The following is a 57671-nucleotide window of genomic DNA, read 5'->3' as shown; positions in this document are numbered from 1 at the left end:
GGATGAGAGCCCGGGGTTCGAGCCCCGGGATGGGTTCTTCATGTGGTTGGTATGCCGCTCAGCCGGGCTGGGCGGCGAGTGCTGACCTGCTCGATCGGGTCGGATCAGAACGGCGGCTCGTCGTAGCTGGGAGCCTGCCCCCAGCCACCCTGACCGCCACCTGCGGGCTGACCGCCACCCGCGGGCTGTCCGCCGGCCGCGGGCTGACCGCCACCGGCGGGCTGTCCCCAGCCGCCCTGGTTGCCACCTTGGTTGCCACCTTGGTTGCCACCCTGGCCGCCGGTCGCCCACGGGTCGTCCTGCCCGCCGCCGCTCCAGCCGCCCTGGTTGCCACCCTGGCCGCCACCGAAGCCGCCGCCACCGCCCCGCTGGGTCTTGTTGACCTTCGCGGTCGCGCTGCGCAGCGACGGGCCGATCTCGTCCACGTCCATCTCGACGACGGTGCGCTTCTCGCCTTCCTTCGTCTCGTAGGACCGGGACTTCAGGCGACCGGACACGATGACCCGCATGCCTCGCTGGAGCGACTCGGCGACATTCTCCGCCGCATCACGCCACACCGAGCAGCGCATGAACAGCGTCTCGCTGTCCTTCCACTCGTTGGTCTGGCGGTCGAACTGCCGAGGCGTCGAAGCCACGGTGAAGTTCGCGACAGCTGCCCCCGACGGCGTGAAGCGCAGCTCGGGGTCGGCGGTCAGGTTGCCGATGATCGTGATGACGGTGTCGCCTGCCATGAGTGGCTCCGTTCAGTCCTGCGTTGGGTGATCGTGCCGAGGTGACCGCGCCGACGGGCTCGGGCCTGCCGGAGTGATCGAGGTGATCGAGGTGATCGTGTCGATCCGGGACGCGGTCAGGCGCCCGGACGGAGCAGCTTGGTGCGCATGATCGACTCGCTGAGGTTCAGCTGACGGTCGAGCTCCTGCGCGGTGGCCGGCTCAGCGGTGAAGTTGACGACGGCGTAGATGCCCTCGGACTTCTTCTTGATGTCGTAGGCCAGACGACGACGGCCCCAGACGTCGACGTTGTCGACCGTGCCACCGTCGTTCTTCACCACGGCGAGGAACTTGTCCATCGTGGTGCCGACGGTGCGCTCCTCGGTCTCCGGGTCCAGGATGACCATGAGTTCGTACTGACGCATGCTTCTAACCCACCTCCTCTGGTCTCAGCGGTCGCGGGTCTTTCCCGTGACAGGAGGGTTGCAAAACGTCCCGCCGGGCCCCAGCCTCGCAGACGCCACCGACTCTCGGCCGGTTTCGTCCACAGGCAGGCGCACGGCGAACCCGCCAAGACTACCGGTCGCGGCCGGGTCCGATGAAATCGGCGCGGCACCCGGGACCGCCGCTCAGCTGCGGGTGACCCGCTGACGCATCGCCAGCATCGTGCTCAGCCAGTCGGCATACTCCTGCTGGGCTGCCACCCACAGTGTCGCTCCCTCGTTGAAACGCGCGGGGTCGGCCTCAGCGTAGGCATCCCCGATCAGCCGGGCCGCGACGAGCTCCTCACCGATGACGTTCGCAAGAAGCTGGTGTGCGGCGAGCAGCGCCGGGTCCCTGACCGCGCGCTGCGCAACCGCGTTACGCAAGCCTTCCAGCGGATCGATCACCTCGGCCTGCACGCGAGCCGCGAGCGCCGGCAGGTCGGTCGTCGGGGACCCGACGATGTCGGCCAGGGCGGTGCGGACGCCGATGAGGCGCCGCCCGACGTCGGGCACGAACCCCGAGAGGTATGCCGTCACCTCGGCATCCGCGCCCACCGTCGAGCGGGCGGTGTCCCCCGTGTCGCCGAGGCGCTGGCGCACCATCGCCGCCATGGCCGCCTCGTCGAACCGTGGCGCCACGACATCTCGAGCGGCAACCACTGCCTGCGCGAGGCCGGCCGCGAGCACCGCCGCCAGTGCGAGCACAGCGAGGGTGCGGCGCCGCCGCGCGGCCGGCGTGGACCGATCACGAACAGCACGCTCGTTCTCACGCGACTCCTCGGGCTCGGCGCGGCGGACCGGCCGTCCACCGACCAGCAGCGCGGAACCGAGGACGGCCAAGAGCAGGCCCAGACCGATGGCCGGACGCAGGCTCACCATCACGAACTCGACCGTGATCGCGCCGCCATAGGACCAGTTGACGATGACGAACCCGAGGGCTGCGACGGTCGAGGCGACGAGGCCGGACACCAGCCCGAGGGCGATGCCCACGAAGCCCCAGCGGATCCGGGACACGACCATCGCGACGAGGCCGGCCGTCCCGAACACCCACACGTAGGCGTAGTACCGCTGTTCGAGAACCTGCTGGTCAGGTGCCGGTCCGGCGAGAGCGCGGTAGAGCCAGATCGACGCCGCTGCGAACCCGCCCGTCGTGAGGCCGATGAGGCCGGCGACCGCGACATCGCGCGCAGACGTAGGAGCAGCCCAGTGGGGCGCCTCGGGGTGGGTCGAACCGAAGGCCGACGCCGTCACGAACGCGGGCTCGGCGTCGACCCCGCCGCCCGGGACCTCTCGCGTCGACGAACTGGCAGGGGCCTGCTTCTCGAGGAGCCAGTCCGGTGGCGCGGCAGGCACCCGTTGCAGACGGGACCCGGCGAACGCGATGGCTGCCACCGCCACCGCCAGGACCAGCGCTCCCCAGCCGACGGCCAACGGCACGACGATCGTCACCGTCGCCGCCGAGCCGAGCATCCAGCCGCCCAGGTCCAGAGCCTGGGTCAGGGTCGTCGCTGCCCAGAGCACCAGGACGAAGGCGAGCGTCGAGAGGAGGACGCAGAGAGCGGCATACGTGCGACGGCCGACGGACGGGGCGACGGCGGTCGCCAGCTCCCCGAGCGCGGCGACGACGACCGTCGCGCCCGCGGACGCGAGCGCCGACACGAGCACCACCCACGGATGGTCGAGCCCCGTGACCGTGCTCCCGCCGACCTGCCCGAGCGACGCATACCCGCCGAGCGCATGGCCGACGAACACCCCGCCGGCGAGCCGCAGGGCGTCGGGCCGCACCGAGGGGCTCGCACCAGCGCCCGGTGCAGTGACGCGGCACACCAGCGAGCGTCGCCACAGCCCGAGCCCGAGGGTGGTCCCGAGCATCGCACCGACGAGTGCGGTGCTGATGATGACGGTGTGCTCCCGGACCGACGGGAGCGTCGTGACGACCGAAACGAGCAGCGGCACTACCAGGGCGGCCAGGAACGCCGCCGTCAGCCCGTCGAGGACGGACAGCCGAGTGGCACGGGATGGGTCGGCGAGCGTGGCACGACGCTCGGCAGGGTCGGGGTGGTACGCGAGCGATCGTCGCCACCGAGGCAGCGGCCTGGGTCGGACCCGGTCCAGGAGCAGGGCCAGCGACTCGCGCTGCGCCGGGCTGCCGGCGCTGTCGAGGTCGGCCTCGAACTCGCGACCTCTGAGGATCGCCGCCGCTGCCAGCGCGGTCACGGCGAGGAGAACTGCCGCCCGCCACAGGTAGGACGGCAGCAGCGAGAGGTCTCGCTCAGCGGCAGCCAGCACCACGGGAGCGACGAGGAGCGGGACGAGCGCCAGCCAGAACGAGCGAGCGGCCCAGGCCAGCACGACGTCGCCGCGGCGGACATGCGCCAGCTCGTGTCGGACGAGAGGCTCGAACATGCGAGCGTCCCGCGGACGGATGGCCACGGCCGTCGGGAGCACGATGCGGTACCGGCCGGGGAGGCCGTAGCTGAACGCATCCCGGGTCGACGGTGGGCCGACGAGGACCCGGGGGGAGTGACGGAGTCCGAGCTCAGCGCCCAGCTCGCCCACGCGTGGCGTCGCCATCGTCACCGCCGCACCATGGGCACGCAAGCGCCGTCGGCGCTCGATCACCGACGGCACTACGAGCGCCACCGCGACCCCCAGCAGAGCCGCCAGCAGGGCACCTCCGATCGCGAAGGCGGCCAGTGTGGTCTGGGCGGAGGCGACACACGCGAGGAACGACTGCTCCTCGAGCAGGCTGCCCTCGACATCGGTGGCGCTCGGCGACCGCTGCCCCGCGGAGCAGTCAGCCACCTGCTGGACCCAGTCGACACCGAGGGACGTCTCGTTGTGGAACCACGTCCCGACGAAGAGCCCGGCGCTGAGCAGCGCGCCGACCAGCACGAGGCTGCGCACCGCAGTCGGCGACGGTAGGGCGAGGACGCGAGGGCGCGTCAGCGGGTCGTCCATGGGCAGCGCCGCCGTGCCCGCCGTGCCCGTGGTGTCCGCCGTGTCCGCCGTGCCCGCCGGATAGGTCGATGGCGTCGAGACAGGGCTCTCGGGCCGGTCGACCGGACCGCTCGGGCTGGTGGACATCGCAACCTCCCTCAGAAGGAGGGCCTGCTGGCGGGTGAGAGCAGGAGAGTCAGCGGGCGACGACGAGGCCGCCCACGACCGCATCGGCCAGCAGCCTCGCCTGCTCGTCGACGAGGCCGAGGCTGCGCCCGCGCTCGAGGGCCACGTCGTGGATCTGGCGCGCCTGCTCGGTCGTGAGCGCGAGCGGCGCCTCGCCCTCCGAGGCGGCGGCTGTGGCCGCGGCGTCGGCCCGAGCGCCGGCCCCAGCGCCGGCCCCAGCGCCGGCCCCAGCGTCGGCACCAGCGCCGGCCCCAGCGTCGGCACCACCTCCCGCGGCCGGCTCCGGCAGGCGCAGGAGCCGTCGGACGAGCGGCGCGAGCACCGAGCGGCTGTCGGTGTGCACGGCGTCCGACACGAGGCCGACGATGAGCTGGATCACCGGCGTCGCCACGGCGAGGACGTAGGGCGTGAGCAGCGCGATGTCGATCCCGAAGCCGACCGGCTCGTCCCGGCCAGTCGGCCGCAGCGTCGCCGCGGGGTCGTCGAAGTAGTCCTCGGCGGTCTCGTCGAAGACGGGAAGCTCGTCGGGCGCAGCCTGGGCCAGCACCGACTGGGCCAGCGCACTGATGAGCGCGCGTTCCTCGGGCCGGGCCCGATCCGGTGCAGTGCTCATGTGCCTCACCCCCCAAGCTGCGGTCACGGCGAGGACCGCTCATCCAAGTATCCGCCCGGACTGCCTCCCGCTGCTGAACTTGATCCGGGAAGGTCGCCGGATCGGGCGCACCCGCGGCCGGCTCAGGTGAAGCGGACGATGAGAGCGTCGTCGGCGCCGGTCATCGGCCCGGCGAGGTCGTCGGGATCCGGCGCGGACCGCCCCCACCGCTCGCGCGCGCGCAGCCAGATCATCGCGACGAGCCAGAGCACGGCGACGACGCGAAGCATCGAGAAGAAGGCGTACCACGCGGCCGGCAGGCCCCGGTCGGGCACCGTCGTCGCGGCGATCGTCAGCCAGACCGCCACGAAGTTCAGTGACTCGGCCCCGGCCCAGATGAGATGGTCGCGCCACTGCATGGCGCACCACGCGATGAGCGGGACGAGCCACAGCGAGCTCTGCACCGTGAACGACTTGCCGGTGACGAGCACGAGTCCCACCATGACGAGCGAGACCTCGGCGATGGTCGGGCGGCGCGCCGACGACAGCGCGAGGACCGCCCCCGCGACGAGAGCGGCGATCCAGCCCACGACGGCCAAAGCCGTGACGACACCGTCGGGCAGCGGGTGGCCGGCCAGCTGAGGCAGCAGCCACGGGGAGCCGTACCCGGCTCCGGCCGACGCCCAGCCCTGGTACGCGGACCCGGCCGCGGCCGGGTTGAGCAGCCAGATCCCTGCGAGCAGGCCACCGAAGACGAGCAGCGCGTAGCCGACCGTCCGGGCGTACTCGCGAAGCCGCCCCGAGCGCAGGCTGAGCAGGCCGATGGCGACAAGGATGAGGACGGGGTAGGACCGTGCGCCGATGGCGAGCCCGAGGAAGACCCCGGCCAGCGTGGGGTTGCGTCTGGCCCAGGCCCACATGCCGGCGCTCGCCAGCACGACACCCAGCAGGTCGGCCGAGATGAACCCGGCGAGCGCCACGACGGGTGACAGGGCCACGTGCGCCGCAGTGATCGGCTCGCGGGCCGAGGACGAGACGAGCCAGATGATGACGAGGATGCCCAGCGTCAGCAGCACCGCCCACAGGGCGAAGAACCATGCCGCGCGGGCTCGCAGCGACCCGTCGGGCACGAGGCTTGCGACCGCGGTCAGCGCCAGTCCCGTCAGTGGGGGCTGCCCCGTCACCGGCGCCCCCTGACCACCCTGGAGGTATGCCGCCAGGCCGGCCTTGACGTTCGCGTCGCGGTACGCGGCCGGCAGGTCCGCGTAGCAGGCGTTCCAGAACTGGCCGTCCCCGGTGAACCCGGTGCGCAGGCAGGGCGCTCGCAGCAGGATGCCGAGCCCGACCGTGACGGCCGTGAGCACCGACAGCGTGGCGGCCGTCACCACCCACGGAAGCTCGCGCGCCGCGGCATACCGTCCGCGCGGGCCGCCGATGACCTCAGAGGCTGCGGTCACGACGGGGTCGCTCATCCTCGGGTCATCCTCCAGTCGACGGGGTCACCTCTACGGCCGGACTCACCCTAGCCTCCGAACCTCAGCCGCTCGGCGCGCCGCGACCGGGTTTGGTCGTCGTCGAGTCGGAGGGGAACGGCGGCAACGGGATCGACACCGTGGGCGGGTCGGTGACCGTCGGCGGCTGGGGCTTGCCGGTGCCGTTGGTCTTGGTCTCCGTCGGCTGCTGTGTCGTGGTCGTCGGCGACTGCGTGGTGGTCGTCGGCGGCGCGGTCGTGGTCGGCGGCAGCGTCGTGGTGGTCGTCGGCAGCTTGACCTTGTCGTCGCCGATGCCGGCCCGCTCCGGGAACGGGATGATGTCGGTGCCGTCCAGCGTCGGGCGCATGAAGTCGAGCCAGATGTTGGCCGGGATGGTCGACCCGTCCGGCATCGCGGACTCCGCCTCGGTCAGGGGCAGGCTGCTCTTGCCGTCGTCGGTGGGCTTGTACATCCCGACCGAGACCGCGAGCTGCGGGACGAAGCCGGTGAACCACTTCGAGCGGTTGTTCTCCGAGGTTCCGGTCTTGCCTGCGACGGGGCGGTCGCCCAGCCCCCCGGCAGCCAGCGAGCGGCCGATCTTCGTCGCGGTGCCGCCCTTCTTGACGGTGTAGGTCATGGCGTCGGTGGCGTCGGCGGTGACGTCCTTGTCGAAGGCGCGCTTCGTCTCGGGCTTGGCCTCGTAGCTGAAGCCGCCGGTCGTCGAGGTGACGCTCTTGACGATGTACGGGGTGCTGCGGATGCCCTGCGCCGCGATCGTCGAGTAGGCCGATGCCATGTCGATGACGTGCGGAGCCGCCGTGCCGAGGATGTTGGTCAGGTCGTTGTTGTTGATCGACGGCGTGGACACGGGGATCCCGGCGTCGATAGCCGCCTGGCGGGTCTGTTTGGGCCCGATCTGCTCGTTGAGGTTCACGAACGCGGTGTTGATCGAGCGGCCGATCATCCGGCGCATGTCGACCATGCCGTACGACACGTTGTTGAAGTTGTTGATCGTGGTGTCGGCGAACGTCTGGGGGGTGTCACCGTCGAACTGCGTCTTGGTGGAGATGCCCATGCGAAGCGCGGCCATGACACCGAAAGGCTTGAAGTTCGAGCCACCCTGCAGGATCGCCTGTGTGGCGGAGCTGAACTGGCTCTTGGCATAGTCGGCGCCGCCGTACATCGCGACAACCGCACCGTCGCCGGGGCGTATCGCGACCAGGCCGCCCTGGACCTTCTTGGGCAGGTTTTCCTTCATCGCAGCGATCGCCGCGTCCTGCGCCTTCTTGTCGATGGTGGTGGTGATGCGCAGGCCGCCGGCGTCGATGTCGCGGTCCGTGAGGCCGTTGGCGAGCAGCTCCTTCTTGACCTGCGCCGTGATGTAGCCGTTGGGGCCGGACGAGAACTTGTTGCTCTTGTACGGGAGGATCTTCGGCAGCGCGGTGTACTTGGCGCGCTCGGCCTGGGTGAGCCAGCCCTCGTCGACCATGCCGTTGAGGACATAGTTGAAACGCTTCTCGAGGTTGGCCTGGGCGCGGTCGCCGTTGGCGGGGTCATAGAGCGACGGGGCGTTGATGACCGAGGCGAGCACTGCGCCTTCTGGGACAGTGAGCTTGCTCACGTCCTTGCCGAAGTAGGCCTTCGATGCGCTCTGGATGCCGTACGCGCCGCGGCCGTAGTAGATGGTGTTGAGGTACTTCTCGAGGATCTCCGACTTGGTCAGCTGGCCGTCGATCTTCATCGCGATGAGGATCTCCTTGGCCTTGCGGGAGATCGTGCGGTCCTGGGTGAGGAAGTAGTTCTTGACGTACTGCTGGGTGATCGTCGAGCCACCCACCTGGGCCTCGCCGGTGACGCTCGTCTTGATCGCACGCAGGATGCCGCCGACCGAGATGCCGTTGTTCTGGTAGAAGGTCCGGTCCTCGGCGGCGATGTGCGCGTCCTGCACGAACTTCGGGACCTGCGACAGCTTCACCGACTCGCGGTTTCCGTCCTGCACCGCGATCCGGTCGAGCTCGGTCTTGCCGTCGGCGTAGTAGATGATCGACACCTGCCGGTTGGCGATGTCGTTGGGCTGCGGGATACCGATCTTGTTGTAGGCGATGATCACGCCGAGGACGCCGAGCACGAAGAGAGCGAGGCCGGTGATCGTGCCCCACTTGAGGGTGCCGATCACCCACTTGCGCCACCCGGTGCGACCTTCCTCGTCGTACCCGTCGTAGAAGTCGGTGCCGCCATCAGGGCCGCCACTGCCGTTGCCGCCCCCACGCCGGCGGCCCTTCTCCGCCGCGAGCTGGGCAGCACGGACGTCGTGCCTGCTCTGAGTCACTACCCTCTCCATTCACCGATTTGGCCCGAGAATCGTCCCGGGCCGCATATCAGTATGGCCCGGACCATGCCAAGACGACGAAACGAAGTCGGGGACGCACAAGTTCCGCACAGAACGGTCACAAACACGTTCACGCACCCGTGCAACCTGCGGGCGGGGACAACCGGTACCTGTCAGTGTGACGACGACAACGGACCCAGGCCCGGTGGCTGCACCGGCCCTGACCAGCCCTTGGACGGGAGGCGCAGTGGAGCGCGACGGCTTCGACGCCTTCGTGACCGCGCGTGCGAGCGCCCTGCTCCGAACGGCATACCTGCTCACCCGCGACCGGGCCCTCGCTGAGGACCTCGTGCAGACCTCGCTGGCCAAGGCGTGGTTCGCCTGGGGCCGGATCGAGGGCCAGCCGGACGCCTATGTCCGCAAGATCATGGTGAACACGTACTCGAGCTGGTGGCGGCGCCGGTGGAACGGCGAGGAGGCCACGGCCGACCTGCCCGAGGCCCCGGCCGGCGGCGGCCACGGCCCGGCAGCCGGCCGCGAGTCGAGGCGGGTCGAGGAGCGCACTGATCTGTGGCGCGCCCTCGGGCGGCTGCCCAAGCGACAGCGAGCCGTGGTCGTCCTTCGCTTCTACGAGGACCTGTCCGAGGCCGAGACCGCCGAGATCATGCAGTGCTCGGTCGGCACCGTGAAGAGCCAGGCGAGCCGAGCGCTCGCCAAGCTCCGGGTCGACCCGTCCCTGACCGACACCGTTGCGACGAGCGAGGAGAACGCGCGATGAACCTCACCGACCTGCGCGAGGAGCTGACCCTGCTCGCCGACGACGTCCAGCCCGCTCCGGCCGAGCTGTCAACCGGCGTGGCCCGCAAGGTCGCCCGGACCAAGCGCCGACGGGCCGTCGGCGCAGCCGCCGCGGCCTGCGCTGCCGTTGTGGTCGCCGGCGTCGCCGTGACCGGCTCGCTCGGTCGCCCTGCGGCGCCGGTCGCTCCGGCCGCGCGCGTGAGCAGCGGCCCGATGCTCGGAGCGGACGGTATGCCGTTCCGCGCGGTCCCGCAGTCGAGGGGTGACGTCGTGCGCGACGGCCTTCGCTACCGGGCGACCGTCGCAGACAACCACCTGGCCGTCGCGTCCATCGGCGAGCGAGGCCAGAGCTCGGTCACGCTGACCTGGACCCCGACGACCACGCGGATGGCCCTGACTGCCGACTGCTGGATGCCGGGTGTCGACGAGCGCACCGCGCAGCAGGCCTGGGCCTACTTCGTCCTCGACGGGCACCGGCTCTTCGGCTCCAGCTGCGCATCGGCCACTCCGAGCGGCGATCTGCCGTCGAGCACCGCGACGCCGGAGCCAGGCAAAGGCTGGCCGGAGCTGACGGTCGGCCGTCCGGTCACCGTGACGGTCGTCGTGGTGGACCAGAAGACCAACCAGCCCGTCAGCGCGCCGTCGCTGCGGGTGGCGGGTGCGGCATACGACCTCGGCGAGCAGGTGGAGGTCGTCGACCCGGCCACGGGGGCCGTTGTCGCTGAGCTTCCACGCGTGCGTGAGTACGGCGGCTACCTCTACCGGCTCGAGGGCCAGGTGTCGGTCGCGACGTTCACGCCGCGACAGTGGATCGTCGAAGCCACGCCGGCCAACGCACCGTTCCTCGTGACGTACGGCTCCGCGGGCGTGGGCGGCGGCGACGTCGGCACCGACCGGCTCAAGGGGCTGAGCTCGGACAGCGGCGCCAACTCCTCCGGGGGCCAGGCCACGATGCCGCAGCCGGCCGGCCCGGCCCACACGGTCGAGCTGGTGCACGACGGTCCGCTCCCTCGAAGCGGCGTGATGCTGCTGGCGATCTACACGCTCGTCCCCTGACCCGAGCTCCCTGGGCAACACACCCGGAAACCGCGAACCCGCCATGGTTGCAACTGCCACGGGTTGGCGGTTTCCGGGTGTGTTGCGCGTCGGGGCTCTACGGTGGGGCCCGTCGAAGTGATCACCGTGATGTATCGCGTCGATATATCTTGCGGTGTATGGTGATGCCGTGCCACGGACATCGCGACCCCCGAGCCGCCGTGCGGCGTTGCTCGAGTTCGCGATTCTCGGGGTGCTCCACGACGGCCCGCTCCACGGGTACGAGCTGCGCAAGCGGCTCACCACGGCCCTCGGTATCTTCCGCGCCCTGTCCTACGGCTCGCTCTACCCGGCCCTGCGCTCGCTCGTCGACGCCGGGCACATCCACGAGACGGAGGAGCAGCCGACCCGTGGCAGCAAGCGGCCCCGGATCACGTACGAGCTGACCGCGGACGGCAAGGAGCACTTCCAGGACCTCGTCGCCGCCTCCGGCCCGGACGCCTGGGACGACGACGACTTCGACGTGCGCTTCGCGTTCTTCTCGCGCACGGAGGCCCAGGTCCGGCTGCGCATCCTCGAAGGGCGCCGGTCGCGGCTGGAGGAGCGCCTGGCCAACATCCGCGACGCCTCGACCCGCAACCGCGAGCGCATGGACAGCTACACCCTCGCGCTGCAGCAGCACGGCGAGGAGCGCGCAGAGCGCGAGGTCCGCTGGCTCGAGGAGCTCATCGTCGCGGAGCGGCGGGCGGCTCTGGACCCCGGGCCCACGGCCTACGACGACCTCACCACGCCATCGAGCATCACCAAGCACGACTACACCACAGAAAACAAGGAGTGATCCATGGGATCCGTACGCGTCGCCATCGTCGGCGTCGGCAACTGCGCGAGCTCGCTCGTGCAGGGTGTCGAGTACTACAAGGACGCTGATGCGGCCGGCACCGTGCCGGGCCTCATGCACGTCGAGTTCGGCCCGTACCACGTCAGCGACGTCGAGTTCGTCGCCGCGTTCGACGTGGACGACAAGAAGGTCGGCAAGGACCTCGCCGAGGCGATCAACGCCTCGGAGAACAACACCATCAAGATCTGCGACGTCCCCACCAGCGGCGTCACGGTCCAGCGCGGCCACACACTCGACGGCCTCGGCAAGTACTACCGCCTGACCATCGACGAGTCGGCGGCAGAGCCGGTCGACATGGTCAAGGCGCTCAAGGACGCCAAGGCCGACGTGCTCGTCTCCTACCTGCCGGTGGGTTCCGAGGAGGCCGACAAGTACTACGCGCAGTGCGCCATCGACGCGGGCGTCGCCTTCGTCAACGCGCTGCCGGTGTTCATCGCGTCCGACCCGGAGTGGGCCGCGAAGTTCGAGGCGGCCGGCGTGCCGATCATCGGTGACGACATCAAGAGCCAGGTCGGCGCGACGATCACGCACCGCGTCATGGCCAAGCTGTTCGAGGACCGCGGCGTCGTGCTCGACCGGACGTACCAGCTCAACGTCGGCGGCAACATGGACTTCAAGAACATGCTCGAGCGCGAGCGTCTCGAGTCCAAGAAGGTCTCCAAGACGCAGGCCGTCACCTCGAACCTCACCGGCCCCCTCGCCGGCAAGAAGGACGACCGCAACGTCCACATCGGCCCGTCCGACTACGTCGCGTGGCTCGACGACCGCAAGTGGGCCTACGTCCGCCTCGAGGGTCGCGCCTTCGGTGACGTGCCGCTGAACCTCGAGTACAAGCTCGAGGTCTGGGACTCCCCCAACTCGGCTGGCATCATCATCGACGCGATCCGCGCGGCGAAGATCGCCAAGGACCGCGGCATCGGCGGCGCCCTGCTGTCGGCGTCGTCGTACCTCATGAAGTCCCCGCCGGAGCAGCGCGAGGACACGGTCGGCCGCGCCAAGCTCGAGGCCTTCATCCGCGGCGAGGAGCCCCGCTGACCCACCCCCGTTCGATGTATCCGCGCGCTGTATAGCCCGCGCGATCACATCGACTGAGGGTCACCGGGTGATCCGAGCACGTATGCCGCAGGGCCCGCTTCCACACGGAGGCGGGCCTTGCGGCTTGTCCGGTCACCGCCGGCGGCGGGACCGACATGTCCCACCGGGTCCCGGCGCTGGAGCTCGGCCTCACCGACGGCGGGGGCGCTGACGACCTGCTGCTTGCACCCGACCTCAGGCTGTGCGCCTGCAACCCGCTCGGCTGAACGGGCCCGCTGTCCCCGAGAGCGGGCCTGGCGGCATACGGCTACTTGAGGACGGACCCGGTCGTGGGCTGCTTGTCGCTCGGTGTCACGACGCACATGACGGAGCGGTCGGTCCGCCACGCGCGATCGGTGTTCGGGTAGAGGGTGACGAGGCTGACGTCGTCGAGACGATCCTCGGCCACCGCTGCGTCCGCCCGCGCGAGGCACAGCTGCTCCGCTTGGTCCGAGGCCTCATCCGCACCCGGGAAGGTACCAGGGGGCAGGGTCGTGACGAGGGCGAGCTGGGCCTCGTGAGGCTCTCGGCAAGGCCGCACGGTGACCCGCTCGATCGTGCCCTCCGTGATCCCGTCGAAGCAGTCGCCGGCCTGGAGCTGTCCGACCTCGACCTTGCCCGCAGCCGTGACCTGGCCACCGCTGTCTCGCTGCGGGGCGCGCCCCGCGCTGCTGGGGGTGGCGAACGCCCACAGGGCGATGATGAGCGCCACCCAGAGGCTCGCCAGAACGAGGCCGGCAATGGCGAGGCCGCGGCCCTTCTGGGTGCGCCCGTGCCGCTTCAGCTTTCGCAGGCTGATCAGGCTCAGAATGAACGCCGGCAGCACGAAACCCAGGAGGCCGCAGATGAAGGCCGCTATGGCGAGGCCGTTCGTGCCCGGATAGGAGTAGCGGGGAGCTTCGGAGAACGCGGTCCCCAGAGGCGGGGCAGGCGGCGGCGCTCCGCGCGAGTGCAGCGGCGCGGGCGGAAGAGTGGTTTGTGGTGCGGGTTGTGGGGTGCCTTGCGGCTGAGGCCAAGGCGGCGGAGGCGGCGGAGGCGTCATTGACTGTGGTGGCGGAGCTGGTGAGAACGAGCTCGGCGACTGGTCGTCGTTCACGGCGTGGAGCATTGCACGGTCGCGTGCCGTTTGGACGCTTTGGGGTGATTTCCCTTCGGCCACAGTTCCTTCGAGGTGATCTGACGCGTCCCGAAGCCGTCCGGCGACGCATGATCGACCGGGCTTCGCGTCACAACATTTGGACAGCCATAACCAGATGCATGGTCTTGCGGCCAGAATGACCCACAGACGAGGGCGTGACGTGCGCCCGACCGTGAGAGGACGACCCATGGCAACACCGCGACTGGGCGAGATCGCCCCCGACTTCGAGGCCGAGACCACGGAGGGCTCGATCTCGTTCCACGACTGGAAGGCCGACAGCTGGGCCGTGCTCTTCAGCCACCCGGCCGACTTCACGCCCGTCTGCACGACCGAGCTCGGGCGGGTTGCGGCCCTTGACGGGGAGTGGACCCGCCGTAACGTCAAGGTGCTCGCGGTGTCGGTCGACCCGATCGACCGCCACGAGGAGTGGAAGGGCGACATCGAGGAGGTGGGCGGCGCCGCCGTGACCTACCCGATCATCGCCGACGACTCGCGCCAGGTGTCCGAGCTCTACGACATGATCCACCCCGGTGAGGGTGACACCTCGAGCGTCCGCTCGGTCTTCGTCATCGACCCGGCCAACAAGGTCCGCCTCTCGCTGACCTACCCCAAGAGCGTCGGTCGCAACTTCGACGAGATCCTCCGGGCGGTCGACGCGCTGCAGCTGACCGACAGCGGCCCCTACTCGACGCCGGCCGACTGGCGCGAAGGCCAGAAGGTCATCGTCGCGCCGACCATCTCGACCGCTGACGCGCGGGAGCGCTTCGGCCACGACGCCGTCGATGAGGTCAAGCCCTACCTCCGCTTCACCACCGCCTCCGCCTGAGGAGTCCCAGCCGTATGCCGGAGGGTGCGTTCCGCTGGAACGCACCCTCCGGCATACCTCGCCACTTCCTAGACCAAGAGCACCGGTCGGCCGCCGTGCGTCGGCGCGTTCCCGTCGGCCGTTGCTTTCACATCGGTCCAGGCCTGCTTCGCGCTCTTGCCGCTCATCGCCATGTGGTTAGCGATGAGACCGGCGACGATGGGCGTGGCGAAGGACGTGCCGCTCCACTTGACCCGCTGGTTGGAGACGACGATGCTCGGCGCCGGCCCGGGCGCAGGCGGAATCGGCTTCATCGGCGGCTCCTGATAGAAGTACGCCCGGTTCTGGAAGGCGTTGACGATGTCGGTGCCGCGGGTGAACACGTCAATCCACGTGCCGGAGTTGCTGTAGCCGGCGATCTGCTGATTGGCATCGAGTGCGCCCACGCCGATGGGGCCTGGGAGACTGGCCGGTTCGAACATGCCCCCGCCCGGGTTGTTGCCGGCGGCACACACGAGAATGGTTTCGGAGTTCTTGAGCTCGTTCTCGTAGAAGACTGCCATGGGGGAGAGCCCGTTCTGCATTCCAGCGGGGACCGTCACGCCCGCAGACATGCTGATGATGTCGGGCCTCGGAGCGGAGTTGAAGACCTGACGCAGGAGAACGACGAGATCACTCTCGATCTGCCCGCCATTGGTGAAGAAGAACGGGTGGACGTGGATCTGGACGCTCGGTGCCATGCTCGCGAGAACTCCGGCGACGAACAGGCCGTGCCCGGCATAGTGACCCAGGAACCCCGTCTGCTCAGGGTTGCCTGTGACGTTCGCCATCCACGGCCACGGGCTCAGGCTGATGGGGTTTGGGCTGGCGCCGTTGCGCGGCAGCCCCGTGTCGATCACGGCGACGTGGACTTCCCGAACCGGCAGCGGGCCGCGGGTTCCTCCGTTGGGCGGTTGCGGGACAAGAGCGACGGTGGCGCTCGTCTCGGGCTCCGTGGCGGGGCAGGCGCTTGACGCGGCGAGGTGCAGGATCCGGTCGAAACGGGCACGGTCGGTACCGGTGGCGTTCTGGACATCGGCACGGGCCTGCGCAGCCGTCTTGCCGGGCGGCAGCGCGATGCGGGCAACGCCAGTCACCGGGCGGGTCACGGCATTGGGGCCGACCCCGAGCGCGGTGAGCACACCGCCCAGCGTGTTGTCATCCGCCGCTAGGACCTGGCCGTCCGCATACATGAACTCGGTTGTCGGCGACGGGCCTCCCGGCGGGTGGCACTCCGCCTTGGGGAAGAACGAGGCACTCATCAGCTCGATCTGCTTCTGGTACCGCGCCGCGGCCAGCGCTGCTTGCCCTGGCACCCACCATTCTGGATTGACCACGATTTCCTCCTAGCTGGTTGAAACATGAATGAAATTGACTGGGGCTAAAGAGGTTTCAGCGAATGAGGGGTTCATCCACAGGGGGCATGGCCACGCCCAGGCTTCGAGCCGAGGCTGGCCTGCCCGTACGCGCTCGCGCGCCGGCAGCCCTTTCAGCGGGGCCAGCCGCTGGGTTCGGCGGTCTCATCGTGCGCGCGGCTGTCATCATCGTGCTGGGACATGTATCCGTCTTCCGGGGTATGGAGGAGCGATCATGAAGCCAGACGCGACGCTGCGCCGACCTGATACCACGTCCTCGGCAGCCCGCAGCAGGCCCCCGTCCGTTACGGCGGTCCGGCTTTGAGCTCCGGGCCGGTCGAGTCCCTGCTTCCACTGGCAATATCCCAGCCCAGTGCGGCTCTTGCGCTGGCTTCGGCAATACTCGAGGAAACGACCGACCCTTACGCTCTTTCCAATGCGCACCAGTCGATGGCGATAGTCCTGCGCGACCGAGGACAAAGCACGGATGCTGTCTCGCACGGCTTTGCCGCGCTGCGTTACGCCAGACGCGTGAGCAGTGAGCGGCAGGCCGAGGTCCTTGCCACCTTGGGCGTCACGCTCGCCTACGCGGGCCGGTCCACGGAAGCCCTTCGCCGACTCGATGAGGCCCTGCCGCTCACCTCGGCGAAAGAGCTTCCGCGACTCTATGTACGCCGCGCCCACATTCTGACGATGCTCGCTCGATACGAGGAGGCGCTTCAGTACGCGAACGAGGCCATCACGGGAAGCCACTTCCTCAGAGACGTGCTCTGGGAGGGACGAGCACTCAACAACCGTTGCGAGATCCTGCTGGCCCTGGGCCATCCCGAGGCCGTCGAGGCAGACGCCATCCGGGCCGAGCAGCTGCTGATGAGCATCGGTCAGGAGTTCGAGGCGGCACAGGCGATCCACAACCGCGCACTGGCGGCGCACGAACGGGGTGACCTGCCCGCCGCGCTCGAGCTGCTCGACGAGGCGACAGCCCGCTACCGGCGACTCGGCAACGTGCGCCATGACGTTGCCATCGACCGGATCGAGGCCCTGCTCACCGCCGGGCTGGCCCAGGAGGCCCGGAGCCTCGGCGACCGGACTCTCGGCCAGCCCGACCTGGCTCCAGTCCGTCGCGCCGAGCTGCTCCTCGTCACGGCCAAGGCTGCCCTGGCGAGCGCGGATACGGATGCGGCCGAACGCTCTGCGAGCGAGGCGGCCCGCCTCTTCGACGCCCAGCTACGCCCGGCATGGGCCGGTCGCGCCCGGCTCCTTCGCCTCCGAGCCCGGTTCATCTCCCACCACCCTGAGCTCGTCCCATGGATGGCGCCCGAGGGTGAGTTCACGGGGGGAGCACAGCGCACCTCTCCAGCAGAGACTCGGCGTCTGTTGCGCGAAGCCACCAACCTGGTCGACTCGCTGCGTGACTCAGGGAGTCCAGAACTACCAGTTGCCCTGCTGCTCCACGGCAGGCTTGCGCGGGACGCCGGGCTCGATGCCGAGGCCGAGGTGAGTCTGGTCGATGCGGCGGCCTCGCGTCGTTCAGGCCCACCCCTGTCGAGGGCAGCCGGCTGGCTCGCCGCCGCGCACCTCGCCCAGCATCGGCGGGATCGCCGGGCGCTCTACCTCGCCTGCCGTCGTGGTCTCGACGCCGTCGACGAGTACCGCAACATCCTCGGCGACATGGAGTTGCGCGCCCTCGCGAGCGGGCACGGGCTCGAGTTCTTCCAGCTCGCGGTTGCCCAGGCCGTCAGGTCGAACCGCCCTAGGGAACTTCTGTGGTGGGCCGAGCGGTGGCGGGCGGCAGCACTCAAGGGCCAAGGGACGCGGCCGAAGGACCCCGAGCTGCGAAGCGCCCTGGCGTCCCTCCGGGACGTGAACCGCAGACTCGACGCCATCGACGACGACCAGAGCCGCGCAGCCCTGATCCGCGAGCAAGCCCGGCAGGAGAACACGATCCGCCGCGCCCTGCAGCACCTGCACGGCGAAGGCACCGGCCAGGCTTGGGGCGCCGCTGGCCTCGATCTGGACGCGGTCTTCGCCGAGCTCGGTGACGCCGGTGCCCTGGTCACCGTCGTGCGGGTCGGCACCGTGCTGCACCTTCTCGTCGCGGCGCACCGTCGTGTGCGGCATACGGTGGTGGGCGAGTTCGCCTCGGCGTCCCGGGAGTCCGAGTTCGCGCGATTCGCACTCAGGCGAGCGGCATACGGCCGGGCCGTCGATCTCGAGAGGACGGGGTCGCAGCTGCAGGCGGCACTGCTGGGGTCGGGCTTCTCGCTGCCCCCCGGAACGCGGTATGCCGTCCTGGTCCCGCCGGCGCAGCTGCTGACCGCCCCGTGGGGGCTGCTGCCCGCCTTCCGTGACGCCGTCCTCACCGTCAGCCCCTCGGTCAGCCAGTGGATCCGCGCCCGGCGGCGGCCGGACGGCGCCGAGGGCCATGTCGCACTCGTCACCGGACCGAACCTCACGACCCGCGAGGCCGAGGTCACGAACCTGCGCCGGATCCACCGGCGTGCCAAGGTGCTTCGTGCGGACCAGGCGACAGCGAGCGCCGCGCTCGAGGTGCTCGACGGGGCACTGCTCGGCCATATCGCCGCGCACGGCACGTTCCGCGCGGACGCGCCGCTGTTCTCATCCCTCCAGCTCGCGGACGGCCCGCTCACGGTCCATGACCTGCAGCAGCTCGAGCGGCCCCCGGCGTCCCTCGTGCTGTCGGCCTGCGACTCCGGTGGAGCCGCCCCGATCGGTCCGTTCGAGGCGGTCGGTCTGGTGTCGAGCCTGCTCGCGATGGGCACCTGCTCGGTGCTCGCCAGTGTGGTCCCGGTCAACGACCAGGCCTGTCTTCCCGTCATGGCCGACGTCCACACAGTCGTGGGTCGCGCCGGCGGGACCGTCGCAGAGGGCTGGCTCGCCGCACGCCGAGCCGCCGCCGGCGACCACCTGGCCTCTGCGACGGCAGCCTCGTTCACCGCCTGGGGAGCCTAGGCCCCGCGACCCACGGACCCGGACCTGCATGGCAGCGCCGGGACGGCTCAGAAGTCGGAAACGGGCCGCGCTCGGCGAGTGAGGAGGTGGGCGTAGCGGCATACGAGGAAGGCCAGCGCGAGCGCAATGCTGACGTCGGCGCGCCTCGCGAACGCGGCAACCACATCACCGCCTCTTGCCCCGAGGAGGTAGAGGAACAGGACGGCGAACGTCGCCACGGCCATCTCGGCATAGGCCGGAACCACCTGTGCCGCAAGCAGACCCAGCCCACCGAACGCCATCGCCGCGGTGAGCCCTGGCGCGTCGCCTGTTACGGCGCATGCGACGACCAGCAGGGCGCCCGTGACACCCAGGGTCGCCGCCTCGAGGGCCACCTGCCTTGAGAGCGGCGCGAGCCGCTCATAGGCCGCCAGCGTGCGCTGCCCCGACGTCGCGGCGGCGATGCCGTAAGCCCCCGCGAGGACGTACCCCGTGGGGATCGCGTGCATCCCGATGGGGAGCAGGACCTCGTCGATCGCGACCGTCAGCATCGTGCCCGCCGCGACCAGCGCCGCGGCGACGGTCAGCCGCCTGCTGTAGGCGAAGACCCGCCACCAGCTAGCGAGCCGAGGTGGGAAGCGTTGCTGCGAAAGAGTCATCGGCGGTGCAGGCCTTCATCCGGGAGTAGACGTCACGGGCGAACCGGTCCTGCTCGTCCGTCGACGTGGACGCCACCCAGCGAGCCAGCTTGGGGTCTCCGAGCGCCAGGTCCGTTGACGGCTGGATGCGGTTCGCGATCCAGGTGGACATCCAGTAGCGAACGACGGCCCCCGTGTTGGTGGAGCCGTCGCTGTAGTAGTCGGCGCAGTTCGCCGGCGTCGACAGGGACTGAGCGACGTCGCTGAGCCTCGGTGGGGTGACGTTGATGAGACCACCTTCCCCGACGACGACGCCGAAGCCGGCGAACTTCGCGTCGTCCCGTCCTGGGAGCTGGCGAAACTCGGATGGCAGGCTCAGTCCGGAGACGCCCGGCGATCGCGACGCGACGTGCATGGCGGAGGCCCATTCGGCGAGGTATGCCGTGTTGCCGTCGAGGAGGCACACGCGCGGTGCCGTGCCGGCACAGCTCCACGTCGGTCGCGCGACGTACGGGTCTTCGAGGGCGCCGAAGGCGTGGCATGCCCGGGCCGCGAGCACCGCGCCCACGACCCCAGCGCACGCGGCTGCTGCGGCCGGCGCCGACAGGGACCGACCAGATCCGCGGCGCGGGAGCATCACGCACAGCGCCACCAGGGTCACCGCGAGCATCAGCTGCAAGGCGAGCTGCGCGAACAGGGCCGCGGGGCTCACGACAAGACCGGCTATCGAGCCGGTCGAGGCCCCGGGCACCAGCACGTCGGGGACGGCGGGCGGCTTCGGGAGGATCTCGACGGCATACATCGTCGGCACTGCAAGCGGCACGGCCACCCAGGGTCGGAACAGCCGGCCCAGGAGCATCCCGACCCCGGCCACGACGGCGAGCTGGCCGACGCCGAGCAGGGCGAACCAGGGCTGGAGCAGGTCCGTCGGCGCACGGGTGGCGCTCACCGCGAGCAGGACCAGCGCGTGCACGCAGAACACCAGCACGGCCGGTGCCAGGACCGTCAGCCACGTGGCGACGAGGTGACGTGGGAGCTCGCCGGTCGCGACGAAGGTGCGCTCCGCCCCACGCCACCTCGCCGTCTCCATCGCGGCGACACCGGCGACCGCGGGCCCGAGGAGGATGACGAGCCCGGTGGCCCAGTTGACGGTCCATCCCCACTCGCCGACCCAGTAGGCCGGCCTGGCGAGGGTGTAGACCAGCGCGACGACGGCATAGATGACCAGCGCGACCGCGGACAGCCGGGTGCGAAGCCGTCGACCCACGGCCCGGACCAGCCTCACTGCACGCCCACGATCTTCACGAGCTCGCCGGTGACGGCGGCCTCGTCGGGCGGGGCGTCGACATCCCAGGACCAGAGCGCCGCCACCCGACCGCGGTGCAGGACGACGACCTCCTCGGCGAGGCCCAGCAGGTCGGCGAGGATGTGCGTGCTGATGAGCACGTGCTGCGGCCCCGGCAGGTGGCCCACGAGGTCGAGCACGCGCTGGCGCTGGATCGGGTCAAGACCGGCGGTCGGTTCGTCCAGCAGGAGCACCTCCGGGGTCGCCAGCAGCGACTGCGCGATCTGCAGGCGCCGCTGCATGCCGCCGGACAGCTCGCCGATGCGCGAGCCACGCTGAGCCGCAAGGTCGACCGCCTCGAGCACGCCGCCCACCACATCGGCGGAAGGCGCGCGGACGCCTTTGAGCCAGGCGACATAGAGGAGGAAGTCCTCGACCCGCACTCCTGGCGGGAGGGTCAGCGCTTGGGGACAGTACGACGTGAGTCCGCGCGGCTCCACGGTCGCGGCGCGCGGGAGCCGAAGTCCGCCGGCGAGCAGCTCGAAGAGCGTGGTCTTGCCCGCTCCGTTCTCCCCCAGCACTCCGACGGTGCGCTTCGTGACGGAGAACGCGACGTCGGTGAGGGCGGGCTTCGAGCGGTATGAGTAGCTCAGGTCAGAGACAGTCAGCATCGAGGTCTTCCTGGGTGCCCGGGCCGCGCGACACCGCGCGGCCCGGGTCCCGGGGTCGTGAGGGTCAGTACGAGAAGTACGGCTGGGCCTTGGCGTCGGAGCAGGGATCCGGCTGGAAGGCGCGCTCCTTGCAGATCTCCGTGTCCACCGAGCGGACGCCGTGCGCGTCACCGTGCAGCGTCCGCGCGTCCCAGTCGTAGACCCAGCTCGACGAGCTGGTGTAGGCGCTCTGCCAGCTGCCGCCCCACGCCACCCTGCCGTCATCCTGGTACCAGCTGTAGCCGGTGTTGTCGGTGTAGACGCGGTCGGTGCCCGAGGTTCTCCTGAAGTGCGAGCCCAAGCGGGCCTGCGTGTTCGACTCGTTCCAGAACGCACCGTAGGCCTGGCCGAAGGCGCTCGTGATGGTGCCCCAGGACTGTCCGGACACCCACCACGCGTTGGCCGTGGTGGCTGCGAGCGTCGTGCCGGTCGCCGCAGCGACCAGGGTGGCGACGAGGCGGCGGCGCCAGCCGCGATGAGCTGAGTTCATGCTTTCTCCTGTGGTCGGGGGGCTCAGCGAAACCTCCGGGCCGACCATATGACGGGAAACATGAGTTTGGCTAGTTTGTGTGGCGTCTTTGGGGCGTGTGTCGCGATTCTCGTTCCAGCCAGTCGCAGAACCGTCGGTCTTTGCAGGTCGCCGCACGCACGGCATACCGCCCGACATAGTCGCTCGGCGTACTCGCTCGGCGAGCCGTCGCGCCCGGCCTCGGCCGGGAGCGATGCCCAGGATCAGTCGACGTCGAACCAGGTCGTCGTCATGACCCGCTCGCCGGAGTGCTCGAGCACGAGCCGGGCCAGGCCCAGCGGCACGCGCTCGAACGTGAACCGGCCGCCATCGAGATCCACGGTCGTCGACGACGACTTCGTCTCCAGGGTCATCTGGTGATCGGCCAGGTCGGGATGCTCCCGGTCGTCCACGACGCCGATGGCTCGCGCGAAGTCGCCACGGCTCGTCGCCTCGACCTCGATCGACACCGACCCGTGCTCGAAGACGTGCAGCCGGCTCGACCCTTGGTCGCCGCGCGAAGCGCGCACGCTGGCTCCAGACAGCTCGTCCGTCGCCATGGTCATGAGGATCGCGTCGGCGTGGTGCAGGGCGAACGCCGCCTTGCCCAGCTCGATGACGTCCTCGGGCACGGGGTCCACGACGTCTGCGATCGCCCGGAGGTGGTCGAGCATGGCCTCGTCGTCAGGGTGCAGCTCGTCACCAGCCATCACGACTCACCTCCCTCGTCAAACGGATAGTCGGACTCGCGGAGCATTCTCCGGAGCTTGTCGAGGCAGCGCATCCGCGTCGGCCCGATCGAGCCGACCGACATCGACAGTGCCTCCGAGACCGCACGGTAGTTCGGCCGGTCGCACGACATGAGGATCCGAAGAAGCCTCTGACACGACTCCGACAGTCGTCGGAACTGCGTCCACAGCGCGCGGTCACGTTCGCTGTCGAGCAGCGCCGTATCAAGCGCCTCCGCCTCTTCGTCCACCACGCGCTCGGCGACGTCCTCGTCGCGCACGAGGTGCTCGCGGCCCTGGCGACGCAGCATCGTGAGTGCCTCGTTGCGGGCCGTCGTGGCAAGCCAGCCAGGTAGGGCCTCGGGCTTCTGGATCGTGTGCAGCCGGTCGGTGAGGCGCAGCCAGGTGTTCTGTACGACGTCGGCCGCGTCTTCGTGGTTGAGCCGGTGGGCTCGCGCGATCCCCCAGAGCAGTGAGGAGAAGTTGGTGACCAAGGCGTTCCACGCCTTCTGGTCTCCGCACGAGGCGGCGGCGAGCAGCGCCCTGAGGTCACTTGGCTCGCCCATACCCCGCCCCTTCTCCGGGTGCTCATTTTAGGGCTCACAAGGGATAGACGCCTTTCCAACGGCGTAGATACATCGAGGGCGAGCATGGTGCGGCGCCCACTCGCCCACTCGAGTGGCCAGCTCGACATGCCGGCCCCGCCGCCGGGATGTATCAGAGTGACCACTGGACGCTCGAGCGGTCGTTTTGATACCGGTCAGGCGAATCGGGGGGTGTGATCCAGGCCACACCCCCCGACGCGGCCGGGGCCGGTCTCGCTGGTCAGCTCGACGAGGTCGACTTCTGCGACTCGGCGTTGGACTTGCACTTCTTGCCCATCGCGTCGAGCTTGTCACCGGCCGCGGAGACGACCTGGCGCTGGCCGTTCCAGTCGCTCTGGAAGCGATCCGCGTCGGAGCCACCCCAGTTGCTCTTGATGGTGGAGACCGCGCTGTTCACCGCCTCGACGATCCCGTCGAGCTCGCCCTTGTAGCCGATCAGCTTGTCGCCGGACGCCGACACCGCGTCGGCGTTCATGCCCTTCTTGTAGACGGCCATCTCTTCGTTCCCCTTCGAAAGTCGTGGTCAGTACTGCGACGAGGTCTCGCGCTGCTGCTGGACCTCGCGGTCGATCGTGGTCTTCATCTCGGTGAGCAGCTTCTGCGCCTTCTGGAGCTCGGGACGATGCGTGCCGCTCCACTCCTGCTCGAACTGCTTGGAGTCGTCGCCCTGCCAGTTCTGCTTGAGCGACTCGACCTCCTGGTCGACCTTCGTGATCAGCTTCTGGATCGCCTCGGCCTGCTGCTGCAGGACGTTGCCCTGGGCGTTGACCTCGTCGTCGTTCATGCCGAGCCAAGTCATGACCTTCTCCTTTGCCTGCGTTCCCCCGACTGATTCGGGATGTCTCTCCGGACCAGCCGAGCAGGCCCGCTTTCGCACACTCCGTGACGTTTGGGCGGGCTATGCGATGTTGCTCCACGTCTCGCCCGGTTCGTCGACATCGGCAAACCTAGGCGAGCCTCCGGGCAGTGTCGATGGGGAGCACTCCCCATCGACGCTGTGTGGGTTCCCCTCTGCCGTATGCCGTCCCGCTGAGCTTCCGCGTGCCTCTGGCAGCGTGGGCCGCCCGGGACGACTCATGGCTGAGCGACCTGGAGGAGCTCGAACCGGCCCTTCTCGACGATGAAGCCACGGCCCGGCGGGAGGTCGGCCCGGTTGAGCGACGGGAGGTTCGCCTTGAAGACGGACAGCCCCTCGTTGCCGTCGGGATGCAGGGCCAGGCCCGAGCGGGAGGTCTTCAGCAGCGCCTGGAGGCCGAAGTTGGAGCTGAAGAAGCCCGCCTCGCCCTCTGCGACGACGAGCTGGTCGTGGTCGACACACGCCTTGACCAGGGCGGTCAGGGCGTTCTCGGCGCCGGCCGGTGCGAGGTCGTCGATCCGCTCGACGAACACCGCGACCGGCTTCGTGATGCCGCCCTGCTCGACCTCGGTGGCAAGGCTCGACGCGAGCGCCGTCACAGCCGTGCCGCCCACGGCCGTCTCGGTCCAGACCCCCAGGTCGAGCAGCTCGGACGACCGGCGTGGCGTCATGAGGTAGAGCGCCGAGCTCGAGCTGAACCGGAACAGCCCCGCCGCGGTCGCGGCGATCGCGGTGGTGCGACCGGATCCCGACGGGCCGGTGATGACGAACGTCCCCTTCGGGTCGAAGCCGTGCGGCTCGAGCGACGACGACGCCACCCCGATGACCGGGCGACCGCCGAACTCCGGCGGAAGGTCGCCGAGGGGGATGTCGTCGGCGAGGCTCTCGATCGGTGGCGCCTGGCTCACGCCGGCCTTGTGGGTGGCGTCCGCGAAGGCGGCGATCGCGGCGGCCTGGACGGTGACGTCGGCGGAGCCGCCCAGCACCGCGACCTGGACCTCCGAGCCGGCCATGAGTCCACGTCCGGGCGGCGAGGCCATCGTCAGCACGTCACCGGGCACGCCGAAGACGGAGTAGTCGTCGGTGGCGCTCATCCGTAGGATGATCCGGCCCTGGACGGCGGCCGCGAGGTTGGTGGGCAGGCCGGTCCGCTGGTCGGAGGCGATGATGAGGTGGACGCCAACCGGGCGCCCGTCGGCGGCCACGCCGGCGAGCAGGTCCAGCCACTGGAACCGGCCACCCACCTCGTACGCCTGGCGGAAGGCCGTCATGCCGTCGATGAGCACGATGATCCGCGGCTCGTCGGGGCGGGCCGCGATGCGGCGGTAGTCGGTGATCGTCGCCGCACTCACGGCTGAGTACCGTGCCGCACGCTCGTCGATGGTCGCTCGCAGGGTCCGCAGCAGGCGGGTGACGCGCTCGTGGTCGGCCCCAGGCACGATCGACCCGACATGCGGTAGGGCCTCGAGCATCGCCAGGCCGCGGTTGCCGAAGTCGAGCCCGTAGACGTGACATGGTCCGCCGCGCACGGTGAACCCAGCCGCGACCGCGATCGTCCGAAGGAACACCGACTTGCCGGACCCCGACGTCCCGTAGACCGCGATGTTGCCCTCCTTGTCGGGCCGGAACGCGACCTCCGGCTGAGCCTGGTTGTCGGGGTCGTCGGCGACGCCGAAGACGAGCTCGTCGTCGCGCCGCTGCGTCGGCAGGCTCGCGAGGTCGTAGATCGCACGCATGTCGGGCAGCCACGGCTTGCGCGGTTTGGGCAGCTGGGCGTGCCGGGCCGCGCGGCCCAGCGTGGCCACGAGGCGCTGGATGTCCGTCGGTCCGAGGTCGGCGCCGTCGTCGGCCTCGGACTCGTCGGCGACCCGCGGCTCCCACTCGACGCCGGCACCGAAGGTGAGCGTCTCGACCTTCATGTCCGGAGGGGGCGGCACGTCGGAGGTCCACCCTCCGGCATACCCGGTCTGGAACGGCACCAGCCTCCCCGGCCCCGTCTTGGAGACGGCGCGGCCCGGCAGGGCGGGGTCGAAGAAGGCTGCCTCCTTGCTGCCGAGGACGTCGTCGGAGTCGTTCTCGTCGGCCATGCGCAAGGCCATCCGCAGGTTGGTGTTGGCGCGCAGGTTGTCTTTGATGACGCCCGCCGGGCGCTGTGTGGCGAGGATGAGATGGAGCCCGAGGGACCGGCCCCGCTGAGCGACGTTGACGACGCCGTCGACGAACTCCGGCACCTCGTTCACGAGTGCGGCGAACTCGTCGACGACGATGATCAGCGACGGCGGCGCGTCCACCTCGCCTCGGCGTTCGAGCTCGACGAGGTCCTTGGCCTTGAACCGGGCGAGCAGGTGCTCGCGGTAGTGCAGCTCAGCCGCGAGGGACGCCAGCGCCCGCCGGACGAGGTGAGGCGACAGGTCGGTCACGAGGCCGACCGTGTGTGGCAGCTTGACGCAGTCGCGGAACGCCGAGCCGCCCTTGTAGTCCACCAGCAGGAACGTGACCCGCTGCGGCGAGTGGGCGGCGGCCATCCCGAGGATCCAGGCCTGGAGCAGCTCGGACTTGCCGGCTCCGGTGGTCCCGCCCACGAGGGCGTGGGGCCCGTCCGCGCGCAGGTCGATCGAGAAGGTGCCCTGGCTGGACTGGCCCACGACGGCCCGCAGGTTGCCGGGCTTGCGCGGCAGCACGGCAGGCGCGAAGGGCCCGGTGAGGATGGAGCGCGACTCGCTCCACTTCTCCACGACGGCGTCCTCCGAGCTCGCGAGCTCGGTGCCGGCCAGGGTCAGGAGCGAGACGGACCGGGGGAGATCGCTCGCGTCCTCGACGGGGACTCCCGCATCGACCACGGGAGCGAGCTGCCGGGCACCGGCGGTCGCCTCGTCGTGGCTGATGCTGTCGACGAGGACCGGCTGCACCTCCTCGCCCGCCTGGACATAGCCGGCGAGCGCGCTCTGCCCATCGCCGAGGACGAGGAACGTCCTGCACGCCGCGGGCAGCAGGGTCTGGGTCTCGGCGACCCACACCACGACGATGCCGTGCTGGTGCCCGCGCTCGGCGATCGCGACGAGCCGGCTCCGGTCGATCGGGGCATCGCTCTCGACGAGGACGAGCACCGTGGGCCGGGCGGCGGACCCCCCACCGGCTCCGGGACCTCCTCTGGCACCAGCGCCGCCCGATGGCCCCGACATTCCCGCCGCCGGCCCCTGCGGCGTCCCCGTCCCGGAGATGATGTCGTCGAGCGCGTCCGCGAGTGCCGAACAGGCGGGAGCGCTGCTCGCGAGGTGCCCGACGCCGATCGGGCTGTGCGGCGACGTCGTGTGCGGAAGCCACTTGAGGAAGTCCCAGTCGGGGGCCGAGCCGACCGACGCGAACGAGCAGACGGCCAGCTCTGCCGGCGAGTGCAGGGCGACGGTCTGGACGACGACCGAGCGCGCGGCCGCGAGCGCCGACGCGCGCTGCCCGGCGATGCCGATGGCGCCGTCGGTCAGCGGCGACGCGACCACGGGCACCTCGTGGACCACCTCGAGACCGCGCAGCTGCTCGGAGACATCCAGCCAGGCCTCGGCGCGAGAGCGCCCGACGACCGGCATCTTCGTCGTCGACCGCGACGGCCGGGACCCGATCCCGAGCCGGATCTCGCCGTAGCCGTGGTCGCCGCGACGCCGGGTCCACAGCAGCGCACTGCGGTCGCGGACCGCGGCCAGCGCGTCGAGACCGCTCGGGTGCTCGGCCCGCCGGACCTGCGCCTCGACGTCGAGGGCGGCGACGATCCGGTCGGACAGGATGCCGAGGTCCTCCCGGAAGTCGACCATGGCGCGGTCGTAGTCCTTGCGCTGCTGACGGCGGCCCTCGTAGTAGGTCCCGGCCATCATGAGCGGCATCATCAGCATGAAGATGATCGAGAACGGGCTCTTGGTGATCGCGAAGACCACGACACCCATGAGGAGCGGCACGATCATGGCCACGAGCGGCATCGGGTTGGGCTTGCCCCGCTCTGGCAGGTCAGGGACCTGGAACTCCTCCCCCACGTAGCGGGGTGCGACCCGCGGCGACCGCGAGAACGCCACGGTGCCTGAGTCGCCGGACAGCACGCCGCTGCCCGGACGCGCGACGGCCCCTTCGCCGTGGACGACGACCTCGAGCTCGGTGTCGCCGAGACGGACTACGTCGCCGCTCTTGAGATGAGCGCGCGTCACCTGCTGGCCGCCCGCGGTGATGCCATTGGCAGACCCCAGGTCGACGACCTCGACGACCTCCTGGACCACGAGCTTCGCGTGCTTGCGCGACACGGACTCGTCGGTCAGCTGGATCTCGCAGCCGCGTCCGCGGCCGACGTATGCCGTCCCGCGGGCGAGGGGGACCTGCGTGCCCGCGTCGGGCCCGGACCGGATGTAGGCCACGGCGGCCGGGCGGCCGCGGTCCACGAAGCCCTCCCCTGCGCGGGTCACGGTGACGCGCATGCCGGACTGCAGGCCCGACTCGGCCAGGGTCGCCCGCGGGTCGAGCCCGCGCATCTCCTGGTCGACGAGCGCGAGCGTCATCGGCTGGTCTACGCCGAGTGCGGCGGACCGGTGCGGATCGGCCGCGGCGAGGTGGCCCGCGAGGTCCCCGACCGTCGTCGCGGAGTCGGTGGTCGCGACGAGGTCGGTCTCCCGGTCACCCGACCGCAGCACGAACTTCAGCTTCACGAGTCACCCTTCTTCGTTCGCGCAGCCTGGCTGCGCGAGGTGCGTCTCACGGCCGGCCCCAGCCCGGCGCCGGAGGGCAGCTGGTCGCGGAACGTGCGCAGCGAGACGTCCCCGCGCAGGCGTCGCCAGAATCCATGTCCGTCGCGCAGCCGCACCCTGGCCGTCTCGACGTCCGCCCAGAACGCCGCCACCTCGTCGTCCGTCGGCTCGTCGACATCGAACACGTGCGCGTTCGCCGCCGCGGCCAGGGTGACGAGCGATGAGCCGGCCGGTGGCGCGGTAGCGTCCAGGCGACCCTTGCGGCGTTCCCCTGGTTCAGGAACGGAGGTCGGCGTCTCGAGGGCGCGAGCCTGCTCCAGCCGGGTTCCCGTGGGCGGCAGCGGCATACGGAAGTCGCGCGCGGTGTCGACGACCTCTCGCCAGCCGCCGGTCACGCGGGCTGCGGCGCTGCCGCGCGTCCGTCGGCGGCGCCTGCGAAGCCCCTTGACGAGACGGATCGCGGAGTACACGGCGAGCAGGACCAGCAGGGGAAAGGCCACGAAGAAGACGAGGTAGCGCAGCCAGTCCGGCCACGTGCTCGGGTCGAGCGGGTTCTTGTCGTCCTTCGGCGGGTTGCGCAGCTGCGTCGCGTTCTGCGCCTGGTCCGGACCCTGGAGCACGCTCGGCGGGTTGTTCGCCGCCGGGGGCGGCACCTGCGCACCGGTCTTCTTCTCCTCGGACTTCTGGATCAGCTGCTGCGGCTTCTTGTTCCGGTCCGGCAGGAACGAGCGGTAGTAGAGCGGCTGCCACGTGCCGTCCGTGCGACGCACCTCGACCCACGCGTGGACGTCCTTGCCCTTGACGACGCCCTCGGCGTCCGGCTCGGCACCGAAGACGACGCGGGCGGGCACGCCGAGGCGGTTGGCGACGAGAGCCAGCGCGGCGGCATACTGCTCGTCGTTGCCGGCCAGCTGGGTCGCCTTAATGAACTGCGTCATCCGCCTCAGGCTGTGGCCGGGCAGGAAGATGTTCTGGTAGTCGCCGGGTGCACCGCCGTCGGTGTACGCGCCGTCCTGCATCCCCCGGGCGACGGCGACGACCTTCTGCCAGGCACCGTCGACGCGCTCGGTCCAGGGAGCGACCTTGTCGTCGATGAACGTGAGGTTCTGGCTGTCGACGAGCGAGCCGTCGGCGACGTCGACGCTCTGGGGCAGGGTCTCGGCGGACGGCTCGACGTAGGCGGTCACCGTGTACGAGTCGCCCGCGTGGAGCTTCACGGGCAGCACGCCGGTGTTGGTGTCGACGTTGAACCGGAGGTCGTCCGCGAGCTCGTCGCCGCGCGAACCGCCGAAGCCGAGGCCCGTCACCGTCCCGAAGGTCGGGAGCCAGACGTCGTCGTAGCCGCCGGCGGGGACCGTGACGGTCGCCGTGACCTGCTGCCCGGATCCCTGGGTGGCGATGTGGCTGCCGACCTTGCGGAAGCTCGTCCCGGAGGCGTCCTGACCGTCGCCGAGGTTGGCGAGATTGCCTGCGCCCCAGACGTAGTCGTCATACGAGTCGAGCGCGGCGATGCGTAGCGGCACGCCCTTCGGCAGGCCACGGACGGTCAGGAGCGTCTTGTCGAAGAGCTCGGCGCTGTTGGGCTCGGTGTACTGCCGGAAGCCCGCGAGCGGCGAGGCGTACTGCGTCACGTCGAAGGGCGGCGTCAGCGCCGAGCGGAAGACCGTGCGGCCCGAGTCGTCCGCGCCGGGCAGGTGCGGGCCGAGGAGGAAGCCGCCGACGGTGGCGACCGCGAGCAGTGCCGCTGTGGTCACGGCGCGAGTCGCCCGGCCGGCGCCGTTCTGCAGCGCGGGGCGGCTGCGGTTGCTGCGCAACGCGGTCCAGCCGATCGCGACGAGCGCGAAGACGGCTCCCTGCAGGACCACGGCCGCGGGCGTGAGCGTGCCCAGGACGATGGAGGCGACGAGCAGGAGCACCGGAGCGACGAGGGCGACGACCGGACCCGCCCAGCGTCTGGCGACGCCGTAGGTGACCGCAGCGCCCACGAGCCCGAAGAGGAACGGGAGCGCGAGATACGCGCCCTCCGAGTCGACCGGCGGGAGCGCGGTGAGCAGCTCCTTCCAGCCGCCGATCGCGAGGTGGAGCAACCCCTGGACGGTCGCACTCGAGGGCAGCACCCCGCCGATGAGGTCCTCGCGAGTCGCGACGGGGCCCGCGAGCAGGAGGTAGGCCGCCGCGACCGCCACCAGGGTGACGACGCCGGGCAGGCGGAAGGCCGCGGTGACGTGACTGACGACGACGCCGAGCAACAGCCCGGCTAGACCCACCCACAGCCAGCCGAGCCCGAAGAAGGTGGTGCGGAACCCGATCAGGGCCAGGCCCACGAGCGCGCCGGTGAACGCCGCGTCGACGAGCTGGGCCCGCGTGGGGACGAGCCTGGCCAGCTGGGCTCCGGCCCGCTCTCGCGCGCCTGGAGGGGTCGCGAGGGCGGACGCCGGCGGCGCCTGCATGCCGCTTGGTCGAGGTATGCCGCTGGGCGGGGTGGCGAGACTCATCCGGCCGCTCCCGAGACGAGCAGCAGGCGCAGGTCCTCCAGGGCGCTGAGGGTGAGGATGGTCAGGCCGCCCCCACGACGGACGCCGTGCTGAGCCCGCGGGTCGACGATGATGACGACGCGGGACACCTCTGGCGGGAACTGACCGGCTGCTCGCTGCAGCTCGATGAAGGGCCGTCGCGGGCCGGTGACCAGGAAGCAGGTGCTCGTGTCGGGTGCCAGCTCGGCCGCATCGCGCGACACCGCGAACAGGTCGATCGGCCCGGGCTCGACCCGGGACATCGCGTCGAGGCCGAGCTGCGCGAGGGCTCTGGAGACCCGCTGAGGCCCGCACACGAGGGTGCACTCCTGCTCGTCGAGCATGGCGCGCAGCATGATCGAGCTGCCGACGGAGATCGCGGTCTCGACGTCGGCGTCGCTGTCGACCCCAGGAGGGTTCGCCGTGCCGGACCGGTCTGCCGGCCTCGGGTCGTACGACGCCGGGTCCGGGTCGACCACGATCGTCACGTGCGAGCGGCGGGTGTCGAGGAACTGGCGAACCAGGAGCTTGCCGGCCTTGGCCGAGCTGCGCCAGTGGATGTTGCGCCGGTCGTCGCCGGGCTGGTAGTCGCGCAGGGCGTGGAAGGCGAGGTCGCTCATCGAGACGTCCTCGGTCGTGGACCCCTCGAGGTCGCGGAGCAGACCGGCGCCGAGCGGCTCGAGCGCCACGGTGCGGGGGTGGACGAACAGCTCGGTGCGCTCGGTCCACCTCAGGGTGCGGCGCATCAGCCCCAGCGGGTCGCCCTGGACGGTGGTCGCCGGTCCCACCTGGATCACGGCACGTCGCGAGGTCGGCACGACGAACAGCTCCTCGTGGGCGTGGCCGGGCGTCATCGCGGGCATGACGAAGCGAGCGGCAGACTGGCCGACGGGGAGCTCGACGAGGATCGGCAGCATCGGCCGGCGGGACTCGTTGGTGACGATGACGCGGCCGGTCGCCGGCTCGCCGACGACGACGCGGCGCGGGTCGACCTCGGCGAGGATGCGCACCTTCGTGCGTCCCAGGGCGAGCACGAAGCAGATGCCGAACAGCAGCAGTGCTGCCGACGCCACCATGAGCAGCTCGGTCCACCCCCAGCGGGCACCGGCCGCCCAGCACGCCAGCCCGAGCGCGAGGATCGTCCAGCCCAGCGGGGACACCCACCCGAACACGCCGGCGACGGGTCGCCACACACCCTGGGTCTGCTCGGCGACGCGGCTGATCGTCCGCGTCACCGGCTGCGTGACCTGCCGGATGCTGCGGCTCGTCGTGCCCGTCACCCGCGAGGCGAGCGCCTGGTCGGCCATCAGGCCGAGGCGCGCTCGGCCGGCGGCGCGATGTCGGCGAGGATCTGGTCGATGACCTGCTCGACGGTCGTACCGGCGAACTGCGCCTCCGCGTTGAGCAGCAGGCGGTGGCTCAGCACCGGCTCGGCGAGCAGCTTCACGTCGTCAGGGATCACGTAGGTGCGTCCCTGGCTCGCTGCCCACGTCTTCGCGCACCGCACGTAGGCCAGGCAGCCGCGGACGGAGAGGCCGAGCTTGAGCGAGGGGTGGCGGCGCGACTCCTCAGCGATCCGGCTGACGTAGCCGAGGATCGCCGGGTCGACGTGGATCTCGTCGGCGAGCCCTGCCATGTCGACGACCACGTTGCTGGCAATGAGCGGCTGGAGCTGCTTCGCACGGTCGCGCACCTTGGCGTCCGCGAGCACGGCGATGGTCGCCTCGTGGTCGGGGTAGCCGACGCTGGCCTTCATGAGGAACCGGTCGAGCTGAGCCTCGGGAAGGCGGTAGGTGCCGGCCTGCTCGATCGGGTTCTGGGTCGCGATGACCATGAACGGCTGGCCGACCGAGTGGGGCTTGCCGTCGATGGTGACCCGCCCCTCCTCCATGACCTCGAGCAGCGCCGACTGGGTCTTGGGCGAGGCGCGGTTGATCTCGTCGGCCAGCACGATCGTGGCGAAGATCGGGCCGGGATGGAACTCGAACGACTGCTTGCTCGGCTCGTAGATCGTCACCCCGGTCACGTCCGAGGGCAGCAGGTCGGGGGTGAACTGGATCCGGCTGTGGCTGCCTTGCACCGTCGCGGACAGGGCCCGCGCCAGCTGCGTCTTGCCCGTGCCGGGAAAGTCCTCGAGGAGCAGGTGCCCCTCCGACAGCAGGCAGGTCAGCGCCAGGCGTGTGACGTGCTGCTTGCCGAGCACGGCGCGCTCGATGTTGCCGACGAGCTGGTCGAACGTGTGCGCGAACCAGGTCACCTGGTCCTGAGTGACGCTCATGAGTTTCCTTCTCCTGTCATGACTTTCAAGGGAGCGAAGCGACGCGCCATGTCTTTGGCCATGTTGTTCTCAGCCCCAGGGGTTCTTGGTGAAGGAGTCGCTCCGGCCGTCGCTGCCGGTGCACGTGACGGTCACCGACTGGTTCGGGTAGCCCAGGAACTTGCCGGAGTTGTTGGCCCCGTTGCTCGGCTCGATGGTGCCCGAGTTGCCATTGTCCGGTAGCGACCACCCGCTCACCGCGCAGGAGATAGGCGTCGCGAAGTCCTGGAGCGTGTAACCGATGTGGTAGCAGTTCGTCCCGCACTGACGACCCTGTACGGGGTCGAAGCAGTTGTTCGTCCCGCACTGGCTGCCGTGGTAGACGCTGACGACCTTCGGCTGCGGCTTGGGGTTGGTCGTGCCCGACACGAACGCGGTCCACGGGCCCGGCCCGGAGTCCTGGGCGATCGCCCGGACCCGGATCGTGCGGGTGGTCGAGTAGCCGAGGCCGCCGAACGTCGTCGAGCGGGTGCCGGCACCGACCGTGGCGTTGCGGTCGCCGTCGATCTCGTAGCCCGTGACCGGCCGGCCCTCGTTCGGCGCGGTGCCCCACGTGAAGGTGATGCTGTTGTCGTCGTGGGTCTCGCGCAGGTTCGGCACGCCGTTCGTCGGGCCGTAGGCCTGGAAGCTCACGTTGTTGGACCACGGGGAGCAGAGCCCGGCGGCGTTGCACGCCTGGATCTCCATCGACTGCTGGCTGGTCCCGAGGAACGTTGCGGTGCCGCCCGAGCAGCCGCCCGAGCAGGCCCACGACCCGGACCGGCCGCCGCTGGTGCGCCAGTTGACCGAGCCGTAGCCGCGCGACCGAGAGTCGCCGAGCGAGAACGCTGCATTGGCGGCATAGTTCGCGCTCGGGGTGACCACCGAGGTGAGCCGTGGTGTCTCCGGTATGCCGTTCGCCGAGTAGCTGCTGATGTTGGCGCGGTCCGAGGTGGCAGGTCCGCCGTTGGTCGCGGTGACGGTGTACTCCACCTGCTGACCCTGGAAGGGGATCGTGTCGCTCTCGACCCGTGACTCGCCCCCCGAGCGGGTGCCGATGAGGGTCCACGCGCCGCCGTCCATGCGCCGGTAGACGTCGTACTTCGTGATCGGCGGTCCGTTCGGGTCAGTGGCCGGCCAGGTGATCTGGACCTGCGCGTTGGGCTCGCCGGGCGTCGGTGTCCGCGGTGCGAGCGTCGGCGCCGGCACGTTGGCCGGCTTGCCGAAGGACTGGGCCTTGACGTCCGGTCCGAAGGGTCCCCACCCGGCCTCGTTCTTGGCCTGGACGCGGACGTTGTACGCGTCGTTGTTGATGAGGCCGGTGATGGTCTTGGTCAGTCCGGGCGCGGCGACCTCCGCCGAACCGGTCGCACCGGCGTTGCCGCCGATGTCGACCCATTGGATGCGGTACCGGCTCACTGGTGACCCGTCGTTCGGCGGCTCGCTCCAGCTGACGGTGAGCCGCTGGTCACCGGGCACGACGGTGGTGACCGCGGTGGCCTTCGGCTTGGTGTCCGGGCGAACCGTGTTGCTCGGCGGGCTCGGCTCGGACCAGTCGACCGCGTTGCGCGAGCGCACGGCGAACGAGTAGTCCTTGCCGTTGGTCAGGCCGGTGATCGTGCACGGGGACGAGGGGCAGATCTGGCGCACCTCGCCGCCGTTGGCGATGACCTCGTACTGCTGGATCGGGAGCCCGCCGTCATAGGCAGGCGGACGCCAGTCGACGCGCGCGGTGCTGCCGAGGATCCGGTCGGCGACCGCCACCGGGGCGCCGGTCGGGTCCGGCTTGCTCCGCACGGTCACCCTCACCTGCCCGATCGCGGCCGGCCGTCCCGGGGCATCCAGGACCCGGACCGTGATCGTGGCATCGCCCCGCGCCCTGTCAGAGGCTGCGACGGTGAGCTGACAGCCGTTGGCCGACGCCGTCACGCCCGTGCCGGACGTCACGTCGCTCTCCTGGAGCGAGCACTGCGGTGCGGTGAGCGGGCTGTCGAGGTACTGGCCGAGGTTGACCGCACGCCTGGTCCCCGCGATGAGCCCCTCGACAAGCACCGGGCGCATCGTCGCGATGGGCGGCGCGGACGTCACTCGCACGCGGATCAGGAACGACTCGGCGCTGCCCTTGGCCATGACCCGGACCGCCCCGGTCGTACCGGCCTGGGCTCCAGCCTCGGCCTTGAGGCTGACCTGCCGGCCGCCGGCCCCGGACTGCGCCAGGCCGACCCGGTCGGCTGCGGGGTCCCACGTCGCGGCGTACTGCGCAGTGCTGTCGTCCATGCCGGTGGGCAGCCAGGCGTGGCAGAGGCGCGGGATGTCGAAGGTGCGAGCCGGGCCGTCGGCGGCGAGGAGAACCTCGTGGTCGGGGCAGCGCAGCACCGGCACGTCGGGACCGATCTGGACGGGCACCGTGACATAGGCCCGCTGCGCCGACTTGTCATTGATGCCCGTCGAGTTCGTCACCTCGAGCATCAGCGCGGCCGGGCCGACGTAGCCGTTGGTCGAGGTCAGGCTGAGCTCGGTAGCCGAGGTGAGGTCGAACTGGAGGTCGTCGCTCGGCGAGGTCGAGACCGTGTCCGGTGACGTGACCGACACGCGGCCTCCTCGGGGATCGGCGACGTAGTCGCCGAGGCTCACTGTGACCGTCGAGTCGGCCCCCATCTTGATGACCTTGCCGTCGACGGCATACGGGAGGCCGTTGTTCCCGGCGGGCACGTAGATCAGCGCCATCGCGGCCGCACCGTCGGCATCCTCGATGACGTAAGGGACGACGCGGGCCTGAGGGCGCAGCTGGATGCGCAGCTTGCGACCCTCGCGCGTCACCCCGTCGCCCACGAACCTCGTGATCTTGAGACTGGCCTGGTCGCCGTCGATGTCACGGTCGTTCGCGAGCGCGTCCACGAGTACCGAGGTCTCGCCGCTCTTGGCGACCGCTGTGTCGTCCACGGCAGTGGGCGGGTTGTTGAAGTCCTTCTGCCCGCGCACGGTGAGGGTCGACTTGGACGGGTCGAACAGGCCGTCGGTGATGCCGTACGTGAGCACCTTGGCCGGGCCCTCCTCGGGCGCAACCACCTTGAACGTGTCGTCTGCCTGGCGCTGGAACTGCCTCAGCGTGTCCGCGTCGTTGAGCGACGCGAAGTCGACGAAGTCCACCGAGTCGCCGGCGGCGATGAGGTCGTTCGCGAGGACGTCGGCATGCACGGTGCGGCCCGGCGCCGCGACGACGTCGTCCTCGACCGCGACCGGCGGCTGCGGGTCTCCGGGCTGCACGACGCCGACGCGGACGAAACCCTCGCTCGTCAGACCGAAGCGGTCGCGCAGCTGGTAGCGGATCACCTCGGTGCCCGAGCTGCGCGGGTAGGCCTCGTAGCGGATCGTCGCGGCACCGAAGCCGAGGACCCGGCCGTACTCGAGGTCGACCGCCTGGCCGTTCTCGCCGACGATCCCACCGACGAAGGCGAGGTCGCCGTCGGGGTCGACGCCGCTGGTGGGAACGGTGATCGTCAGCGTGTCACCTGCGGTGACGCTCGCGGTGAAGCTTCGGGCGGACGGCGGCTGGTTGGGGTTCTTCACCGGGTCGGGCAACGGCGTGACCGTGACCGTGATCCGTCCGGTGACCGCGCGGGCACGCTGGCCCTCGGGGTAGGTCGTGTACTCGAGGATCGCCGTCCTAGGACCGGTCATCGCGCCCTGCTCGGGCACGTAGCGCACGACGGTGCCGGACGCGAAGGCCTGACCTCCTCCAGAGAGGACGCGGACGTTGGGGTCGAGCCTCAGCGGGATGCCCTCGGACATGGAGTCGTTGTCGAGCGCCGGGATGGTCACGGCGTCTCCGACCCGCACGATGGCGACGTCGTCGACGACCGTCGGCAGCACCTTCTCCTTGGGCTCGGGCTTCTGGACGACCGAGAGCTCGCCCACCGCGGTCTTGGTGCCGTCCGAGATCGTGTAGCGGACCGTGCCCTGCCTGGTCTCCTGCCCGGTGACCGGCGCCGTGGCGACGACTCGGACCCAGCGCCCCTGCACGACCGACGCACGCAGCCACGCCTGTGGCGACTCGACGCGCTGGACCACAAGGACATCGCTGCGCGGGCTGTAGTCGTTGGAAAGGACGTCGGCGATGACCGGGGTCTGCCCGCGGACCACCGCGGCGTCGGGCGTCGCGACCGGCGGCAGGTCCGTCGACGGGTTGGGAAGGATGTCCACCCGCACCCGGCCGACGCTGACCCCGGAACCGACCTGGGCGGCATACGTCACCGTCGAGGTGCCGGGCGTCTGGCCGGTCACTGTCAGCACGTTCGTGTCGAGGTTGGTGTCGAGGACGAGCTGGCCGGGGCCCTTGACCGCCTGCGCCAGGCGCATCCGCGCGCCGGGGTCAGTCGGGTCGGCGCCCGCGATGTCGTTGCCGAGGGGCTGTAGCTGGACCGGCTTGCCGACCACGGCCCGGACCACGTCAGGCTGGGTCTTGGGCGGCACCGGTTTGCTCTCGTCCTCACTGAGCACGTCGAGGGTCACGGACGACTTCTGGCTGCCACCCCGGCCGTCGTCGACGACGTACTCGACCGCCTGGTCGCCCGCCTCTGCCTGGGCCTTGACCGTCAGCGCGCCCGAGCCGTCGACGCCGGTCGTGGCCGGGTCGACCGCCGACACCTGGATCGGGTCGCTCTCGGCGTCACGCCAGTCGGCCACGACCCCGACCCGCACCGAGCCGCTCGCGACGACGGGGTACTTCGCGTCGGCGAGCTTGGCCTGGCCCGTGCGCAGCCTCGGCGCCGTGTTGACGTCGGGCCCGACGATCCGCACCGTGACCTTGGCGGTCGCGCGGCCGTTCTTGGCGGTCGTGCCGTTGTTGACGGTGTACTCGAACGTGAACGAGCCGGCGCTGGGCTCCTCGGGGACCGTGACCTGCACGGTCTGGCCGTCGGCCGAGGCGCTCGTGGCGATCCCCGGGACGGACGAGCTGCCGACGTCGCCGGGCGCGATGGCCAGGATCGAGCCCTGGGAGTCGGAGTCGTTGTCGAGGACGTGCAACGTCGACGTGCGGCCGGGACGGACCTGGACGGTGTCAGGCATCGCCTTGGGCGGGGTGCGCGTCACCTGGTCGTCGACGAGGTTCTCGTCCTTCTTCTTGTTGCGGTCGTCGGTCTGCGGGGGCGGGATGACGGAGTTCCAGTTGTCGATCTTGACGCGGTTGCGATCGACGTCCCAGACGTCGCCGGAGTCGAGGTCGTTGAGGACGATGAGGCCGCGGTTGACGCGGAGCTTGACACCGTCCGTGCGGACGCCCTTGGTCATCGCACCGAGGTCGACAGTCGCGGCGTCATCCGGCGACCCGCAGTTGCGGCCGTAGTAGACGTTGGCCGGCCCGGCCCACGCCCCGTGCACGCATGAAGCAAGCCGGACCGGCTGGGACAGGAACAGCTGCTGCCCCGCGCCGACCTGCGCGATCGCCACGCCGCCAACGCGTGGGGTGTCGCCCGTGAGCGACACCTGGGTCAGCCGCGTCTCGTCCTGGACCAGGACGGTCGGGGCGTCGGGACCCGGCTGCTGGAGCGCCGCGTATGCCGGGTTGCCGGGCCGGGTGCCACCGATGGCGAGCTGCTCGGGCTCGGTGAGAGCGTCGGACCAGAGCCGCCCGGTGCCGGAGTCCCACACCACCCAGTGCGATCCGACCGCGGTGACCTGGGCCGACTTCGAGTCCAGCCCGGAGATCGTGGTCAGCACCGGCTTGGCGAACCCCGTGCCCTCGGGATGGATGGTTGCCAGGACCCCCGCCGCGGCCGAGACGGCATAGACCGTGCCGTCGACGCCGACGGCGACTGCCGCGTTCGCACCGACCTTCGCGAGGGGCTTCGCCTGGGTCTGCAGACCGTCGAGAGCCGTGATGCCGGCCCGGTTGTCGACCCGCTGGGCCCGCACCTCGCCCTTTGCCGGGTCGACCATGGCGACCGTCCCGCCGCGCAGGTCGACGAGCGGTGCGGTGAAGACGCGGTTGCCCGTCGCAGTGCTCGGGCTGGGGACGACAGCCGACTGCTCGGGCGCGAGGGTCGCCTCGGCCGGGTTGATCGGGACGACCTGGTTGCTCGCACGCGAGAAGCCGAGCACGGCGGCGCCGTCCTGGAGGACGTCGAGACCCGCTCCGCTGGTGGCGTCGGACAGCACGCCGGCGTCCAGCTGACCGGCCGCTTTGTTGATCCGACCGAACCGCGCCTGCTCGGCGTTGGTGACCCAGATGCCGCCGTCGTTGAGGTCGGCCTTGCGGGCGACCTCGCCGTCACTGCGCGTGGCCAGCCAGACAAGCAGCCCCGCGACCAGCGCGACAACGACAGTCGACGCCACTCCTGCTTGATGGCGCCTCCGCTTCGCTCCGGCGCTCCTCATCCGTCCACCTTTTCGAGCATGGCGAGGTCGTCCTCGGTGACGAGCTTGGTCGACAGGGCATGCTCGACGAGTCGCGCCTTGCGGTTGGTGGCGAGCTTGCCGACGCCGCCGTGCAGCCCACGCGTCCCGGCGTCAGCGAGCTTCTGGCAGACGTTGTCGAGCTTGCGGTTGAAGCGGGTGATCGTCCAGCCGAGGCGCTCCGCGGCGACGGCCGACGACGGGATCTGGCTTGTCCCTGCCTCGCGCCGCCGCAGGAACGGCTCGCACAGCGCGACGATGAGCAGCTTCTGGTCCGGCGTGAGGTCGACGCGACCGACCGTCGCCTCCCCGACCTCGCTGCCGTCGAGCCCCGGGCCGTCGGCGCCGAGGGCCGAGCCTCCTGAGGCGCCTGCTCCCCCGTCGGCCGTTACCGACGTGAAGACCGGGCTGGCGACGAGGATCTCGAAGTCGTACGTCGTCGGCCCGGCCGTGAACCACACGATGAGCCGCCGCATCGCGAGCGGGATGCGAGCGCCGGGGTTGAGCCAGGCCTGGAAGAGGCCCTGCTCGTCCGCGACGGTCGCGGTCAGGGTCGAGCCGGTGTTGCTGAGCCACCAGAAGCCGTTCTCGAACGAGACCACGAGGAAGGTGCGGTGCAGGTACGGGTTGTCGTCCACCTCGACGTCACCGGTGCGCCCGATCGTCAGCCCGGTGTCGGGCGACACGGAGTACTCCTCGCCGCAGAACACGACGGTCACCTTGCTGTGGATCACGATCAGGTCCCCTAACCCGGTCTTGTTCCGGTCTCGTTCAGGCCTGGCGCAGGTGCCTGACACACCCGCGGACAACGAGACCAGACCTCGTTACCTTACGGTCGATTCAGGTGGCTTCGAGTTGTTTGTCTACCGGGCTGTCTCGCATTCTGGGACGGAACCCGGCGAAGCCTGCCCGGCCCGCACGACGACCACCGTCGCGCAGACCTGGGTGCCCGCAGGGGCCCGCACCGTGAAGGTCGGGACACCGGCTCCCGCAAGACGGGCCCGGTCGGGGTTCGACGCGTCTGACACCGTCGGCCCGTAGGAGATGCGGAAGCTGTCCTTCGTCGACGGCTGCGGGTAGGACCAGCGGAAGGTGACGGCTCCCTTGCCCGACGTCGTCGACACGACGGGCTTGTCGAACACTCCGTCGCCGATGGCGCTGTCGTCTCCGGGCATCGTCACCGTGTGGCTCGGGCTCGACCCGGCAGCCCTCGCGGGGTCGTCGCCCTGGGGCCGCAGCAGCAGGTAGGCCAGGATCCCGAGAAGCACGGCGATACCGCCCGCCAATCCCCAGAGCACCATCGGCCGTGGACCGGTGCTGCGCTCGGGGGCAGCGGCTGAGTCGGCTGCCACCGCCGTCGCCCGGCGAACGGTCGCCAGCTCTGCAGCGTCCGAGGCGTCCCCGCTGCGCTGTGTGAGCGGCGCGGTCCTGCTCGTCGTCGGGTCGGTCGTGGCCGCGGGCCGCAACGGCGCACCATGCCCGGCCGAGGCGGCCGTCGCACTGGGCATCGGGTCAGGCGAGTGGCGCAGGCCGGATGCGTCGGAGCGCCGGCGGGTCTCGTCCTCAGGCCGGCTCGGCGCTGGAGCGGACGCTGGGGCGGCCGCCCCGGGAGACATCGGGGCGGGCGGCTGGGCCACGACGGTCTGCGGCGCCTTGATCCGGGTGCGGTCCTCGTCGACCGCAGGCCCGGTGGGCGAGCCCTGGGTCTGGCTCACGAGCGTGGTGTGACCCTGCTCGTCGAGCACGACGATCGGGGTGCGGGCAAGGCGCTGCTGCTGCTCAACCGCCTGGAGGGAACGGGCGAGCTCGAGTGCGGTCGCCGGGCGCCGCACGGGGTCCTTCGCCATCGCCTGGGCCAGCAGCCGCTCGAGTCCAGCCGGGACGTCGGGCCGGCCCGTCTGCGGCGGCGGCGTGCTCCGGATGCGCGGCATGAGGGCGTATGCCGAGTTGTCTCCTCCGGGGACCTCGAACGGCGAGCGCCCCACCAGCAGCTGCCACAAGGTCGCGGCGAGCGAGTAGACGTCGGACCTCACGTCGCCGTTGCTCTGGCCGTAGAGCACCTCGGGAGGCGCCCATGGCACCGAGACGCCGACGTCGTCGGTTGCCTCGGTCTCGATATCACCATCTCGGGCACCACGTCCGGCGATGCCGAAGTCGGTGAGCCCGGGCGCGCCATAGGCGCTGACGAGCACGTTGGCAGGCTTGATGTCGCGGTGCGTGATGTGCGCGCGGTGGGCGGTCTCCACGGCGCTGGCGAGCTGGATGCCGGTGCGCAGCACCTCCTCGACGGTGAAGCGCTCGGTGCGGGCCCGGGTGGCGAGGTTCGGCGGCGGGTAGTACTTCATGACCAGGTACGGCCGCCCGTCCTCCGACGTGCCGGAGCGGAAGACCTGGACGATGTACGGGTGGTCGCCGAGCTGGGCCATCGTGTCGGCCTCCTCGACGAACTGGCCGCGCAGAGCGTCGGTGAGGCCGTCGGACTTGAGCACCTTGACGGCGACCGGCATCCGCGGCGACTGCTGCTCGTAGAGGAAGACGTCGGCATACCCTCCCGAGCCGAGCGGCTGGACGAAGACGAGCCCGGGGATCTTGGGTGGTGCTCCCCTCCTCACGGCGCCGCCTCGAACGTGAAGTGGACCTCATCGGCCATCGACACGACCGACCCGGGCTCGAGCACCTGCTGGTCGTTGGCGCGCAACCGCACGGGGCTGTCTCCCGGAAGGGTCACCATCGTGCCGTTGGTCGTCGCGAGGTCCCGGATGAGCACATGCCAGCCCTCGAGGATCACCTCGACGTGGTTGCGCGAGACGTCCCGCTCGGGACTCGGCACCTTGACGACGTGCGGCCGGTCGGTTGCCGCCAGACCCTCGCCGAGCGTCGGCGCGCGGCCGAGCAGGACGCTTCGGTCGAGGGTGACGACGTCACCGGTCGAGAGCCGGAGCACGCCCAGTGGCGGTCGGGGCATGGTGAACGCCTCCTGCGGCGGGATGCCGCCACCGCAGACGCGGCATCGCTCACCGTGTGGCGGTGTCGGATGCCCAGCGCTGCACAGGACCGCGAGCACCGCCGGGCCGGAGAAGGGCTCACCCATGACCGCCTGCCGGGCCGCGAGCAGGGCGCTGCGGTCGACCGTGAGCTCGGTGTCGTCCCCGTCCGTGTTCCCGCGGTCGACGCTGACCGCAACGCCGTCGACCCCGGCGTCCGGGGCCTCGGGCTCCGGCTGGTGCGGATGCGGCGGCACCTGCGACACCTGTGCAGGTGGGGTGACCGTGGGCGGCGGCGTCATCGAGGGAGGCACCAGGCTCGGCGTGGGCGGCGGGGTATGCCGTCCGGCGAAGCTCGGGACGTCGACGTCCGGCTCAGGTGGCACTGGCACGCTGGTCGGCGGCTCCGCGAAAGTGGGCGGTCCCGATGCCGGTCCGGCGGGCGCTGCCATGTGTGCCGTGACCCCAGGCGCGTCCCCCGCGGGTGCGGGCGACGCAGAGGTGGCCCACGGGACCGACGAGATCAGGCCGCTGACCGCAGGGGACGGCTGACGAGGTGTCTGTGAGTCCGGCCCGGGGCTCGGGCCCGAAGCCAGCGATGGGTTGGCCTCCTCGGGTGCCGGGCCGATCGGCGCGACAGGGATGCCAGGCACCGATGGGCTCGCGGCCTCCGCCCCGCCGGGCACGGTGGGCCGCCCACTGTCGCCGGGCGCGGCCGCAGCAGTGTCGCTGATGTCGTTGATGTCGTTGATGTCGCTCGCGTCGCCGGTTTCGTCGTCCTGGGGGCCTTTCTCCCGGCTCAGCTCCGCGAGCACCCGGCGGTGCTCGTCGACCGCGACGGTGTGGCCGAAGAGGTAGTCGTAGCTCGGTGCCGCGGGTGCCGAGTCTTCGGAGTCGGCGGCTTCAGGGTCCGTGGCATCGCAGTCGGTATCGGAGTCGGCATCGAGGTCGCCCGCATCGAGGTCGCCCGCATCGACGTGGCCAGCATCGAGGTCACCGGCATCGACGTCAGCAAGGCGGTCGACACCGTGCAGGTCATAGGTCGACGACAGGGACGGCGCCGGTCCGGGCGAGCGCTCGTCGGGGGTCCGGTCCGTCAGCGGCACCGGAGCCGGCTCCGGCTCCGGCTCCACGGCGGGGCGGGCCGCCCACGTCGACTCGAGGTCGCTGGGCCCATCGACCCGACCCGACGGCATCGAGGGGATCTCGGCTGCCGGCACGGGCGGCTCGGTCTCCGCGGCACCGGATCTGCCGGGCGCCGGATCGTCCTCTCGTCGGGAAGGATCGGCCGGGCCTGGTTGTGGACGGGCGGCGCGCACCGGGACCGCGGGTGCGGCGCTCGCCCAGGACCGGAGCCGCGAGCCGGCGGCTGCGCGACCGTCGTCCGGCGTGAGGGGCGTGGGGTCCAGCGTCTCGGACGGGCGTGCCCAGCTGCGACCCCAGGCCGAACTGCCTGCGCGTGCCTCGGAGGGCGCCGGTGAGCCGAACGTCGGGAGCCCCCCTTGTCCGGCGGTGACCGCGGGAGCCGAGTCAGCCTGCACCACAACGGGGCTCGCGTCTGCATCGGGAGCGGGCTGAGCAGCATACGGCGACAGGTCCGGTGCCGGACTGACGCCGCCCAGGGCGGCCGCGAGCGTCTGAGGCGGCACCGGGTCGTTGGCTTCGTTCTCGTCGAGGACGCGAAGCACGACCCGCTCGGGGTGCTCCGGGAGCTCGAGGTCGGTCCAGACCTTGCCGCTCATGGCGCGCACCTCGTGCACCGACCCGTCGGCGAGCGTGACGACTGCGGAGACGGGGCCGAAGGCGACGACGCGCGTCGCGGGCTCCCAGTGGACCCCGACGAAGTGGTGCGCGTTGCGCATGCCGCCCGAGGTGAGCACCTCGATGACCTCGTCGAGGTCGCCGCCGTCAGCGGCATCACTGGCGGTCAGCGTGCGGTCATCCTCCTCGTCGAGGCCGATGAGCAGGTGCATGCCGGGCCCCCCGATGTGCGTCCAGCCGTCGGGGGCCCGCTCGACTACGACAGACGGGCCGCTCACGTCTATGACCTGCTCTCCCCTGATGAGCCGTTCACGATCTCGCGTGGCGTCGTGTCCTCATCGACGTCGGAGTCGGAGTCCTGGCCGTGCGCGGCGACGACGATAGCGGTGATGTTGTCACGCCCTCCGGCCGCGACGGCTCGCTGCACGAGCTCCGCGGCGGCGGCCTCGGCGTCGCCGCGCTCGGACAGCACCGCCTCGATCTGCTCACGGGTCAGCTCGTTGGACAGACCGTCGGAGCAGATCACGAAGACCTCGCCCGGGTAGGGCGGGAACACCCACGTGTCGACGACGCCCATCGGGTCCCGGCCCAGCGAGCGGGTGACCACGTTGCGGCCCGGGTGCCGCTGCGCCTGCTCAGGAGACAGCACCCCGCGCTCCACGAGCTCCCACACCTCGGAGTGGTCGGCCGTCACCTGGGTCAGCTCGCCGTCGAGACACCGGTAGACGCGTGAGTCGCCGATGTTGAAGACGGCCCAGTGCCGCTGTCCGCCGACCGAGACCGTGGCCAGCCCCGCCACCGTCGTGCCCATCCCGGTCTGCTCGGGGTGCTTCGCGGCGGACTCGAGGATCCGTCGGTTCGCCTCGCCGACCTGCGCCACGATGTCGTGCACCTGCAGGACCGGGCGCGACGAGAGCTCCGCGACGGTGTCGGCCGCGATCCGGCTCGCCACCTCCCCAGCAGCGTGGCCACCCATCCCGTCCGCGACGACGAAGACCGAACCCTCGACCCGCGCGGCGTCCTCGTTGTGCGCCCGAACGGCGCCCACGTCGGTCGCGACGCCGACGCTGAGCACGGGGATCGTGGTGCTCATGCGGATGCCCCTGCGTCGCCGGGCGAACCTGCGGCCGTGTCAGCTCCTTCGGCGCTCCACGGTGTCACCCGAACCGTGGTCAGCACCTGCCGGATGAGCTCGTAGTCGGCCTCCGCGCCCGGGCCGCCGACCGCACCGGTCAGCTGCACGAGGTATGCCGCACCGGGCAGCTGCGCGTCCGTCGGGGCGACAGCGCCCCCGGCGCTCGCACCGCTACCGCCTCCGGCGCGACCCGCTGGGTGGCGCACGATGTGGAAGAGGTTCGCCTGCAGGACCGTCTCGACGTCGGGGTCCGGCCAGGTGGCGTCGCACCCGACGAACTCCGCGCCCGCGAGGTCAGCGGCATACGGCTCGGACACCGTGCCACCGCGCGACTGCGCCATGCTCGCGATCTGGTCGAGGGACTCCTCGACGCGGAAGCCGGCGCCGCACTGCTCGATGCTGACCACGACGTTCGGTGCGAACGCCCCTTCTCGCGGCAGCTTTGCCGCGATCGCCGTGCCCGGCGCGTGCGCGGGCTCCCAGCCTTCAGGCACGTCCAGCGCGACGGAAGGCAGCCCCGGGAAGTCTGCGCTCGGGTAGGCGACGGTGGTCATCGGTGGTCCTTTCGGTCGTTCCCGTCGAAGGCGGGGACGGTGCGCCAGTCAACCATTACGGATGAACGGTGTCAGATGTGGTCTAGCCGGGCGCCGATCACCAGCCGAACAGCTTGCCGACGGTGTGGGTGGTGGCCTTGAAGCCACCCTCGAGCGCGTGGCCCGCCCCTTCGACGCCCTGGCCGAGGCCGTGGCCGACGTCGTTGACGAACTCCTTGGGCTGGACGTCGACGCTGAACTTCACTCCGCCGCCGACACCGAGCGCCGCGCCCACGTCCACCTTGACCTTGACGCTCTCGGCGCTGAGGTTGGCGTCGATGTTGGCGTGGCCGCCGATGCCGGCGTAGACCTCGCCACCCGCGGTGCCGCCGATGCCGGCGACGTTGGCCCCGAGGTCGGCACCAGCCTTGACCCCGGCGAAGGCCGACGCTCCGGCGTGGCTCTTGACGCCGTCGAGGCCGATGCCCAGGGACGCGTCCGCCTTGGCCTCCGCACCGGCCATCGCGTTGACTCCGGCCTGGCCGCCGAAGACGCCGTTGTCATAGGCCACCCCCGCCTCGCCCTTGGCCCCCGCGAAAGCCTCGGCACTGCCCTTGGCCGTCAGCCCGTCCTTGCCGAGACTCACGCCGGCATCGGCCTTGGCCTCGGCCCCCACGAACCCGCTCGCGTTGTACCTGCCGTGGTCGCCGAGGTTGCCATCGACGGATCCGCGCAGCAGGTACGCCCCCGCGCCGGCCCCGACGCCCGCGTACAGCGCGCCGTCCTTGATGCCGTACTCGGTGTGATGCTTGGTCTCGGTGCCGAGCGTGCCACCCATCTGGGAGTAGGCGGCGTGCTCCTTGTCGGTGGGGTTGCCGTTCGCGTCGTAGTACGTCGTCGTGTACGAGCTGTCGACGTGCTCGTTCTTCTCGGTCCAGTTGACCCCCTCCAGGCCGGCACCGAGCAGCTTGGAGCCGATCCCCGGCTTCTTGGGGGGTGAGCCGTTGTCGGTCCCGGCAGGCTGGTTCGGGTCGGCCGACTCCGTCCCGGGCGCCGGCGGGTCACCGAACAGGTGCTCGCCCTCGGCCTTGATGTTGAAGCCCTCGCCGATGACCTTGCCGTCGCGGTTGCGCACCTGCCAGGTCTCCCGGTCGACGGTGCGATGGTCTCGAGCGGCTTCCCGCTCCTGGTCGGAACGGTCCTTGTCGAGGTCGACCAGGCGGTGGGTGTACTTGTCCTTGGTGAGTCCGGCGGCAGCGCTGTGCTCGTGCTCGCCGTGCTCGGTGTCCTTCCACCCGTGGGTGTACCTCGTGAAGGGGTGGACGTCGTGCTTCTTCCCCTTCATCTTGGTGACGTCGTTGAGCCCCCCACCCTGGCCGGGCCCAGTGGACTCTCCCGGCCCACCGGGTCCGCCGGCGCCACCGCTCGCCGCCTGCTGGGCACGGACGTTGTCGTCGATCCGCCGCGCCATCGCGTCGAGGACCCCGTTGCACGCCTGGATCCCAGGCACACAGGTGGTCGTGAACTGGCGGGCGAGCGCATGCAGGTTGTCCCCGCCCCAGTTGCGCTGGATCGCGCCCATCGCCGAGCTCGAGGTCGACTCGATGCGGGTCAGCTCGGCCTGCAGCCCCCGGATGTTGCTCGCGATCCGGGCGAGCTGCTCCGGGTCGGCGCCCTTTCGGTAGGTCGTCATGTCTCCCCCGTCAGATCTCGTCGTCGACAAGCGGCACGGTGCCCTCGGCAGGTGTCACCTGCAAGGCGTCGATGACCTCGTGGATCGCGGTGTAGTCGGCGCGGTGGTGGGCTGCGCCGATCGTGCCCGTGACCGTGAGGCGCACGAGCCCACCGTCCACGTCGCGCCGCAGGAACCCGAAGAGAGTGCTCGTCAGCAGCGTTCCGGCGGTGGCGTCGACGTAGCTGAGGTCGCGCCCGAAGAACGTGACGCCGTCGATGGTGCGGACGTACGGCTCACCGAGCGCACCGTCACGGCGCTGCGCAGCCGTCCGTTCCAGACCCTCGAGGTCGGTTCGCACAGTGTGGTCGGCGAAGGTCTCGTCGACGGAGACGATGACGTTGGCCTTGAACTCGTCCGCGGGCAGGGGCCGCAGCGCAGCGAGCACGACACCGGCTGTCGCCGCGGCCGCGGGTGCCGGCTCCCAGTCCGCCGGGATGGTCAGCGCGAGCTGCGGCCGGCCCGGGAACTGCGGGCTGGGAAACAACAGTGTCGTCATGTGACCCCCTGAGTAGGACGCGCGCCCACGCGTGTGGCGAGCGTACGGCCGGGCGGCGACCGCGGCGATGGGGAGAACTCCCCGCCGTCCACCCCGAGCGGAAGTGCCGTGTGGTGCCAAGCGGACAGCCGGTTGTCCCCCTGGCACCACAGAGGTCAGCCGGCGCCGCGGTCGGCCCACCAGGCAAGGAGCTTCTCGCGCGCCGCGTCCTTGCCGATCGGGCCGTCGTCGAGACGCACCCCGAGGAGGAACGTGTACGCCTCACCGAGCACGGGCCCGGGCTTGATGCCGAGGACCTCGGCAATCTCGTTGCCGTTGAGCTCCGGGCGGACAGCCGCGAGCTCCTCCTCCTGGGCAAGTCGGTCGATCCGCCGCTCGAGGTCGTCATACGCACGGGATAGGCGCTGGGCCTTGCGGACGTTGCGGGTCGTCGAGTCGGACCTGGTGAGCCGGTGGAGCCGCTCCAGCAGCGGCCCGGCGTCGGTCACGTAGCGGCGCACCGCGGAGTCGGTCCACTGGCCGTCGCCGTAGCCGTGGAAGCGCAGGTGCAGCTCGACGAGGCGGGCGACCTGCTTGGTGGTGTCCTTGTCGAACCGCAGCGCCTTGAGCCGCTTGCTCGTGAGCTTGGCACCGACGAGCTCGTGGTGATGGAAGGAGACTCCGCCGCCCTCCTCGAAGCGGCGCGTGGCCGGCTTGCCGATGTCGTGCAGGAGGGCGGCGAGGCGAAGCACCAGGTCGGGGCCCGGCACCGACTCGGGCGGGCCGTCAGGAGGGCCCTCCAGGGCCATCGCCTGCTCGAGGACGATGAGCGTGTGCTCGTAGACGTCCTTGTGGCGGTGGTGCTCGTCGAGCTCGAGACGCAGCGCCGGCAGCTCGGGCAGGAAGACCGAGGCGAGGCCCGTGTCGACGAGCAGGGTGAGGCCGATCCGCGGCCGCGGCGACAGCACGAGCTTGGTCAGCTCGTCACGGATCCGCTCCGCCGAGACGATCGAGAGCGTCTCGGCCCGCGCCGTCATCGCGGCGCGCACCTCGGGTGCGACCTCGAAGCCGAGCTGGGCGGCGAACCGGGCCGCCCGCATCATCCGCAGCGGGTCGTCGGCGAACGACTCCTCGGGCGCTGCCGGGGTCATCAGCCGCCGGGTGACCAGGTCGGGGAGGCCACCGTGCACGTCGACGAACTCGAGGCTCGGCAGCCGGATCGCCATCGCGTTGACCGCGAAGTCGCGCCGCACGAGGTCGCCCTCGAGACTGTCGCCGAACATCACCTCCGGCTTGCGGGACGTCCGGTCGTAGGTGTCGGCGCGGTAGGTCGTGATCTCCAGCACGTGCGAGCCCATGCGCAGGCCGATCGTGCCGAACTCGCGGCCGATGTCCCAGTGGGTGTCCGCCCAGCCGTCGATGATCCCGACGATGGCGTCCGGCCGCGCGTCCGTCGTGAAGTCGAGGTCGGGCGAGACCCGCCCGAGGAACGCATCGCGCACCGGACCTCCGACCAGGGCGATCTCGTGTCCTGCCGCAGCGAACCGCTCGCCGAGCTCCGTGAGCAGCGGGAGCACGGGCGCCAGCCGTGCGACGGCCCCGCGCAGCAGGGGCAGGCCGGCGTCGCCGGGGTCGTGGGCGAGCATGTCGGGTCGGTCAGGCACGCGCCAAGCCTAGTGAGCGGCATACCCCGGGGCGTTCGGTCGTGCACAGGTGGCCTGACGGGGCGGCGTGATGTCAGACGACGCGAGGACATCGCCCGACGCCGGTTATGGTGGCGATGTGAGCGCCCAGCCTGCCCCGAGCCATGTGCCGGGGAGGCGCCTGCCCGCGGTCGAGGAGCGCTCGGCCGGAGGCATCGTCGTCGACGTCCGCGACGGCCGTGCGCTCATCGCCATCATCGCCCGTCGCAACCGGGCGGGGCGCATCGAGTGGTGCCTGCCCAAGGGGCATGTCGAGCCGGGTGAGACCCTCGTCGAGACGGCCGCACGTGAGGTGGCCGAGGAGACCGGCATCGTCGGACGGGTCCTCGTCGAGCTCGGCACGATCGACTACTGGTTCGCCACGTCGACCAAGCGGGTCCACAAGTTCGTGCACCACTACCTGCTCGAGGCCCTCGGCGGTGAGCTGTCCATCGAGAACGACCCCGACCACGAGGCCATCGACGTCGCATGGATGCGACTCGACGAGGTCCATCGGAGGCTGACCTTCCCCAACGAGCGCCGCATCGCCCAGGCGGCGTGGAACCGGCTGGCAGGGACCGCGTGACCGGGCAGGGGTCGCGACGTCCAGGCACGAGAGGGCGTCGCGGGGCCCGCCTCGTGCGCTTCGTGTCGGTTGCCGCGGGAGCGGTCGCCGCGCTCGGCGTCGCCATCACCGTGGGTATGCCGTCCGGTGCGTTCGCGACGAGCCGCGAGCTCTCCGCATCGGCTGGGTCCCCCGGGTCGCCCGGGTCCGCCGGAACGGCTCAGTCGGCCGCAGCCCTCGGGACGCCTTCGGCGGTGACCCCCGCCAAGGATGTGGCACGCATCGTCCTCGACACGATGTCGCCCACCGTCGTCAAGGCGGGCACCGACCTGACGATCACCGGGACCGTCACGGCGCCGCTGACCGGCCCGTTGTCCGGGCCGCAGCTGCGGGTGATCCGCGGTGACGTCACGGTAAACCAGAAGGACGCGCTCGACGCCTGGGCCTCGGGCCGCACCCCGACCTCGGGTCACACGGTGGCGACCCAGACCCTGACGACGGTGCCGGCCGGACAGAGCACGCCCTTCACCGTCACCATCCCCTGGCGCGACCTCTACACCGACCTCCCCTTCGCGGCTCTGCCGATCGCGGTCGAGGTGGTGCAGGAGGGCGCGACCCAGCCCGTCGGGATGACCCGCACCTTCGTCGCGTGGAACAACCGCAAGGAGTACATCCCGCTCCAGATCGCGACCGTGCTCCCGCTCACGCTCGACCCAGCCACCGACCTGTTCTCCAGCAGCGACACGACCCGGGTCCAGGCCTGGAACCGGGCCATCGGGCCCGACTCCCGGGTCCAGCGGATCGTCACGGGCACCGACGGGAGTCCCGTCACGCTCGCGGTCGACCCGTCGGTGTTCGGGCCCGTCGCGACGCCCACAGACTCCTCCGGCTCGACGGGCTCCACCCCTGGGGCTACGCCGGGGAGCACGGGCACCCCGGCCCCTGGCTCCACGTCGCCGGACAACCCGGGCTCGACCTCGACGTCACCGGCGACGCCCACAACGACACCCCCGGCGACACCCCCGGCGACACCCTCGACTGGCGAGACGACCCCGCCCTCGGCCGCAGCGGTCGAGATCCAGCGCCTCGGCGACGGCCTCGCGGCCCAGCTGCACGGCCGGAGCATCTGGGCGCTCCCCTACGCAGATGCCGACATCGCGGCCACCGTGCCGGCCGATCCGGCCAACACCCTGGTGCGCGACCTCGTGAGCCGCTCGAGCGCGGTCGGCCAGCGGATCGGACAGAAGGCCCGCGGCGACATCGTCTGGCCCGTCGACGGGCTCATGCCCGACCGGCGCGAGCAGGGAGTCAAACGGCTCCTTGCAGGCACGACCGTGAAGAAGCCCGCGGGCATCATCGTGAGCCAGCCGGCGGTGAGCAAGGCCTCGCCGTACACCCCCACCGCGCGCCGGGTGACGGCCTCCGGCACCCGCCTGCTCGCGTACGACCCCCGGTTGTCGTCACTGCTGCCCAAGCGATCAGACCCGACCCCGGTCCTGCCGATCCAGCGCTACCTCGCCGAGACGCTCGTCCTGCTGGGCGAGCGAGCCGGCACGGCGCGCTCGGTGCTCGTGACCGCACCGCGCACGTACGACCCCGACGCCGATGCCCTCGCTACCTTCCTGGCGGCGACCACCGACGTGCCGTGGCTCGATGTCGTCGACCCGGCTTCGCTGCTCACCGACGACGGCAACGACAAGGCGCTCGAGCAGCAGAAGCCGGCAGCTCCCGTGCCCTCGGCCGCTCCGCCCCCGGTGCTCAACGCCCAGCGCCTCGACCGCATGGCGACCCAGCGTGACACCCTGCTCAGCGTCGCGGACGTCCTCGAGAACGGCGCCGAGTTCGAGCGGACATACCGCGAGGTCCTCGACGAGCTGGCGAGTGTCCGCTGGCGCTACGAACCGGAGTCATGGGCCAAGCTCGCTGCCTCGGTCGACGCCGAGATCAAGGCGGCCACGAGCGCCATCCGCGTCGTGCCGCGACGGGTCAACTTCCTCGCCGAGAGCGGCACCTTCCCGATCACCGTGGCCAACGGCCTCGACTACGCCGTCGACGACATCCGGCTCCGGCTCGTGTCGACGGACCCTCGGATCCAGATCGTCGAGCAGCCTGGCCCGATCTCGATCGGGCCGTCGTCGCGCACCAACGTGCCGGTCGAGGTGGCCGCGGTCGCGGCCGGCAAGGCCGTCATCAAGGCCTACCTCACGACCGCCGACGGCACCCCGATCGGCTCGCCCGCGGACATCGCGGTCTCGGCCAACCCGATCGACGGCGCGATCTACTGGATCGGCGGCGCTCTCGTCGTCCTGGTGCTCGTCTTCGGCATCGCCAGGACCGTTCTCAAGGGCACGTCACGCATCGACGAGATCGGTGACATCGAGGCCGTGACGGCTGCGCACGAGGCCGCAGAGAATCGGGATGACGACTGACTCAGCCTAGGATGTGGACGACAAACCACATTCGACGCGGGCTCGCACGGACGAGGGAGGTTGACGCACGTGCAGGGAGTCGGACCCGGATCCGTCCTCGGCGGCCGCTATGTCGTGACGTTGCGCACCTCCGAGGGTGTCCATCACGAGCGTTGGCGCGCCAACGACCATACCCTCGAGCGCGAGGTGGCCGTCGTGTGCTTCCCGGCCTCGGCGTCGGTCGCCGCTGGGGCCCTCGACGCCGCCCGGCGAGCCGCGGGGATCGAGGACCCGCGCCTGGTCCGGGTGCTCGACGTCGGCACCGACCAGGGCGTCGGCTTCATCGTCGAGGAGCCGCTCACCGGCGCGATGCCGCTGTCGCACCTGCTCCAGTCCGGTGGCATCGCCGCTGACGAGGTGCGCCGGCTCACCGGCGAGGCGGCGACCGCACTCGACAAGGCCAGCCACCGCGGCCTGCACCATCTGGCGCTGACTCCGAGCAGTGTCCTGCGGCTGCCCGACGGCGAGGTGAAGGTGCGGGGCCTGGCAACCGAGGCGGCACTGACGGGCGCGGACCGTATCTCCGAGGAGCGCGCACTGCGCGCCGACGCCGTGGGCCTGGTGAAGATCGCGTATGCCGGCCTCACCGGTCGCTGGCCCCTGGTGTCCGTTGACACGGGGCTGATTCCGGCGGGCGGCCCGGTGGGCCTGGAGCCCGCTCCGACGATCGTGGGCGGCGTCGCGGCGCCGTCCGAGATCGCAGTCGGTGTGCCCAACGACCTCGACCTCATCTGTCGGATGACCTTGGGCAGCAGCCACCGCGGACCGGTGTCGCCCGGTGACCTCGCGCTCCAGATCGCGCCATGGTCGACTGCCCCGCCGTCCGGCCATGGCGGCACCGGCATCGGGTTCGCCCGGAGCAACGACGAGTTCGACCCGACGCGGGTCATGCCGGCAGCAACCGGCGGAGGCTACTCCGGGCCCGGTGCTCATCCCGGGTCGGGGAGCGGCCGCGGCACGGCGGCTTCGACCGGGGCCTCTGGAGCGGGTCGGTCCGCGGGTGCGGCCGGCGCCGCTGCGGCCGGCGCTGCGGCCGGTGCTGCGGCAGCGGGCCTGGGCGCCGCCAGCCGGGGTGGCGGCCTCGGTGCGGGCACCGGACCAGCCGCCGGAGTGAGCGGCGGGGCGCGCTCCGCCACGGGGTCAGGGATCGGCACTGGCACCGGTGCTCCCGCCGGAGCCGCAGGTCACGCCGGGGCGGCCGGAGGCGCCGCAGGGCCCTCTGCCGATGCGCCGGCGGGCGACCCCATGACGAACACGATGTTCTTCGAGCGGTTCGACATCGGATCGGGTCGGTCGGGCCACCCTGAGGAGGACTCCGACGAGTCCCGCACAGGCAGTATCGCGGCGGCCGGCGCCGCAGCGGCCGGGGTTGCCAGCGCCATCGGTGACCGCGTCGGTTCGTTTGCCCGTGCGGCTGCCGACAAGGCCGCAGCGCGGGCCGCGGAGCGCCGCTCCCACGACGACGACTTCGAGGGTGAGGACATCGGCCTGTCCGACGCCCTGGAGGAGTCGCCGACGACCCGGCTCGAGCCGCCGCTGCCGGGCCTCGGGCGCAACCCACCCGCCCCGAGCGGCCCGCAGTCGCGGATCGCGCTCGCGATCGTCGGCGTGCTCGTCGTCATCGCCCTGATCATCGGCGTCAACAACGTCGCGAAGATCGGCCAGCACGACGGCCCGCCCGCGGCCGGGCAGACGATCACGGTGACCCAGACCCGAAGCGGCACCACGGGAGCCCAAGGCACCTCGACGCAGCCTCCGCCGAGCAGCTCGGAGGCCCCGCCCGCCGGGCCGGTCACGATCGTGAGCGGCAAGGGCTACGACGAGCAGGACGGCACCGAGGCGGACCAGTCGGCCGGCAAGGCCTTCGACGGCGACACGAGCACCGGCTGGCGCTCGCGCTGGTACGGCTCGGCCGACTACAACGGCGGCAAGGACGGCCTGGGCCTCATCCTCACGCTCAGCGCACCGACCGCCGTCAAGGAGGTCGACCTCTTCTTGCCGGCAAAGCAGAACGTCACCGTCTACGCCACGAACAGCGGCACCCGCGCGGGGGCCGAGAAGGTGGGTTCGGCCAAGAACGCCGAGGGCGCGGTGACGATCACGGCCGACCACGACCTGCAGCCGGCCAGCCAGATCATCGTCTTCGTCACCAAGGCCGCGCCGGCCGAGGCCCCGAACCACTACCGCGCCCAGATCAACGAAGTGACGGTGCGCTGACCGTGCCCCCCGGGGCGACCTCCCCCATCGCCGAGCTGAGCGACCGGGATCTGCTTCGACTCCATGTCGAGGGCGACGACCAGGCGTTCGCGGAGCTGTTCCGCCGCCACAAGGACCGCATGTGGGCGGTTGCGCTGCGCACCGTCCGCGACCCGGAGCTCGCCGCGGACTGCGTCCAGGACGGCTTCATCGCCGCCTTCCGGAGGGCGGACTCCTACCGCGGGGACGCGGCGGTCACGACCTGGCTGCACCGCATCATCGTCAACGCGTGCCTGGACCGGCTGCGTCGTCGTCGTCCCACGACCGAGCTGCCCGAGTACGAGCTCGCCGACCGGCACGACGACCACTCCTCGACCGAGGTGCGCCTCGACATCGAGGAGGCCCTGGCCAAGCTGCCCGAGGGCCAGCGCGCGGCCCTCGTGCTGGTCGACATGCACGCCGTGCCGGTCGCAGAGGCGGCGGAGATCCTCGGCGTCGCCGAGGGGACCATCAAGTCTCGGTGCGCGCGAGGCCGCGCGGCGCTGGCCCAGCACCTCGGGCTGGTCCCCGCCCCGGCGCCACCGCAGTCGGTCGAGTGACCCCGCTGTCCGGCCCCTCGAACGGGGCGCGACTCGCGGGAACCACAGGCGGGGGTTCGTGCGTCGGAGCCTTGGGCGTCCGGCATACCGGGTCGGGCTGCCGGTCTCACGCATGCTGGGGACTGACAGCCTCCCGGCTCGACATTGCCCGGCGGCGTCCCTGCAGGCCCGAGCTGACTCCCTCACACCTGCGGCCTGCACCGCCCGCACGACCATGAACGAAGAGCCCGAAGGACCTCCTGTGGACCAGTCCCCCGAACTCGACCCGGCGGTCGAGGCACAGGTCCGTGCCCTCCTGGCCCAGCCGCCCGACCCGTCCCCGATGCCCCAGGACGTCTCCGAGCGCATCGCGGCGGCGATCGCCCACGAGGCCCGGCTCCGCGTCGACCCCGGCCCGTTGTCGACGCGCGGCGCCATGTCCGGTCCGACGCCCGCCACGCCCGGCACGCCCGGCATGTCCGGCATGTCCGGCGCTACGACTCCGGAGGCGTTCGGTGGCACGGTGACCGAGTTCCCGGTGCGCAACCGACGCCCCCGTCCGCTCCAGCTGGCCGCGGCCGTCGCCGCCGCGGCGGCTGTCGTCGCGATCGGTGCCTCCGCCCTGCACCTGACCCAGCGCCCGAACGGTGCCGCGGTCGTGGGTGACAGCATCACCTCGACGACCCGGCCCCGGACTCCAGCGACTCCAGGCGAGACACCGAGCGTCCTGGTCACCACGGGCGGCGAGGCCTCGGGCGCGCCGCACATCCAGCTCAGCACGACGGCATACGACTCGGGCAACCTTGCGAGCCAGGCGCGCGGACTGCTCGACCACCCCGGCGCCCCGCTGCAGGACCTTGCCGCCGAGGCGCCCCACCTCGGCCCGATCGCAACCCCGATCGGCCTCCAGTCGTGCCTGTCCGCTCTCGGGGTGAGCGATCCTGCAATGGTCTCCGCCGACCTGGCCACCTTCGAGGGGCGACCGGCGGCGATCGTCGTCGTCACCCGAGGCGGCACCACCACTGCCTGGGCCGTCGAGCGGTCGTGCGCTGAGGGCCAGCCCGGCATCCTGAAAGACGCCACGCCGGTCCCCTGAGTCCCACGAGTCGACGCCCGTCCCAGGGTCCACGCGCCGTCCGGCGCCTGACCAGCCCGGGAACAACGAACGCCTAGGATCGGTTGAGGCGTATGCAGTTCGCAGGCCGGGCCGACCAGCAGGTCGGTGGCCGATTCGGGCTGCACATCGAGCATCCCCGAGGAGCAGCCCACATGTCCGACGTCCGCAACGTGATCGTCATCGGTTCCGGCCCGGCCGGGTACACCGCGGGGGTGTATGCGGCGCGGGCGAACCTGGCGCCGCTGGTGTTCGAGGGCGCGGTGACCGCGGGTGGGGCGCTGATGAACACCACCGAGGTGGAGAACTTCCCGGGGTTCCCGGACGGCATCCAGGGCCCGGAGCTGATGGACAGCATGCGCGCGCAGGCGGTGCGGTTCG

41 protein-coding genes are annotated in these 57671 nt (G+C 71.0%); 12 read left to right on the top strand and 29 right to left on the bottom strand.

Features of this window, described 5'->3' with window-relative positions:
- Nucleotides 1–104 precede the first annotated feature (104 nt).
- The 6 genes from ACYVLP_RS13975 to ACYVLP_RS13950 all read right to left on the bottom strand — a co-directional run bounded on the left by ACYVLP_RS13975 (nt 105) and on the right by ACYVLP_RS13950 (nt 8714).
- Nucleotides 105–731: a single-stranded DNA-binding protein gene (locus tag ACYVLP_RS13975; RefSeq protein ID WP_460627951.1), complete on the bottom strand. Its 627-nt coding sequence runs from the start codon at nt 729–731 to the stop codon at nt 105–107.
- Nucleotides 732–847: 116 nt separating this feature from the next.
- Nucleotides 848–1135 carry a 30S ribosomal protein S6 gene (rpsF, locus tag ACYVLP_RS13970; RefSeq protein WP_452270336.1) on the bottom strand — a complete coding sequence of 96 codons (288 nt, stop codon included), beginning with the start codon at nt 1133–1135 and terminating at the stop codon, nt 848–850.
- Nucleotides 1136–1339: 204 nt separating this feature from the next.
- Nucleotides 1340–4282: a M48 family metalloprotease gene (locus tag ACYVLP_RS13965; RefSeq protein ID WP_460627950.1), complete on the bottom strand. Its 2943-nt coding sequence runs from the start codon at nt 4280–4282 to the stop codon at nt 1340–1342.
- Nucleotides 4283–4331: 49 nt separating this feature from the next.
- On the bottom strand, nt 4332–4934 hold the full coding sequence (locus ACYVLP_RS13960) for a hypothetical protein (RefSeq protein WP_460627949.1): 603 nt from the start codon (nt 4932–4934) through the stop codon (nt 4332–4334).
- A 122-nt stretch (nt 4935–5056) separates the two neighbouring features.
- Nucleotides 5057–6385: a glycosyltransferase 87 family protein gene (locus tag ACYVLP_RS13955; RefSeq protein WP_460627948.1), complete on the bottom strand. Its 1329-nt coding sequence runs from the start codon at nt 6383–6385 to the stop codon at nt 5057–5059.
- Between the two features lie 64 nt (nt 6386–6449).
- Nucleotides 6450–8714, bottom strand: a complete 2265-nt coding sequence (locus tag ACYVLP_RS13950; protein ID WP_460627947.1) for a transglycosylase domain-containing protein — start codon at nt 8712–8714, stop codon at nt 6450–6452.
- 205 nt (nt 8715–8919) lie between these two features.
- Between ACYVLP_RS13950 and ACYVLP_RS13945 the strand changes: the two genes are divergently transcribed.
- The 4 genes from ACYVLP_RS13945 (at nt 8920) to ACYVLP_RS13930 (ending at nt 12480) form a co-directional block, all read left to right on the top strand.
- Nucleotides 8920–9492 carry a SigE family RNA polymerase sigma factor gene (locus ACYVLP_RS13945; RefSeq protein WP_460627946.1) on the top strand — a complete coding sequence of 191 codons (573 nt, stop codon included), beginning with the start codon at nt 8920–8922 and terminating at the stop codon, nt 9490–9492.
- On the top strand, nt 9489–10568 hold the full coding sequence (locus tag ACYVLP_RS13940) for a hypothetical protein (protein ID WP_460627945.1): 1080 nt from the start codon (nt 9489–9491) through the stop codon (nt 10566–10568). Before ACYVLP_RS13945 ends, ACYVLP_RS13940 begins: the two co-directional genes overlap by 4 nt.
- A gap of 169 nt (nt 10569–10737) precedes the next feature.
- The gene (locus ACYVLP_RS13935; protein WP_460627944.1) at nt 10738–11385 is read left to right on the top strand and encodes a PadR family transcriptional regulator; all 648 of its coding nucleotides are present in this window, start codon (nt 10738–10740) and stop codon (nt 11383–11385) included.
- Between the two features lie 3 nt (nt 11386–11388).
- Entirely contained in the window at nt 11389–12480 is a 1092-nt protein-coding gene (locus ACYVLP_RS13930; protein ID WP_460627943.1) for an inositol-3-phosphate synthase, read from the top strand.
- 307 nt (nt 12481–12787) lie between these two features.
- Here ACYVLP_RS13930 and ACYVLP_RS13925 read toward each other — a convergent pair whose 3' ends face one another.
- Complete coding sequence (locus ACYVLP_RS13925; protein WP_460628148.1) at nt 12788–13561, bottom strand: DUF4190 domain-containing protein; 774 nt, start codon at nt 13559–13561, stop codon at nt 12788–12790.
- A gap of 283 nt (nt 13562–13844) precedes the next feature.
- Here ACYVLP_RS13925 and ACYVLP_RS13920 point away from each other — a divergent pair, with 283 nt between their 5' ends.
- Complete coding sequence (locus ACYVLP_RS13920) at nt 13845–14483, top strand: peroxiredoxin (RefSeq protein ID WP_452270325.1); 639 nt, start codon at nt 13845–13847, stop codon at nt 14481–14483.
- A 68-nt stretch (nt 14484–14551) separates the two neighbouring features.
- Here the strand turns inward: ACYVLP_RS13920 and ACYVLP_RS13915 are convergent, their stop codons facing one another.
- A complete protein-coding gene (locus ACYVLP_RS13915) occupies nt 14552–15838 on the bottom strand; it encodes a S8 family peptidase (protein ID WP_460627942.1) in 1287 nt (428 codons plus the stop codon).
- A 549-nt stretch (nt 15839–16387) separates the two neighbouring features.
- Between ACYVLP_RS13915 and ACYVLP_RS13910 the strand changes: the two genes are divergently transcribed.
- Nucleotides 16388–18829 carry a CHAT domain-containing protein gene (locus ACYVLP_RS13910; RefSeq protein WP_460627941.1) on the top strand — a complete coding sequence of 814 codons (2442 nt, stop codon included), beginning with the start codon at nt 16388–16390 and terminating at the stop codon, nt 18827–18829.
- Between the two features lie 47 nt (nt 18830–18876).
- Here ACYVLP_RS13910 and ACYVLP_RS13905 read toward each other — a convergent pair whose 3' ends face one another.
- From ACYVLP_RS13905 to ACYVLP_RS13805, 21 genes are all read right to left on the bottom strand, one after another.
- A complete protein-coding gene (locus tag ACYVLP_RS13905; protein ID WP_460627940.1) occupies nt 18877–19467 on the bottom strand; it encodes a hypothetical protein in 591 nt (196 codons plus the stop codon).
- The gene (locus tag ACYVLP_RS13900) at nt 19427–20713 is read right to left on the bottom strand and encodes a hypothetical protein (protein WP_460627939.1); all 1287 of its coding nucleotides are present in this window, start codon (nt 20711–20713) and stop codon (nt 19427–19429) included. The genes ACYVLP_RS13905 and ACYVLP_RS13900 overlap by 41 nt, the downstream gene beginning before the upstream one ends.
- 14 nt (nt 20714–20727) lie before the next feature.
- Nucleotides 20728–21402 carry an ABC transporter ATP-binding protein gene (locus tag ACYVLP_RS13895; protein WP_460627938.1) on the bottom strand — a complete coding sequence of 225 codons (675 nt, stop codon included), beginning with the start codon at nt 21400–21402 and terminating at the stop codon, nt 20728–20730.
- A 64-nt stretch (nt 21403–21466) separates the two neighbouring features.
- Nucleotides 21467–21931: a hypothetical protein gene (locus ACYVLP_RS13890; protein WP_460627937.1), complete on the bottom strand. Its 465-nt coding sequence runs from the start codon at nt 21929–21931 to the stop codon at nt 21467–21469.
- A 242-nt stretch (nt 21932–22173) separates the two neighbouring features.
- On the bottom strand, nt 22174–22659 hold the full coding sequence (locus tag ACYVLP_RS13885; RefSeq protein WP_460627936.1) for a carboxypeptidase regulatory-like domain-containing protein: 486 nt from the start codon (nt 22657–22659) through the stop codon (nt 22174–22176).
- Nucleotides 22659–23243, bottom strand: coding sequence for an RNA polymerase sigma factor (locus ACYVLP_RS13880; protein ID WP_460627935.1), 585 nt, complete (start codon nt 23241–23243; stop codon nt 22659–22661). The genes ACYVLP_RS13885 and ACYVLP_RS13880 overlap by 1 nt, the downstream gene beginning before the upstream one ends.
- 259 nt (nt 23244–23502) lie before the next feature.
- Nucleotides 23503–23778, bottom strand: a complete 276-nt coding sequence (locus ACYVLP_RS13875) for a WXG100 family type VII secretion target (protein WP_460627934.1) — start codon at nt 23776–23778, stop codon at nt 23503–23505.
- A 27-nt stretch (nt 23779–23805) separates the two neighbouring features.
- Complete coding sequence (locus tag ACYVLP_RS13870; RefSeq protein ID WP_452270317.1) at nt 23806–24081, bottom strand: WXG100 family type VII secretion target; 276 nt, start codon at nt 24079–24081, stop codon at nt 23806–23808.
- A 275-nt stretch (nt 24082–24356) separates the two neighbouring features.
- Complete coding sequence (locus ACYVLP_RS13865) at nt 24357–28820, bottom strand: FtsK/SpoIIIE domain-containing protein (protein WP_460627933.1); 4464 nt, start codon at nt 28818–28820, stop codon at nt 24357–24359.
- Nucleotides 28817–31354, bottom strand: a complete 2538-nt coding sequence (locus tag ACYVLP_RS13860; protein ID WP_460627932.1) for a transglutaminaseTgpA domain-containing protein — start codon at nt 31352–31354, stop codon at nt 28817–28819. The genes ACYVLP_RS13865 and ACYVLP_RS13860 overlap by 4 nt, the downstream gene beginning before the upstream one ends.
- Entirely contained in the window at nt 31351–32679 is a 1329-nt protein-coding gene (locus ACYVLP_RS13855) for a DUF58 domain-containing protein (RefSeq protein WP_460627931.1), read from the bottom strand. Before ACYVLP_RS13855 ends, ACYVLP_RS13860 begins: the two co-directional genes overlap by 4 nt.
- On the bottom strand, nt 32679–33650 hold the full coding sequence (locus tag ACYVLP_RS13850; RefSeq protein ID WP_460627930.1) for an AAA family ATPase: 972 nt from the start codon (nt 33648–33650) through the stop codon (nt 32679–32681). Before ACYVLP_RS13850 ends, ACYVLP_RS13855 begins: the two co-directional genes overlap by 1 nt.
- A 69-nt stretch (nt 33651–33719) precedes the next feature.
- Complete coding sequence (locus tag ACYVLP_RS13845) at nt 33720–40004, bottom strand: Ig-like domain-containing protein (RefSeq protein WP_460627929.1); 6285 nt, start codon at nt 40002–40004, stop codon at nt 33720–33722.
- A gap of 38 nt (nt 40005–40042) precedes the next feature.
- Nucleotides 40043–40798: a hypothetical protein gene (locus ACYVLP_RS13840; protein ID WP_460627928.1), complete on the bottom strand. Its 756-nt coding sequence runs from the start codon at nt 40796–40798 to the stop codon at nt 40043–40045.
- Between the two features lie 129 nt (nt 40799–40927).
- Nucleotides 40928–42676, bottom strand: a complete 1749-nt coding sequence (locus ACYVLP_RS13835) for a serine/threonine-protein kinase (protein ID WP_460627927.1) — start codon at nt 42674–42676, stop codon at nt 40928–40930.
- On the bottom strand, nt 42673–45087 hold the full coding sequence (locus tag ACYVLP_RS13830) for an FHA domain-containing protein (protein WP_460627926.1): 2415 nt from the start codon (nt 45085–45087) through the stop codon (nt 42673–42675). The genes ACYVLP_RS13835 and ACYVLP_RS13830 overlap by 4 nt, the downstream gene beginning before the upstream one ends.
- Nucleotides 45088–45089: 2 nt before the next feature.
- Nucleotides 45090–45902, bottom strand: coding sequence for a PP2C family protein-serine/threonine phosphatase (locus tag ACYVLP_RS13825; RefSeq protein ID WP_460627925.1), 813 nt, complete (start codon nt 45900–45902; stop codon nt 45090–45092).
- The gene (locus tag ACYVLP_RS13820; RefSeq protein WP_460627924.1) at nt 45899–46498 is read right to left on the bottom strand and encodes a hypothetical protein; all 600 of its coding nucleotides are present in this window, start codon (nt 46496–46498) and stop codon (nt 45899–45901) included. The genes ACYVLP_RS13825 and ACYVLP_RS13820 overlap by 4 nt, the downstream gene beginning before the upstream one ends.
- A gap of 97 nt (nt 46499–46595) precedes the next feature.
- Nucleotides 46596–48170 carry a hypothetical protein gene (locus tag ACYVLP_RS13815; RefSeq protein ID WP_460627923.1) on the bottom strand — a complete coding sequence of 525 codons (1575 nt, stop codon included), beginning with the start codon at nt 48168–48170 and terminating at the stop codon, nt 46596–46598.
- 10 nt (nt 48171–48180) lie between these two features.
- Nucleotides 48181–48708, bottom strand: coding sequence for a hypothetical protein (locus ACYVLP_RS13810; RefSeq protein ID WP_460627922.1), 528 nt, complete (start codon nt 48706–48708; stop codon nt 48181–48183).
- Nucleotides 48709–48863: 155 nt separating this feature from the next.
- Complete coding sequence (locus ACYVLP_RS13805; RefSeq protein ID WP_460628147.1) at nt 48864–50333, bottom strand: CCA tRNA nucleotidyltransferase; 1470 nt, start codon at nt 50331–50333, stop codon at nt 48864–48866.
- Between the two features lie 136 nt (nt 50334–50469).
- Here ACYVLP_RS13805 and ACYVLP_RS13800 point away from each other — a divergent pair, with 136 nt between their 5' ends.
- The 6 genes from ACYVLP_RS13800 to ACYVLP_RS13775 form a co-directional block, all read left to right on the top strand.
- A complete protein-coding gene (locus ACYVLP_RS13800; protein ID WP_452270304.1) occupies nt 50470–50955 on the top strand; it encodes an NUDIX hydrolase in 486 nt (161 codons plus the stop codon).
- 62 nt (nt 50956–51017) lie between these two features.
- Nucleotides 51018–53363, top strand: coding sequence for a DUF6049 family protein (locus ACYVLP_RS13795; RefSeq protein ID WP_460627921.1), 2346 nt, complete (start codon nt 51018–51020; stop codon nt 53361–53363).
- Nucleotides 53364–53432: 69 nt separating this feature from the next.
- On the top strand, nt 53433–55619 hold the full coding sequence (locus ACYVLP_RS13790) for a protein kinase family protein (RefSeq protein ID WP_460627920.1): 2187 nt from the start codon (nt 53433–53435) through the stop codon (nt 55617–55619).
- A 2-nt stretch (nt 55620–55621) separates the two neighbouring features.
- The gene (gene sigM, locus ACYVLP_RS13785) at nt 55622–56197 is read left to right on the top strand and encodes an RNA polymerase sigma factor SigM (RefSeq protein WP_460627919.1); all 576 of its coding nucleotides are present in this window, start codon (nt 55622–55624) and stop codon (nt 56195–56197) included.
- Between the two features lie 241 nt (nt 56198–56438).
- Nucleotides 56439–57272 (top strand): hypothetical protein, encoded by an 834-nt coding sequence (locus ACYVLP_RS13780; RefSeq protein WP_460627918.1) that lies wholly within the window; start codon nt 56439–56441, stop codon nt 57270–57272.
- Between the two features lie 173 nt (nt 57273–57445).
- On the top strand, nt 57446–57671 hold a 226-nt coding region (locus ACYVLP_RS13775), incomplete at its 3' end, for an FAD-dependent oxidoreductase (RefSeq protein WP_460627917.1).

Source organism: Intrasporangium mesophilum (assembly GCF_054783095.1).
Note: the sequence above shows the minus strand (reverse complement) of the source record. Positions and strands in the feature narration are given on the sequence as shown.

Excerpts from the sequence above, each read along its gene's own strand:
- ACYVLP_RS13920 (WP_452270325.1), top strand. The coding sequence starts at position 13,845 with ATGGCAACACCGCGACTGGGCGAGATCGCCCCCGACTTCGAGGCCGAG.
- rpsF (WP_452270336.1), bottom strand. The coding sequence starts at position 1,135 with ATGCGTCAGTACGAACTCATGGTCATCCTGGACCCGGAGACCGAGGAG.
- ACYVLP_RS13885 (WP_460627936.1), bottom strand. The coding sequence starts at position 22,659 with ATGGCTGGTGACGAGCTGCACCCTGACGACGAGGCCATGCTCGACCAC.
- ACYVLP_RS13925 (WP_460628148.1), bottom strand. The coding sequence starts at position 13,561 with ATGACGCCTCCGCCGCCTCCGCCGCCTTGGCCTCAGCCGCAAGGCACC.
- ACYVLP_RS13820 (WP_460627924.1), bottom strand. The coding sequence starts at position 46,498 with ATGACCACCGTCGCCTACCCGAGCGCAGACTTCCCGGGGCTGCCTTCC.
- ACYVLP_RS13955 (WP_460627948.1), bottom strand. The coding sequence starts at position 6,385 with ATGAGCGACCCCGTCGTGACCGCAGCCTCTGAGGTCATCGGCGGCCCG.
- ACYVLP_RS13960 (WP_460627949.1), bottom strand. The coding sequence starts at position 4,934 with ATGAGCACTGCACCGGATCGGGCCCGGCCCGAGGAACGCGCGCTCATC.
- ACYVLP_RS13815 (WP_460627923.1), bottom strand. The coding sequence starts at position 48,170 with ATGACGACCTACCGAAAGGGCGCCGACCCGGAGCAGCTCGCCCGGATC.
- ACYVLP_RS13870 (WP_452270317.1), bottom strand. The coding sequence starts at position 24,081 with ATGACTTGGCTCGGCATGAACGACGACGAGGTCAACGCCCAGGGCAAC.
- ACYVLP_RS13855 (WP_460627931.1), bottom strand. The coding sequence starts at position 32,679 with ATGGCCGACCAGGCGCTCGCCTCGCGGGTGACGGGCACGACGAGCCGC.
- ACYVLP_RS13805 (WP_460628147.1), bottom strand. The coding sequence starts at position 50,333 with ATGCTCGCCCACGACCCCGGCGACGCCGGCCTGCCCCTGCTGCGCGGG.
- ACYVLP_RS13850 (WP_460627930.1), bottom strand. The coding sequence starts at position 33,650 with ATGAGCGTCACTCAGGACCAGGTGACCTGGTTCGCGCACACGTTCGAC.
- ACYVLP_RS13875 (WP_460627934.1), bottom strand. The coding sequence starts at position 23,778 with ATGGCCGTCTACAAGAAGGGCATGAACGCCGACGCGGTGTCGGCGTCC.
- ACYVLP_RS13825 (WP_460627925.1), bottom strand. The coding sequence starts at position 45,902 with ATGAGCACCACGATCCCCGTGCTCAGCGTCGGCGTCGCGACCGACGTG.
- ACYVLP_RS13880 (WP_460627935.1), bottom strand. The coding sequence starts at position 23,243 with ATGGGCGAGCCAAGTGACCTCAGGGCGCTGCTCGCCGCCGCCTCGTGC.
- ACYVLP_RS13965 (WP_460627950.1), bottom strand. The coding sequence starts at position 4,282 with ATGTCCACCAGCCCGAGCGGTCCGGTCGACCGGCCCGAGAGCCCTGTC.
- ACYVLP_RS13895 (WP_460627938.1), bottom strand. The coding sequence starts at position 21,402 with ATGCTGACTGTCTCTGACCTGAGCTACTCATACCGCTCGAAGCCCGCC.
- ACYVLP_RS13940 (WP_460627945.1), top strand. The coding sequence starts at position 9,489 with ATGAACCTCACCGACCTGCGCGAGGAGCTGACCCTGCTCGCCGACGAC.
- ACYVLP_RS13810 (WP_460627922.1), bottom strand. The coding sequence starts at position 48,708 with ATGACGACACTGTTGTTTCCCAGCCCGCAGTTCCCGGGCCGGCCGCAG.
- ACYVLP_RS13860 (WP_460627932.1), bottom strand. The coding sequence starts at position 31,354 with ATGAGTCTCGCCACCCCGCCCAGCGGCATACCTCGACCAAGCGGCATG.
- ACYVLP_RS13975 (WP_460627951.1), bottom strand. The coding sequence starts at position 731 with ATGGCAGGCGACACCGTCATCACGATCATCGGCAACCTGACCGCCGAC.
- ACYVLP_RS13930 (WP_460627943.1), top strand. The coding sequence starts at position 11,389 with ATGGGATCCGTACGCGTCGCCATCGTCGGCGTCGGCAACTGCGCGAGC.
- ACYVLP_RS13890 (WP_460627937.1), bottom strand. The coding sequence starts at position 21,931 with ATGAACTCAGCTCATCGCGGCTGGCGCCGCCGCCTCGTCGCCACCCTG.
- ACYVLP_RS13905 (WP_460627940.1), bottom strand. The coding sequence starts at position 19,467 with ATGACTCTTTCGCAGCAACGCTTCCCACCTCGGCTCGCTAGCTGGTGG.